Raw genomic sequence first — 57671 nt, forward strand, 5'->3', positions numbered from 1 at the left:
AACTTCATAAAGTGACCTTGAAAACTTGAAAAGCACACTATGTAAACAACAAAAGCACCGGCGCATAAGCCAGTGCTTTTGTTGAACGAATAGGCAGAAATTACATCATACCGCCCATGCCTGCTGCTGGGTTAGCACCAGCGGCAGCATTATTATTTGCATTTGGATCTGGCTTGTCAGCAACAACGGCTTCAGTCGTCAGCATCAAAGCAGCAACGGAAGCGGCGTTTTGCAATGCAGAACGGGTCACTTTGGTTGGGTCAATAATACCTGACTTAGCCATATCTTCCCATTCATCAGTAGCGGCATTGTAACCAACGCCTTGCTTTTCCTTCTTCAGCTGTTCAACGATGACAGAACCTTCTTTGCCGGCGTTCTCAGCAATCTGGCGAACAGGTTCCTCAAGCGCACGTAGCACGATGTTGATCCCGGTTTGAACGTCGCCTTCTTCTTTCAAAGCAGCAACTGCAGGCAAAACATCTACCAGAGCTGTACCGCCGCCAGCAACATAACCTTCTTCAACCGCGGCACGGGTCGCATTCAAAGCATCTTCGATCCGATACTTGCGTTCCTTCAATTCAGTTTCAGTAGCGGCACCAACCTTGACAACCGCAACACCGCCAGCTAACTTAGCCAAACGCTCTTGCAACTTTTCACGGTCAAAGTCACTGGTCGTGTCATCAATTTGCTTCTTGATGATATTAACCCGTTCAGCAATGGCATCCTTAGAGCCAGCGCCATCAACAATCGTGGTGTTGTCCTTGGTAACCGTTACCTTGCCGGCACGACCCAATTGTTCAAGCTTGGTGTCTTTAAGATCCAAGCCAAGGTCAGAACTGATCACGGTACCACCAGTCAAGGTAGCGATATCTTCAAGTTGAGCCTTACGCCGATCACCAAAGCCAGGGGCCTTAACCGCAACAACATTGAAGGTACCACGAATCTTGTTCAGAACTAAGGTTGGCAATGCTTCACCAGCAACGTCATCAGCAATGATCAACAGTGCCTTACCTTGTTGAACGATTTCTTGTAACAGCGGCAAAATGTCCTGAATATTGGAAATCTTTTTGTCGGTGATCAAGATATAAGGATCGTCAAGGTCAGCTTCCATCTTATCATTATCGGTGACCATGTATTGGCTCAGATAGCCGCGATCAAACTGCATCCCTTCAACAACAGAGAGTTCAGTGTCAATCCCTTTGCTTTCTTCAATGGTAATCACACCATCGTGGCCAACTTTTTCCATGGCGTCAGCAATCAGACTACCAACTTCTGTATTTGAGGAAGAAACGGACGCAACCTGCGCGATTTCTTTCTTACCATTAACTTTGTGGCTAATCTTGTGCAATTCGTCAACGGCAGCCTTAGTTGCTTTTTCAATCCCTGTGCGAATGCCAACAGGATTAGCACCGGCTGTAACGTTCTTCATGCCTTCGCGGATAATACTTTGTGCCAAAACCGTTGCGGTTGTGGTACCATCACCAGCAATGTCATTTGTCTTGGAAGCAACTTCGGCAACCAACTTGGCGCCCATGTTTTCGTAGTGATCTTCCAAGTCAATGGACTTCGCAATTGTGACACCGTCATTGGTAATTTCCGGTGAGCCATAGCTCTTGTCCAAAACAACGTTGCGGCCTTTTGGTCCTAAGGTTGTCTTAACTGTGTTTGCCAACTGATCAACGCCGCGCAGCATTGCAGCACGTGCGTCTTCAGAGAATTTAATTTCTTTTGCCATTGTTTTTATTCACCTCAAAATTGATCGATTATTTAGTTACGCAATTGCCATGATGTCTTTTTCATGCAATACAAGGTAGTCTTGACCTTCATACTTCACTTCAGAGCCGGCGTATTTGTCGTATAATACAGTATCGCCAACTTTGACGGCCATTGGCAAACGCTTGCCTTCTGGTGTCAAAGCGCCTTCACCTACTGCAACAACTTTGCCGGTTTGCGGCTTTTGTTTTGCGTTGTTGGCTAAAACGATGCCGCCAACTGTCTGCTCCTCTTCTTCAACGACCTCGACAATCACGCGATCTCCTAATGGTTTTAACAAGGCAATCCCTCCACATTACATTTTTTGATTTAGCACTCGTTATGTCTAAGTGCTAACTACAGAAGTAACTATAACGAGTTTTGCGGTTGAATGCAACCCCAAACCGTGGAATGTTATACTTATTCCAGACATTTTTTTAAAGGAGCTCTTTATGTCACTACAAAAACATGGACTTTCCATTATTGGTGCCTATTTAGTGGCGCTGATTGGTAACTTGCTGATTTTCCAAATCTTACCCGTTGGCCGAATCAGCTTAGGTCTTGCTACTGTGATCAGTGTGCTGGCGATGATTGCCGCTGGTTTCAGTGAGCGACAGTTAGTCATTGCCAACGCCATCGAAGAACCTGGGGTTGCCGCCCCACAACAACGGGTTTTCTGGGGACTAATCGGTATCGTTGGCGTTTTGGTCGCTCAGCTTGTGGGTTCATGGCTAGAAACATTTTTATTCAAAATACCGCAAACTAGCAGCCTAATTCATCAGCAGCTGTCCAGTATGGCAACTAATCCGTGGTATTTCCTAGTGATCGGATTGGCTATTCCTGTGTTGGAAGAGCTAACCTATCGCAAAGTTCTATTCGGTAATCTTGTGAATGTCACCGGTATCTTTGGCGGTGCCTTGATCACTAGTCTCCTGTTTGCTTTAACGCAACCGGGCGGACACTGGTTAAGCGCCACATTGGTTGGACTTGTTCTTGCATATGATTATCGACACACTGGCGCAGTCAGCACGGCTATTATCGCCCGCCTTGGATCTTTGTGGGTGGTTTGGCTTTACTATCTCGCCCACACCCTATAATCGTAATCGAATATTAACCTTGACCCCTGCTTTCATCCCTTATAATAGAAATAATGATTTTGTGAAGGAGCAGTTCAAACATGGAGACCCGTTCTAATCGCCGCCAACAACAACAGAAGCCGAGGCGTTTTCGCTGGGGCAAATTGATCAGCCTAATCGTTGTGGTTGGTCTGTTCACAACAGGTGCGTATGCCTTGCGGTTATACAGTCAGGCAAAATATGCCATCAATAATACATATCATGCGACCAAACATGTCAGTACCGACATTGCTAACAAGAAGCCGTTCGCCGTTTTGCTACTAGGCGTCGATACTGGTGCTGATGGTCGGATTGAAAAAGGCAACTCTGATACCATGATTGTTGCTGTCGTTAATCCTAAAACCAAGAAAACAACCATGGTCAGTATCCCGCGTGACACCGCTGCAGAGTTAATTGGCACAAAGGAATTCAACATGCAGAAGATCAATGCCGCGTACAACGTTGGCGGTTCGGACATGGCGATCAACACTGTTTCCAAGCTGGTCAATGTCCCGATTTCTTACTACCTAACAATCAACATGGGGGCGCTTGAAAAAGTCGTCAATGCTGTCGGCGGTATTGATGTCGTCGTACCGTTTTCCTTTCAGGATCCATACACTGGCAACCAGAAGTTCACGAAAGGCCCCATGCATCTCAATGGCAATATGGCGTTGGCATATTCACGGATGCGTCACTCTGACCCAGAGGGCGATTATGGCCGACAGAAGCGGCAGCAACAAGTCATCAAGGCCATTCTCAAAAAAGCAATTTCTGTTGGATCACTTGGCAATTTTACCAAGCTCATGGACACTATCTCAAAAAATATTGCCACGAATATGAGTTTTGATGATATGCAAAGTATTTTCTTGAATTACCGTGACGCCGCAAAAACAGTTTCGACTGATCATTTGCAAGGTGTCAACGCATGGGTCGGCGATGGTGCTTACCAGATTGCTTCCGACGCTGAGATGCAACGAATCTCCAACAAACTTCGGACAGCTCTGGGGCTGCAAACCGAAACCATCAGCAATGAAGAGACAAAACAAAATGCGAAGAACACGCAGTTTGACTTTAAGGCAACCACGGACCAAAACTACATTATCTTTACCCCGTATGATTGATCATTCAAAAACACCCGCAGATTTCACTGTCTGCGGGTGTTTTTGCGCTTAAATTCAAGCTTCAAGCAAGTTTCTTCTGGGGTCGTTCCCGATACCACCACCAGAAACCAAGAGCAAGAATGGCTATGATTGAAACGGTATAAGAAAGCAGCTCATTGTTTAACAGCCACTGACCAAGCCCGTATGGTATGACAGCCAATGCATATATCATGACCACCCAGCGTAATTTTGGCAGTAAGAGAACATTGCCCGCATTTTCCAGCGAAATGTGGGCAAATAACCATCTCGTCGCAAAATAGCCGATAATACTGATAACCATCGCGGCAATAAAGTAGGCAAAAAATAAGTTGTTGCCTGATAACCGGACTGGATTCGAACGCATCGTTGAATAGATCAGTCGATCTGCTGCAGTTGCCCCAAACCACGTACCGAACAGCCCGAAGACCCCCATCCAAAACGGTGACGCGAAAATCGTACCAATGGCGGTGCCGATTGTATACATGAAACTAACAACCGCTATATTCATGAGCAAAACACCTAAAAGATTCATCCCACTCAATCCGACATACATAGCAGGAATGGCAACATAATAACCTATGATGGTGATCCCTGAGCCAAGCATCATCACACCAAGAAGACTCAGAAAACCATACCAATAACGTGTTGCAAATACCCTTCTTCGGCGAAACCCACTACTGAAAATGGCTGCATTAAAACCACTCGCTTGGTCAATACTGGCTATTGCTAAACCGACTATTAGCGGAATCAAATACGAGACAACCGTGAAAAAGCGACCACTAATAAGGTCAGACAAAAGTTGCCCTTTTTGATTTGGAATAAAAAGATGACGCTGGTCTTCCCGATACTCTTCATAACTTTTATTGTTATAAAAAGTAAGATGATTTTTCTTGGCCTCTTGTTTACTTTCTTCAAACTGCGCTAAGTCCATGACGTATTTTTGCTCGTTATGATAGTTTTGTATGCTTTGACCCAAATTCACCGCTGACAGCAACAGTGCAAAGACTACCATCACCCGCAACAAAACTTTATGTCGCGATCTTACCAGTTTCAATAAACGATCTTCACCCATTTATTTCACCTCCGCGTTTTTGGCGCGAAACTCAACTTTAAATAAATCAGATAGCGATAACGGCAAGCTCTCATTCAGCACGGGTTCTTCGGCGGCAATCGCGGCCTTGACTTCAGGTGTGAAATGCGGGAAAACCGCTTCGATCACGCGTCCACGAATGGTCAGAATCCGACCTTGTTCCTTGATCACATCAGGAATCGCCTTGGTTTTGAAAACTAACTGCAGCTTGATCGCCTGCTGTCTGACGTCCTCTAGCGTCAAGTCCTGACTGATCCGACCGGCTTTAACGAACAAAACGCGATCTGACAAGCCGTCTAATTCGACTAGATTATGTGAGGCGATGAGAAAGGTTCGTTTACCATCAGCAACAGCATCTACCACCAAATTGACAATCCGCTCGCGAATCAGCAAATCCAACCCATCAAATGGTTCATCCAGAAAAACATACGGTGCCCCGCTCGCCAGCGCCAACGCCACCATCACCAATGCCTGGTAACCTTTTGAAAGACTCTGAAAACGTTGTGATCCTTGCAGGCCGAACTTTTCGATCAGCGCCATAAACCGCGCTTGATCAAACGTCGCATAGAGCAATTGATAATCGCCGGCGATTTTATCCAGCCGGTATTTACGGAAGAAGAGATGTTGATTATCAAGGTAAAAAAGATTTTCGCGTTGTTCCGGATGGTCGGTCAAGTCCTGTTCATCCAACTCAATGGTGCCCCCGTCCGCACGATATTGATGCGTCACTGTTCGGAAGATGGTCGTTTTCCCAATACCGTTAGGCCCGACAAGCCCGACCACCTGCCCTAGTGATAAGGAAAATGTGATGTTATTCAGTACAGCCTGATCGGCAATCTTTTTTTGCAATTTTGTGATCGTTAAACTCATGCTTGTCCCTCCTTCTCATTGAGCCATGCCTGCAGAATGGGAATGCTGATTCCCAAACTCTGCGCTTCAACCACTAAGGCATCAAATTTAGGCCGAAATGCCGCAATATCTTTTGTATTGGCCTGCCTTAACGGTTCGGCAATGAACGAGCCGCGTCCTGGCTCAACATAGATCACGCCATCTGCTTCAAGCTGCTTATAGGCCTTTGCAATCGTGTTGGGATTGAGCTGCTCTTGTTTTGCCATCTCTCGCACCGATGGCAATTTGTCACCTGGCAGCAACACGCCTTGCACCACTTGTGCTTTAATTTGCAACACAAGGCGCTCGTAGTAAGCCAAATGGGCATACGGATCAGTCGCCATGACCACGCCCCCTTTCGTATTATGTGTACTATTATACGTAGTACACTTAAAAAGGCAAGCGAAAAGAGCAAGTCTTATCGAACGACTTGCTCTCACGTTTTTTCCAAACAAAAAACGCCGACTAGCGGCGTTTTCGACAAATTATGCTTCTGGTTCTTTTAAAGTCGGCCCGTAATGCTCCAAGAAATAAATGAGCGTCTGTAATTCTGTTGCTAGGTCAACGTTTTGCACGCGAACATAACTTGGTACAGAGATGCGAATCGGGGTGAAGTTCATGATGCCCTTGATCCCTGCTTTAACCAAATCATCCGTAATGTGTTGCGCAGCATCAATCGGCACCGTCAAAATCACAATTTCGATTTGCTGATCCTTGATCTGTTTGATCATTTCATCCATGGGATAGATTGGGACACCGCTTTGGATGGTACCAGCTAATTCGGGATTAATATCAAAGCCAGCACTAATCCGAATGTTGTTTGCCTGCCGAAAGTTGTAATTCAACAGCGCGTGACCAAGATTGCCGACACCGACTAACCCGACATTGGTTAACCGATCCTGATTCAGAATCTTTTTAAAGAAATTAAGTAGATCGACGACATCATAGCCGTAACCGCGTTTACCCAATGCACCAAAGTATGAAAAATCACGCCGAATAGTTGCCGAATCAACCTTCACTGCGTCCGACAATTCAGTCGAACTGATCTTGGTTGTTCCGGAATTGGCTAGAAAATTCAGATAACGGTAGTACACGGGCAGGCGTTTTGCCGTTGCTTTGGGGATGATTGTTTCCGCCATATAAGCAAGCCTCCTGTAGAAGTATTCCCACGCAGAACATGTGAACTGTCCAACATAGTATCTCTTGCTTATATTAGCTGGTTTATAGTGTGAAGGCAAGCGGATACATCTTCACAAGCAAATTTTTTATTATCCAGGGACCATCGGGGAACGCGCGCCGATGAACGAAACTATGGTATATTAGGTTCTAACGATTATTGTGAAAGAAGGTATCCCTGTGATCATTTTGCAGGCGCAACAAGTTGGCCGCAGTTTTAACGGCAATGAATTATTTGCTAACGTCAACTTAGAAATTCAAAACGGCGCGCGCATTGGCTTAGTCGGGCCCAACGGCATTGGCAAGACGACCCTGCTGGAGATCCTGACTGGTATTGCCCCACCCGATGCTGGTCAGGTCACAACCATGAAGAACCTGTCAATTGGTTATTTAGCACAGAATTCAGGACTTGATTCTGACAAAACGATTTTTAAAGAAATGCTGACGGTCTTTGCACCATTACAAGCGATGGCTCGGCAAATACATGACTTAGAAGTTAAACTCGGTGATCCGCAACTCATCGCCGACAAAGAAGCTTTTGCGGCAACGATGAAACAATACGATCAATTGCAACATGACTTTAACGTACAAAATGGTTATGGCTATGAAGCCGAAATTCGTTCCGTTTTACATGGTTTTCAGTTCGGCGAAACGACTTATGACAAGCCGGTTGGCACTTTATCTGGCGGTGAGCGGTCTCGATTGGCGCTGGCGAAGCTGCTACTCGAAAAACACGACTTGATCATCCTTGACGAACCCACCAACCATCTTGACATTGAAACCTTGAGTTGGCTTGAAGGGTACTTAAAAACCTATCCGGGCGCTATTTTAACTGTCAGTCATGACCAATATTTCCTCGATCACGTGGTCACTGAGATCTATGAATTAGATCATCACCACGCGACACATTACAAAACTAACTATAGCGGCTATCTCAAGCAAAAAGCTGATCGTCAAGCTCAAGCTTGGAAGGCTTACAATAAGCAGCAGGAAGAAATTGCCAAACTGCAGGATTTTGTCGACAAGAATATTGTCCGCGCTAGCACCACCAAACAGGCTCAAGCTCGACGTAAACAATTAGAAAAAATGGATGTGCTTGAAAAACCTGCTGGCGATAATAAGACGGTGCATTTTAACTTTACCCCAACGCGACCAAGCGGTAATGAAGTTTTAAAAGTCGAGCAGGCGACAGTTGGTTATGAGCCGGACAAACCCATGGCTGGCCCGATTGACTTTCAAGTGAATAAGTTTGACCGAATTGCGATCATCGGACCAAATGGTGTCGGTAAATCTACTTTACTGAAAAGTGTTTTGGGAAAAATTCCTTTTCTTAAAGGAGATGCCAAGTTTGGCGCCAATGTCGACGTAGGCTATTACGATCAGGAAATTCAACAGCTTAACCCTAAAAACACTGTCATTGACGAAATCTGGGACGATCAGCCGATGATGCCTGAAAAGGATGTCCGGTCCGTGCTCGCGGCCTTCCTTTTTTTGGCGGACGACATTCAAAAACCGGTCAGTGCCTTATCTGGCGGCCAAAAAGCGCGGCTGGAACTCACTAAATTAGCGTTGAAACACGATAATTTCTTAGTGCTTGATGAACCGACCAACCATTTGGACATCAACAGCAAAGAAGTCCTAGAACAGGCCTTAAAAGACTTCAGCGGGACTGTCTTATTTGTTTCGCATGACCGGTACTTCATCAACGAGTTGGCAACAAATGTGGTCGCTATTGCCCCGACCGGCAGCACTACTTATCTGGGCAACTGGGATTACTATCAAGAAAAACTCACCGAAACTCAGGCAGAAGCAGCCGCCGCAGCTGCTGCTCAGCCAACGGCAAAAACTGAAACTGCTGGTGCGACCTCTTACCAGCAGTCCAAAGAAGACGCCCGCGCTGAACGCAAACTTCAGCGGGAAGTGGATGATTTAGAGCAGCAACTTCAAGATCTTAGCCAACAAGAGGTCAAAATTCAAAAAGCGATGACTGCACCAGACGTCCTCAGTGATTATGTCAAAATGCAAACACTGCAGACAGAACTCGAAACAGTTCAAAAACAAACAGCTAAAGTTGAAGACGCTTGGGAAGAAAAGGGCATTCAACTGGAAGATATGCACGCTGATAACAATTAAAACTGCTGTTCTTTAAATTCAAAATAGGTTAGGCCAAAGATGGTCCTTGGTCGTGCCAAACTCCGCAATCTCCGGCCAGATGGGGTGGCGACGCGTAGCTAGAGCTGTGACGGCGCTTCGAGCCCATCTGGCCTACGATTGCTCCGCCTTGGCACTGGTATCTTTGAGCCTTAAAAAACATCTCCGAGAAAATAATAGGCGAATGATTTTCCTTTTACGGAAAAATCATTCGCCTATTGTTAACTGTCAATGATGTTCCAACACCATTTTTGTTGTCTACTTACTCGAAGCCTTCTCATCAATCAACGCCAAGGCTTGCCGCAAAACCTTTTCACCGTCCATCATCCCATAGGCTCGCATGTCGATAACGGCCATAGGAATATTAGTACCAGCAACTTTAGCGGCAAACTGACTTTCCATAAAGCGTACTTGCGGTCCGAGCATCAGGACAGATACGGGTTCAGATGCAAGTTTATTATCAGCATCTGCTGCTGCCGTTGCGAAAACATCAACATCAAGGCCATCTGCCTCTGCTGCTTTTTTCATCCGTTGTACCAGCATTGAGGTTGACATACCGGCGGAACAGACCAACATAATCGTTTTTTCAGCCATGGGAATCATCCTTTCGTTAACAAACTTATCTATAAGATAAGTCTAACCAAAACAGTTAGGCGGCGTCAACGAAATCGCTGTCGGCCTTGCATTTATTATGAAGCGTGGGTAAAGCTCAATCCTGGATCAGCATTCAAGCTTTCTGAAGCAAGATGCTGCTTCGCCCATTCAATATGAGCAGCTGCGCCAATCATTGCGCCATTATCACCCGTCAAGCGAAGTGGCGGCACAATCACATCGACATCTGGAAAATTCACAGCCAAGGTTTCGTTCATGGCTTCTTTAAGCCCTTGATTGGCTGCAACACCACCGGCCACAATGAGTTGTTTAACCGGATACTGATGCAGTGCCTTTTGCGTTTTGTGAACCAAAACATCGACAACCGCCGCTTGAAAACTAGCGGCTAGATCTTCTCGACTGAGCTCTTGGCCTAACTGATGGGCGTGATGAACCGTGTTGATAACAGCCGATTTCAAGCCACTGAAGCTAAAGTCAAGATTGTCTTCTTTATCCATCGCCCGTGGAAAATGGAAAGTGTCTTGACCAAGATGTGCCAACCGATCAACTTCTTTACCGGCCGGATATGGAATGCCCAGAATCCGACCAACTTTATCGTAAGCCTCACCGGCGGCATCATCACGTGTATCGCCGATGATTTCGAATTCCCCAGCTGATCGCATATAAACCAACTCAGTATGACCGCCTGAAACCGCCAGTGCCAGTAATGGATACGCAAGCGGCTTCACAAAACGGGCGGCATAAATGTGGCCTGCCATGTGATTAACCGGAATTAATGGTAAATGATGAGCGTAGGCAATGGTTTTGGCAGCCGTCACCCCAATTAACAATGCGCCTACTAGCCCTGGGCCGTATGTGACTGCCACCGCAGTCAAATCATCATAAGTGACGCCCGCTTCTTTCAACGCTGCATCTGTAACCAACGTAATTTGTTCCACATGATGACGACTGGCTACCTCCGGAACAACACCGCCAAATCGTTGATGACTTTTAATTTGTGTGGCGATGATGTTCGATAAGATTGTGTCACCATTTTCAACGACAGCCACACTGGTTTCGTCGCAGCTGCTTTCAAACGCTAAAATTAATTCCCTTGCTGCCACATTGTTCTCCTCTACAACGACGATAATGATCGATTACGGCAATGGCCGATACATATCGAGTGCATCATCGTGATTGCTGACATAATAACCTTTTTTAATTTTCCCGTCCTGAAAACCGAGCGACCGATACAGATGCTTAGCAATGTCGTTATTCGTCCGCACTTCAAGCGTCATTTTTTGACTGCCATAATCAATCGCCCGGCCAATCATGAACTGCATCAAAAAACGTCCCAGACCCATGTGCTGGTATGCTGGGTCCACTGCGATGTTGGTCACATGGGCCTCACTTAAGGTAAACCAGGTGCCAATTAATGCGACTAACTGACCGGCATCTTCAACAGCCAAATACAACGAATGCCGAACTTTACGCAACTCAGAGAAAAAAGCGTAACGATCCCACGGTGTATCATGATAAATCCGTCGCTCAATCGCTAATGCTGCATCGACATCGTCTTCTGTCATACGCCGCAGTAAATACTCTTTATTGCGAACCGTGATCGTTTGTGGCTTAAAGCTCAATTCATCAGGTGTCGTGCGATCGAACCACGATTTAAACTTTCTCAACATAAACATCATGTCCTCTGCCGGGGTGTGCTTCCAACCAGTTGTGTTCCGCCTCGGTCAGCCGCAGATAACGCGGCACAAAATCATAAACAGACACAGGCGGCAGATCTTTCCCTAATTGTCCCAAACGTAATGCTTGTGGCAAGTTTAGCCAACTCGGTGCAAATTGCGCTAATCCGCCCAAGGTCTCAATAATCTGAGCCCGAAACATAGCCGCATCACTGCCGACAAAGATCACCGGCTGGTGCAAAGTGGCTAATTCAGTGAGCAGTAGTTTTAATGGCACGTGCCGATCTGTAACCACATTGATCAGCCGGCCCTTGTTCCATTGGTAGACACCTGTAAACACATTGTTGCGGCGCGCATTCATAATTGGCACAATCATCGCTTTTGTATCTGTGATGTTGGCGGCAAGCACCGCCAAACTGGAAACGCCAGCTAGGGCAATGTTCAATGTGTAAGCTAATGTTTTCCCTGTCGTCACGGCAATTCGAATGCCAGTATAGGATCCCGGTCCATCTGCGACAATAATCTTATCCAAGTCCTCCGGCTGCAGGCCACTAGCAGCCACTAAATCATCAATCGCTGGCAGTAGTTGCTCACTATGCGTCCGTTTTCGATTAATCGTCGTCTGCGCCAACAACTTATCATTATCTAACACAGCAACTGACATCGCTTCGTTTGAAGTATCAAGCGCTAATAATCGCATCAATAGACCCTCCCTTCTCATGGCATAATCATGGCAATATTCTATCACAAATAAGAGCAGAGCGTGAGCTGGCGCGTTTAGAAACCGGAACATAAGCGGCCTAAAGCCTAAATGGTCGGGTTTGGACCATTTAGGCTTTAGGTCCTTATGTGCAGGTTGCTGCGCCAGCGAACGCGTTTCAGTCAAGAGCGTGAGCCAGACCGCTCAGAAACCGGAGTGTAAGTGGGCCTGAACGTGATGGCCGCGCTTTGGCCATTGCGTTCAGGGTCCTTACACGCAGGTTGCTGGTCTGGCGAACGCGTTTCAATCAAGAGCGTGAGCTGGCGCGTTTAGAAACCTCCGAGCTGAACGATAACTGTTTTTCCTTCACTCCCTGAGTTACTTACACACAAGCCTCTGAGCCTCTGGTACCAATTCTATTCTACGCTTTGGGGTTTCCGGTACTCCGAGTTGGCTCCGCGGCGATTCGGGGTGGCGACCGCGAAGCTAGAGTGGTGGGCACAGCTTTGAACCCGCAAAATGCGCGGTTTCAAAGTCTGGCCTTGGTCTAAGCGGAGAAAACCACTCCGCTTAGACCAATCTCACCACTGAGCCCATCGCCGCTCCGCCAACTCTCTGTTTTCTACCGGAAAGCAAAAACCAGAAAGACCATTATCATTTATGATTCAATTATTTAAACCTACATTATTCGGGAATTCCCGTACAAACAGCTTCAACCCTTTTTATGCTCAAATCCTAAAACCAAGCCTCTCCCGGATTCGGTAGCATGCCTGTCATTGCTGCAATGAGCAGGAGCACACTGCCAACAACGAGTAAACCTTGCAGTGCGATTTTTAACCATAACCGTTGATGAATGATCTCATCTGGTGTCCAGTAGAGATCGGTGGCGCTTTGAACACCGGTTGTTTTATTTGCCGCCAGCAAGTCATCATGGAGCCACTTGGCTAGCCATGACCAAGCAACACCTGCAATCATGGTAGCCACGGCCAGCACCCATAGTGCATGATCACGTTCAGTTAAATAGTCAGTTGGAAAGACGTAGAAGTTGCCGATGATGGGTAATTGACCAAATTCGCTATAAAACTGATTGCCAATGGCATATGCAAGCGCCAAGCCACCAACAATACTGCCTATCAGTCCCAATCGCCGCACCCATTTTGCAATTGTATTCTCACGATACAAATTACGAATATAAGTCTTGCGTCCGCTGCGCACCTGGTTCGGAAACATCATCTTGTGTGTTGCTAATTGCATCGTCACGATTCGCCGTTCCAGTTGCAGTGCCCAAATTCCTGTCCCTACCAACGCCAACACAACCACAATGATTAATCCAGCAAACATAGCAGCCAGCCCTTCTGTTTTTTTTTGAGTTTTCTTATTCTATCAGTTAGGTTTCATGTTGACCACTTTGGGGCACATACTCGATATGGCAGATTGCCAACAATTAAAAACCCCAGACAAGCCGACCATCGTGAAAGCATTCAGAAGGTCAATCTGTCTGGGGCTATTTTTAATGTAAAAATACGATCTATGACTGGCTTGTTCAAAGCGCTTGCTTTTATAGCAAATCAATCAAAGGTGGGGACGAATTCGCTCAATGGCTTTTAACGTTCCATAAGACAGTGCCGTTTGGATTGGCAACATGACCACGTTCTTGATCGTTCGCGGCCAGATAATGCCTTGCCATGGCGTACCCATGATGTTTAACCATAGTGTTGTCAAAATGATATTGCTAATCAACAAAACCATGCCGACAGCGAGCAATGTCCGAAGAACCGTTACCTTCTTGCCGTGGAAAAACATGCCGTAAAGCATTGCCGCAATGGCTGCACTGATGGTAAAACCCGGGAAATTGGCTCCCGGACTGAAGATCATAATTGACAACTGATCGTTCAGCGCAGCAGCGCCGGCCGCCAACCATGGGCCAAAATAATATCCCATGAGGATCGTGGCAAAGAACGCTGGGCTAATCTTGAGCCAAGGGGTTCCGAACGAGAAACGGCCCAGAACGATTTGCATCGCCATCAACATGGCCATATACACCATGTTCCGGGTGGAAAGCTTGGGACTACTAAACGATAATACTTGCATAAGCTGCAATCTCCTTTTTTCGGAGACGCCTAAATATCAGGCGAATGCGGCACCTGCACCGCGACACATGTCTTCGTCTGCCGTTCACATTCCGTTCCGGCAGCACTTAACGCGCAGGTTCCTACTCCTAGATTTTGTCACGAGACATATCGTACACCGAAAATTGTGGAAAGGGAACCCCCGAAATGTTCGCATTCACATTTTTTGTGATCACAGGTGAAAATTGACGTGAAAAATATCTCACGATTTTCTCGGTATTTTCTTGGTTTTTACCAAGTTAGCTGCCAGATTGATTCGCTAAAATAGATTCTCGTAATCATATCTTTCTGGTTGCTCATACTCCCTGAAAAGGGATTCCCTCAACACTTCATTTTAGAAGTGTTTTTTTACACCTAATTATGGGTGTTCGCGCCATTGACTTTAGCTGTTCGCGGCTGCATAAAGAGCCGTATAATGAAATGCGACAACGTTTGAAAGGAAGATATGACCGTGACTAAACATATTCTCGTTTTGCATACGGGTGGTACCATTTCGATGACTGAAAATAGCGAAGGTGACATTATGCCCAGCCAACATAACCCGTTACTTGGTGCTGACAGTTTTGTCCCTGCTGACGTCGAACTCACCACTGAAGAAATTTTCAACCTCCCATCCCCGCACATGACCCCAGAACGGATGCTAGAACTCGTTAAACGCATCCGCCAAGCGGAAAAAGAAGGCAGCGATGGCGTCGTGATCACTCACGGGACGGATACGCTGGAAGAAACCGCCTATTTTCTTGATCTGACCCTTGATTCGGCGATGCCAGTGGTCGTGACAGGCGCTATGCGCTCTAGTAACGAAATCGGCAGCGATGGTCTGGAGAACCTTCAAAGCGCCATTAAAACGGCTGCCAGCGACGACTCACGCAATAAGGGAACGCTCGTTGTCATGAATGACGAAATTCATACCGCTCGGTTCGTGACCAAGACGCACACGACCAACGTGGCTACTTTCCGAACACCAACATTCGGTCCAGTCGGTTTGGTCACCAAAGATGGCGTCCGATTCTTTCAAGAACTGATTAATCAAGAAATCTGTGCGATTGATCACCTCGTCGACAAGGTCTTCCTCATCAAAGCATATGCTGGCATGGATGGTACCTTGTTCGATGCACTGCCTGAAGATACCCACGGCTTGACGATTGAAGCGCTCGGTGCCGGCAATCTACCGCCGACCACCTTACCTGCCATTCAACGGCTGCTGGATCGCAACATCCCGATTGTTCTCGTTTCCCGCTGTTTTAATGGTGTTGCGCAAGCCGTTTACAATTACGAAGGCGGTGGTGTGCAACTTAAGAAAATGGGCATCATTTTCTGTCAAGGCTTGAATGGCCAAAAGGCACGAATTAAGTTGCAAGTCGGCCTTAGTGACGGCAAACAGGGGCAGGATCTAGCCGACTTCGTGGATAATGCTGTTAGCTGACAATTAACAAATAGCTGGGACTATCCTCGATTTCGAAGACCGCAACGCAAAAACGGCACTAAGCAAAAAAGAGACTTTTGCTTAGTGCCGTTTTACTATGCTTTAAAATCCTGCCAAATCATCTGCGCTTCTGCGTTGACCTGCTCGCCGGTGACGACGCGGTGCAAGGTTTTGGTGGGATCATCCGGATCATGCTGATATTGGGCAACAGGCGTCGTGCCATACGCGACTTCACGTTCATACCGAATATCCGCCCCGCGTAACGTATGGGTACTCAAAAAATCATAGCCAAGACTATTTTCCATCCATTCCAAGTAATGAGCATTGTTGACGTGTCCGTTACTGTCAATATCAAAATAGCGGACATGAAAATCTTCTTGACCATCTGGGGTGGTGATCTTTTTAAGCCGCGGAAATCGCTTGATTTTGCGATCACTGACCGCGCCGACACGCTCCACCAGTTCCGGAATCACGTCCACAATTTTGCGGGTGCGCAGATCCATGATGACCCAGTTGCTATTCACTGTTACCAAGCGCTGCCCTTGCGCATCGTCAATCCAATAATCCCGGTAAGTAAAGAATTTATTGTAAGTCGTCGCCTCGGTCCCCACGCGCAATGGTTCCTCAATTCGCGGCATCCGCTGAATATCCATATGATACTGCGTGATCACCCAACCAGCCTGAAATTCATTAATTGCATCCATCCCGGCATGCAACGTCTCTAACTGGCGCTCCGAAATTTCTAACATGACATTCATCATATTTGCCAATCCGGCGCGACCATACCGATCACCCGCAAAACCGGGAATCCGGTAATCATCTTCGTAGACCTTTCCCATTAGGATGACTCCTCCTTAAATCACACTTGCTGGCACAGAATCCGGTTGGCTTCGCATAAGACTGTTTCTAAACGCACCAGATCTCACGCTTTGCTTATTTTTCCAACTCATGATAAGCATCATACACCACTTGCTTCGCTAAGCCATTTTGTTTGGCGACTAATTTAATCGCTGCATTTGGTTCGGCACCAGTGGCAACAATTGCCTCAACTTGCATTTTTAAAGGCACCGTCACATCAACTGCTGGCTTATCAGCCGCACCTTCTACCATAATCACAAACTCGCCTTTTAGGTCACCAGTGGCATAAGTTTGTAATGCCGACAATGAACCGCGAATGAAGGTTTCGAATTTTTTCGTCAACTCACGGGCCAAAGCCGCCTGTCGATCACCAAAAGCAGTCTGCATTGCTGCCAGCGTTTTGCCAACCCGATGTGGGCTTTCATAAAAAAGCAAGGTGGCTGATTCATGGGCTAACTTCTCCAATTCGCGATTTTTCTCCCCAGCTTTACGCGGTAAAAAGCCGTAGAACAAAAACGGCTGCGGCGGCAAGCCGGAAGCAATCAGCGCAGTTGTCGCGGCGTTGGCTCCTGGCAATGGCACCACTGGCACACCGGCATCAATGGCTGCGCGTACCAATTCCTTGCCTGGATCAGAAATCGACGGCATACCGGCATCGCTGACTTGAGCAATCGTCTCGCCGTTTGCCAACTTAGCCAACAGCTCAGGAATGCGCATCTGTGTGTTATGTTCATGAAACGAAATCGTTTTAGTTTTAATCTCAAAATGATTTAGTAACATTTGCGTGTGCCGCGTGTCTTCTGCTGCAATCAAATCAACTGTTTTCAGAATTTCAATCGCACGAATTGTCATATCGCCCAAGTTGCCAATCGGCGTTGGCACCAGATAAAGTGTGCCTGTTGTATGTGAACCGAAGCTTCGTTGTTGCTCCAAGTCAATTCTCCCCGTAAATAATCTCAGTACAAAAAGCGCATGGCTCATCATTGACCCGGCGCTGGCCATAGAACATCGGGCAAACATGGAAGCCTTCATTATACAGACTTTCAAGATTTTGCTTCGACTTAGACAATTCAACCCCACCATCACTGGTTTTATTGTCATCTTTTTCTAATTCTGCCAAATGTTGACGCAAATGCTTGTTTTCGATCTCAAGTTCAGCATTGCGTTCAAGCGTTTCTGCCATATCGTCCTTCATAGCGGCGATTTCTCTGAGCATCTGCTGGGCATGTTTTTCAAGGGTCAAGAAGCCATCATATAATTCTTTCTTTTCCACAAGATCACCCTTCTAATAGTTTAAGCATTAACTGTTCTGTTGCGGATTGAAACGTAACATTCTGGCTCAATCGCACCTGCGCCGTTAAAATAGCCTGCAGCGCCGTGGTTAGTTGCTCACTTGATCGCTGAGCCAAGACGCCGATCGCCGGCAAGTCCAGTTGTTGCATTGATGTTACCTGAAAATGTTGATTCAATGCATCAGCATAGGCCAAGCCGATCAGCGCCAACACTTGACGCTGACTATCAGCATCTTTAGCAATCGGCAGCAGTTGCGTCTGCACCCGAACAAAACTTTCCGGATCGTGATCCGCCAAACGCTCCAGTAACTGGAAAACCTTCGTCACCCGGTCTTGAAATGTTGCAGACGCCAACAAGGCCTGCGCATCAGCCACATTGCCAGTCAATCGGCCTGCGACTCGTGCCATTTGCGAGGTTGCTCCGCCTTCTTCTAGCTTTGCAATCACGGCAGAGCGATCAGGGCTTTGGAATGTAATAACCTGCGCCCGCGACAAAATGGTCGGTAAAAGTTGATTTTTCGAGGTTGCGGTCAAAATCACGGTCATCCCAGGCACTGGTTCCTCAAAAAATTTCAATAAGGAGTTTGCCGCACCTGCTGTCATTTTATCAGCATCTTCAACAACAAACACACGTTGATTGCCTTCGACCCCGGTTTTGCTCATTTCTTGCTTCAACCCGCGAATATCGTCAACCTTGATGCTTTGCGTTTCTGTTTTGACCACCATCACATCTGGGTGGTTATGATTCAAAATTCGCTCGCACTCAGGACACTGACCACATGGCGCACCATCCTGCACATTTTGGCAAAATAGGCGCAAGGCGATCCACTCAGCCAAGGCCAGCTTGCCAGCCCCTTTTGGCCCCACAAACAAATACGACTGTGCCAATTGCTTGCGGTCAATGATTCGCGCAAACTGAGCCACGAGTTTAGGCTGAAGCGAATCAATTAAAAACTTGGTCATCAGAAGCGATGAAAGGCTTCGATCGGTAGGACAAAGACGGTGGCACCGCCGACTTGAACCTCAACCGGATAGGCCATCGAACTGTCAGACGTGGCGTCAAGATTGACTGGCGGTGTCATGAATTGTTGGCGGGTTTGGGAAGTCTCTTTGATAATCTTCAGAACTTCATCGACCCGATCGTCAGCAATCCCGATAATGAAGGTTGTATTACCGGCTTTTAAAAAGCCACCAGTCGTTGATAATTTAGTTGCCTGGATATTAGCATCAATAAATTGACTGCTAAGCAAGTTGCTATCTTTATCTTGAACAATTGCGAGAATTAATTTCATGCGTGCCCTCCTTGACCGCGATGACGGTTATCACTTAGTTAAATAGTTCCGGAAAACGACGAGTAATGGTCTGAAAACAAGCGGCAACAACCTTTTCCAGCGGCTCAGTTGCATCAATCGACACGATTCGCTGAGGATTATCCACTATCAGTGTCATGTATGCATCATGAACGCGTTCATGAAAAGCCAGACTTTCCTGATCAAGTCGATCATATTGACGCTCGTTTTGATGGGACTTGATACGGTCAAGTCCCACCTGAACTGGCACATCTAGATACAATGTCAAAGCCGGCTCCAGTCCTGCAGTGGCAAATTGGTTCATTTTCAAAACGGCATCTGGCCCAATTTCTCGACCACCACCTTGATAGGCAACTGAACTGTCGACAAATCGATCACAGACAACAATGTCGCCTTGTGCTAACGCTGGTTGAATCACTTCAACCAAATGCTGTCGACGCGACGCCGCGTATAAAAGTGCTTCAGTCCGCGCATCCATAGCAGTGTTGGCAGGGTCGAGAATGACCTCGCGAATGGTCTCGGAAATCTTTGCGCCGCCTGGTTCTCTGGTCAAATGCAATGGCACCCGCACGTGCTGTTCGAGTTGCGGGATCAACGTCTTCAAAACGCTGGTCTTGCCTGCACCGTCTGGACCTTCGAATGTGATAAATGTGCCTGTCACTATATGCCGCTCCTTCTCTAAACGCGATCTCTGGTGCAGAAACCTACACATAAGGACCTTGGTCGCAATGACCAAAGTGCGGCCATCACGCGCAAGCCTGCTTATGTTCCGGTTTCTAACCGCACCAGTTCACGCTCTTTTTGGAATTAAGTCCATTTTACTTGATATGTTTCACAATTAAAAACTTATCTGCAAATTCACGAGACTAATAAGTCGTTATACATATGCAAAAAAGCGGCAAATGCCATGATCCTGAAATAGCAGTCATGGGCATTTGCCGCTTTAGTGAATGTTGATTGGTATCGGGTAGCTGCACGATGCCCTAATGGTGAATGAGTTATGCTTGGCATTGAGGTTTTTGCATGCCTCCTAGGAAGGCGAAAAAAGATGCCACTCGGCGTAGCAAATGATTGGCGCGTTGAACGTTCTCTTGTTGGTACGTGGAAAAGCTCTGTTACCCCTTCACGACTCTCTGAACCGCACAAAAAAGCGCAGAAACCTCCGTGTAAGGACTTTGAACCAAAAGAGCCAAAACCCAGCCCTTTTGGTTCAAGGCCACTTACATTCCGGTTTCTAACCGCGCTTTTTTGCGCTCTATAAATCTCTATACTCCGCAATTTGCTCCGCAGCCACTCGGGCCACAAGTTCGCCCTTGATTTGGCGGGTGCGCGCTTCGCGGTAGAGAAAGTCGAATAGGCCTGTCTGTAAGGCTACTTGCGCTTTGGTTTGTTCGTCGACTTCTCGAAAAGTAGCAACGAGCTTGCGTTGTGCCGCCATCTGGTCGCGGACGCGATAGACGAGCATCATTAATTCTTCGTCTTTTTCTTCCTTGACCTTTACCTGTTTGCGTCCAAACATTACAGCTCAGTCCTTCCTTCAACCGCCTTCATCAAGGTCATTTCATCAGCATACTCAATATCACTGCCGACCGACAGCCCATGGGCTAAGCGAGTGACCTTAATACCAGCTGGTTTAATCAGCCGAGCCAGGTATTGGGCGGTGGCTTCACCTTCAGGCGTGGCATTAGTGGCGATAATGACTTCTTTGACTGCCTTATTTGCCTTAAGCCGTTTTAACAAACTCTCAATATTCAGATCTTCAGGACCGCGGCCTTCGATTGGTGATAAAACGCCATGTAATACATGATACAAGCCATGATAATCCTGAGCCCGATCAATGCTCATGACGTCTTTAGGTTGTTCAACGACCAATATCGTGCTTTGGTCGCGACTTTTATCGCGACAAATAGCACACGGATCCTCATCGGTAATGTTGCCACAAATGGAACAATAATGCAGATCCTCTTTTGCCGCGACAAGACTTTTAGCGAACGCCGTCACATCGTCCTTATTCATATCAATGGTGTAAAAAGCCAGCCGTGTTGCGGTTTTTGCCCCGATACCCGGGAGGCGCATATAACTGTCGATCAATTTACTGATCGGTTCTGGATATTGCATAGTGTCCCCTCTTGTTGTGAAAACGTACTGAGTGATGATCTTTGCTGTCATGAGAACAGCTTTGGTTTCAAAATGATGCTTATTTGCTTATGTTGCTGAAACTTTGGGTGCGAACTTGGGTTGTTGTAAAAGTTCGGTTTATGCGGTGAAGACTTCTTGATGATACTTGTGGTCCATTGTTGTTCTCCGAAACGCGCAAAAAGGCGCAGAAACCTCCATGTAAGGACCTTGAACCAAAAGGGCCAAAGCCCCAGCCCTTTTGGTTCAAGGCCGCTTACACTCCGGTTTCTAACCGCGCCTTTTTGCGCTCTGTTGTTACATTGGCAATCCGCGTGTATACTTGCCCATCTTATCTTGAGTTTCCTTATCAATGGTTCCCATGGCTTGATTAACCGCTTCGATAATCAGGTCTTGGAGCATGTCCGGATCGTCTGGATCGATGGCTTCTGGTTTGATTTGAATGTCTTTCATGATCTTTTCACCGGTAAACTTAACGGTGACCATATCGGAAGCTGACTTGCCTTCAAATTCCGTTGCATACAGTTCCTTTTGTGCTGCCTGCATTTCCTTTTGCATTTTCTGCATCTGCTTCATCATGCCTTGCATATTACCCATTCCACGCATGTTTCATCATCCTTTTCTAGTCATTTTTGATTGTTACGTTAGGTGCATCTTTACCAAATAGTTCTGTTAATTTGCTAACAACTGGCGGTATCTGCGGTTTAGTGTCAGCTTTCTGTTCCTTGTTTTCAGGGGCCTTCAATTCTTGAATATAATCTTGTCGAATGGTTGGCCAGACATCACTTTGAACCAAAACAATTTTTGGCTGCTTGCCGGTTAATTTTTGCAGACCACTTTCCAATTCCGTCATCAGCGCGGCATCATTCATGGCGCGTTCAACGTAGATATCATAATCGAAACTCACGATCACACCGTTAGGACTGGCAGCAACCGGTTCACTGACTTTCATCATGGCGCGTTTCGTGATACTAAGCAGACCCAGCAGATTCGGCCAAACATCCTTTAAATTGGTCAGGTCCTGTTTGGTTGCGGCACCTAAAATCGGATAAATAGCTTTACGATTGACATGGTTGGCTTTGGCCTTCACATGTTTCCGGGTTCTGGTTGGTGGCGGAATGGTGCCGCCGTTCGCCTCGACCCGTTTCAGTTGATCACTCAGCTGTTTGACTTTTGCCGTCAATTTTTCAAATTGCGGATTTTCTGCCTGTGCTGGTGCTGCCGTAACCTGTGGCGTTGTCGTTTCGCTTAATCGAACCGTTGCCACTTCTAGATAAATTTCCGGATGATTGGTCATCCGCAGTTGTTGCTGCGTGCTATTCAACACGTCAATCATGTGGTAGATCTGCTCTGGCTTGAAGTTCTCGCTCAGAATTTTGAATTGATCATCAAGTAAGCTTTTTTCTAAATCACCCAAGAGTGTCGGTGCTTGTTGATTAACCAACAGATCCCGCAAGTATTCAATCAGATCTTCGATTAACCGCCCAGCATCTTTACCTGACGCTAACAAATCCTCGATCATTTTCAATGCCTGCGCATGATCCTTGGCGAGGACCGCGGCTAAATACTTGCCCAAAACAGCAGTAGTCACACCGCCTGTGACATCAAGTGCATCTTCCGTTGTGACGTGATTATCGCCAAAACTCAACACTTGATCAAGAATCGATAAGGCATCCCGCATGCCGCCTTCAGCTGCTTTGGCAATCACTTTCAACGCAGCATCGTCGTATGTGATTTGCTTATCATCCAAAATAAAACGCATTCGCTTAACGATATCTTCCGGCGTGATCCGGCGAAAATCAAATCGTTGTGTTCGCGAAATAATCGTTGCTGGGATTTTATGTGGCTCCGTCGTGGCTAAAATAAACACCACATGCGCCGGCGGTTCTTCCAGCGTTTTCAGCAGAGCATTGAAGGCCCCGCTCGATAACATATGCACTTCATCGATGATATACACTTTAACGCGAGCTTGTGTTGGCGCATATTTTGCCTTGTCCCGAATGTCACGAATCTCATCCACGCCGTTGTTAGAAGCAGCATCAATTTCGATAACATCGGTCAAACTGCCATTATTAATAGCCTGACAAATTTCACAAGTATTATCTGGCTCACCATCCTCCAAGTGTAGACAGTTCAATGCCTTTGCCAGAATCTTGGCGACCGATGTTTTACCGGTACCGCGGGGGCCGGTAAAAAGATAGGCGTGGCTTGTCTGGCCAGTAATCAGCGCATTTTTCAGCGTCTTGGTGATGGCTTCTTGGCCAATCACATCTTTAAATTGCTGCGGGCGCCACACCCGATATAACGCTTGATAACTCACCGTGCCGCCTCCTTTAAACACGTTTGCTGGCGCAGTCACCTGCTCATAAAGGCCTCAGGTGCAATGGCCAAAAACCAGCCATCACCCCTGAACCCGCTTATGCTCCGGTGACTAAACGCGCCCGTTCACGCTCCTCTTAGTGAAATATTCGCTGTGTTCTAGTTTACCATAGCTGCCTCATGAGTAGACAGAATCTGCGACAACAAAAACGGCCGCTCCAATTACAAGCGACCGGTCAATTTCTCAATAACAAAAGGCACATGACGAACCTACCTTAGTGCTGCTTCCTTCCGGACCTGACACGATTCGGAAAGCCATCATTGCCTTAAGGCCTTTCGGCAGTTTTCATTATAACTGATTCTCACTGGTTTGACCAGCCCGCTTGGCGGCTTTTCTTTTGGCCCGGATCGTTCGGAAAAACGTTTGCAGCAACGTGGCGCTCTCATCGGCTTTGATGCCGCTGACCACAGCAACTTGATGATTAAAGCGGGTGTCCGCCAATAAATTATAAAAAGTGCCAGCAACGCCTGCTTTAGGATCAGTGGCACCAAAGTAACACGTCGCCACGCGCGCATTGATCATAGCGCCGGCACACATTGGACATGGTTCTACCGTGACAAATAAGCTGCAATCTTCCAGCCGCCATGTACCAAGCGTTTTGCATGCGGCCTGAATCGCCAGCATCTCGGCATGATGCGTCGCGTCTTGAGTCGTTTCACGCAGATTATAACCACGGCCGATAATCTCGCCTTGATGGACGATCACTGCGCCAATCGGCACTTCGCCGATTGCAGCGGCTTTTTTGGCCTCGGTTAGAGCCGCATCCATAAATTGATTGATGTCGTGTTCGTCCATGATTGCCAAGCACTCCTTGTTTTATCATTCTGATGCCAATAAATAGCCGTCCATCAGGAAAATCCTCATGGACGGCTATTTTGATCACGCAGCCAGTTTATTTACCTGACGTGCGGTAGCCACATGTCGCTAAACTAACGACTAGTGACTCAGTGCTGCCTTTAAGCGATCAATGGCTGCCATGCCTTGGTCGCGAGCCGATCCGGCATATTCGCTAGCACTGTCCTTTAGACTGCGCAGCTTGTCGCTAACCCGGAGCAGACTGGCAACATCATCATCGCTCAATTTATCTAAAACGGTTTGAACCCGATCACTGTCGCCAAAAATCTTCTTCACGAAGCCTTCAACCTGACGCCGTTGGTGCTGCCGTTCAAAATATTCAGTCAAGCTTTTGGCACACACAAATGCCCCTGCTGCGATTGCGGCAGCGGCCACTGCACCACCTAATGCGAGATATTTCGATTTTGTCATGTCATATTGCTCCTTTCTGTCCTGACCTGAGTGTACCACGCCTAGTATAAAAACACTTATTTTGTCGCTTTAAGAATATAGTACCCGTGTTCCTTTTTTACAATGCTGGCATCTTGATAAATTGTTTTCATCAGTTTCAATGCAGATGGCGCACCTTGTTTCTTTTGAATCACCGCATATAACTGACCATGCGGCAACAAATGCTCGGCAGCGCCGGCAAGAATACCGGAAACGATGGTTTTACCAGCACGAATCGGCGGATTCGTCACAATCACGCCAAATTGGCCATCTATCTGATCATACATGGAACTTTCGACAATCGTGACGTTGCTGATAGCGTTATCCGTTGCATTGCGCTGTGCCAAAGCAAGTGCACGTTCATTCACATCACTCATCGTTACTTGGCGATCAGGAAAGTGCTTCGCCAAAGCAAGACCAATCGGCCCGTAACCCGTTCCAACATCAAGTATCGGTCCCGTTGGCAATTCTTCTGCCAGTAAGGTTGCGATCAAAACCCGACTGCCAAAATCCACCGTGTGTTTCGAAAATACGCCATTATCGCTGGTAAAGCGGAGCGAATGCCCACCTAGCTCAAAGTCAAAGCTGTGCTCATCATGGGCCAAATCAGGATCATTCGTATAATAGTGATTCAATATTGGTGCCTCCTTGTTTTGCGCAGCGCTAAAAATTATCTGCTAGCCCTCAGCCATGAAAAAGGACTGTCAAAGACCATACTCTAATAACACCTAACATCCGGTTATTTGTCAATGCCTTGACCGAGTCGGCTCACCCAGGCTAACCGCTTTGGCCACCACTTGTTCGGCGTTGCAAAAGTGACCTTCTGATTCACGACCATCATGATCTGCAGCAACGTGAATAGCAATGACGTCCGTTTACGATAAGCAACGTACTTCGGTACCCACTCAGTCACATATTTATTTTTATACGAGCGCAATCCTTGGAATCCATAAAACCGATAGCCGTATTCATACACAAGGTGAGCAATCTTTTCTTCAATAAAGGAATAACTAGACGTACCGACATTCGCCAGCGGGGCCATCCCCATGTTGAAATACTTAAAGCCGCGGTCCTTGGCCAATTCAAACAGATGAATAAACACTTCATCCATAATACCAGAAGGCGCATCGGCACTGGAACGCATCAAATCAATGCTAGTAACCTCATTATTACCCGTCGGCATATCGGTCGCAAACGCCACAATCTTGCCATCCGGTGCTCGCACAACCGCAATCGGCGCCTGATTCAGATAATGGCGATCAAAGAACCCCAAGCTGAAACCTTTCTCACTGCGCCCGTCCAACCATGAATCAGACACGGTTTGAAGGTCGTCTAGCAAAGCATCATCAAACGGCGGCTTGAGCAGCTCGACACTGTAGCCTTCACGCTCAAACTTGTGCATAAGCGCCCGCTCACCTTTTCGCTTCGTGCCAGCCAATGTAAAGGTTGTCACATCCACATAACCTTCTTCACCAAACTTCATGAAGTCAAAGCCAAATTCATGCAACTTCATCGTCAGGCTTTCATTAATTTCATAAAAGACTAACGACATATCCTGATCGTCTGCCTGTTTCATAAAGTCAGCAATCGCGGCTGGAATTTGGGTCTCATCTCCAACCGGTTCACCCATGACAATGAGTTTATCGGCCTTCTTTTTAAACAGGAAGAACACGCGATCTTCACCGTCCACTTGATAAAAATGCAGCGATTTATCACGCATCAGTCCCAGATGGCTCACTTCATTCCCGCCAAATTTAGCCACAACCGCCTTCAAACGCGCCTCATCGTAAGGATCGGCCAGCGATTTTGTCGGCGCCGACAAATATCGGAAGATGAGATACACCGTCAGCGCGGCCAGCATGACCCCGATCAAGGTAGTGAAGAACATCCGCTCAGACGGGAAAAGGAAAACATCTGGCACATGCCGGTGATGAATGGCAGGCGCATTATAGAACACAGCAAATGCATAAAAGATAAATGTCAAGCCAAAGACAGCCCCATCAATCAGCTTGTTGCCCCACGACAGCGCCAACCGATCTCTGGTCAATTCACGACGCGTCAAGATAAGCGCAATGACCACCAAAATAAGGAACACGATAAAGCGCAGATGATTATCCTCGCGCAATGACGCCACCATCGCCACAATCAACACAATCACAGTCGGCCAGTAAGCGCGCTTCACGCGGCTGGCAATGCCACGGCCAAAGCCAAGAATTAAGAAAGCCACAATGACATTTGTGACCCGATCAAGGAATAGGAAGGTGTAGGGATAAAGGCGCTGATACAAGGTGTTTTGAAAAGCAAGATCAGGCGCAACACCGCGCAAGAGCAACATAATCCCAGAAAAATACAGGAAAACCACTAGAAAGCCGAATGCTGCTTTGCGAATCAACTGCACTGGTAAGCCTTCAAGGTAAGCATTCAATCGCTTGCCAGCATCTTGCGCAAACAAACCGGCACCAATCAGGAACGGAATGACATAGTAGAAAAGCCGATAGAAAAGCAACCAAACAACGGCGGCACTGCTGTCCAGACCCAACTGGCCGAGTTCAACAATCATTAACACATCAAAAGAACCCAAGCCGCCGGGCACCATTGAAATAACCCCGATGACATTCGCCACCATGAACAACGGCAAGACAGACGATAGCGGAATGGGCGCCTCAAGAAAATAACCAATCAAAAGAAAGAAAGCAGCACAACCGCCCCATTCAAGAAATGATCCCAGCGTCAGGCGCAACTGGCGTTTGAGTGGCATATCGGCAAAAAATTCACTATCACGCACATGGGAGATGATCATGAGCAATGGGAAATAAGCCGCACCGCCCACAAGCCAGACCCAATAGTTAGCAAACTCCGCCCCAATACCAAAAACAAAAATGACGACAATCCCGATCATGGACCAAAGCGACAACCCAGCCAATAAAAACATCGCGATTTTTGAAATCGCAAATAGCACCTGCTTTTGAGACGCTTTTTCATGGTAAAAGTTTGCCCGCAAACTAGCACCCAGTAACCCACCAAAGCCGGCAATATTGGTGAAGGTGTTGACAATCCAGCCTGATTTAATGACATAAGCCGGTTTGTAGTGCCCTGGTAACAATTCAGTAATCACAAAATCATAAGTTAGCATCGGTGTAACGGCGATCAGCCCCACAACTAACAAAATCAAGAGCGAAACAGGGCTTTGCGTGGCGAGGCTCGCCCGCATTTGTTCCCCATTCAAGTCTTGGCTGATCCGGCCAACCTCAAAAATCACAAACACTAGGACTGCTAGCACAAACAGTACTTTAAGTGTGGTGAGATGTTTCTTTAAAAACGATCCGGTTTCTCGGAATAGTTTTTTCATTGCTGCGTCCTCCGTGTCTATATTCCTATTCATTATAGGAAATCTACAAGCCCCTCGCACCCTTTCTGACCTTTTTGTAAGGTGATGTAAGTTTGCGAGATGATTGAAAAAATTTTTTAACTTTTTTAGTTGAAAACGCTTGACCTGAAACGCGTTACAGAAATTACACTCAGTCTAGAGTCAAGAGCGTGAACAGGAGCGCTTAGAAACCACATTTAGGCAATGATCTCAATCAAGTCAACAGTTATTTTCAATCAACTCATAGGAGGTAAACATCATGTTAATGCAAACACATCTTTATCAGGAACTTCCTGTTTATCAGGATACGCAAATTGGCGCCTTGAAGGCCATCGCTCTAAAGTTGACCAATGATTTCAATTTTGATTATCAAGAGGTTCTAAGTTCCTTGTTAGCCAGCGCGGGTGAGCAAACGCAAACCATCAACGATCAGGCAATCTTAACGTATGGTCATGTCACCAGTTTGACAGAACCTGTTGTTATTGGCTTTGATTTTGGCAAGGCTTTACCTTGGGCCGCTGGTCACCAAATCAGTCAGGCGATTGTCTTGTTAGTCCCTGTCGACACAGCTGAGGCAACCATTCAGGATCGGCTTCAGACAATCTCCGCGGCAATTGCACAAGATCAGGATTTGAAAACAATGACCCAAACGGCAACAGCTGCAATCGCTTAGTCATGCTCACAATGAGCTACTGCATTAAGATCAACGTTTATGTCACAAAAGTCGGCATATCAGGGTCTAAAACAAAATGACCACTGACACGTCGGCTTTTTGTACGCTTGGCTTTAACTGCTTGTTATACTGGAACTGGAGGTGCTTTTATGGCGAATATTCATGACATTGCTCGACTATCCGGTTTCTCAACGGCAACGGTTTCGCGCGTCATCAATCAGCAACATTATGTAGCGCCTTCAACCCGCGCAGCGATTCAAGCAGTGATCGATCAACTTGATTACGTACCAAGCACAATGGCACAAAACCTTAGCGCAGGCAAAACGCGGACAATCGGGGTCATCTTGCCGCACACCGATCATCCCTATTTTGAACAGCTTGTGACCGGCATTTTGAATGCAGCAATGGCCGGCAATTATCATGCGGTGATCCTGCCATCTCGCTATGATCAGTCACTCGAACAAGACTATTTAGAAGACTTACGCCGTCATGCATATGATGGCTTGATCTTCACGTCTCATGGTCTTGGCCTGCGCACAATTGCTAAGTATCAAAAATATGGCCCTATTGTGGTTTGCGAAAATCCGGGAAAAATCAAACTCGCCGCCGCTTACGCCGACCGAACACCTGCTTATCAAGAGGCATTCCAGTGGATGGGTAGCCAAGGCTACAGCAAAATCGCCTTGCTGCTAAGTCGGCCCTATGCCCAAAGTGCGACTAGTAAACTTACCATTAACAGCTATGTGGATGTGTTCGGTAAACGTCCTGCTGACGAAATGATTGTCTATCACATGCGAACCTTCGAAGATGGCTATCAAGCTGGTGCGCGGTTAGTCAATGAGCATCCAGACTTTATCCTCGGCAATGGGGACGATATCACGGCCGGTCTTCGCCAGTACTTCGTCGACCATCACCTGCCCATCCCTCCTTTAATGGGTCAAGAGAATCAGCTCTCCAGTCGATTACTGCAAATGAGTACGATCGATCATCATGTTACAGCCATCGGTGCAGCAGCGTTAAAACTGGCCTTGCGCGATGACATTGCTCAGACGGTGATTCAATCCGATTTGATTTTACGGTAAGTATATGACAATAAAAAAGCAGCAACCTGCCATGGCTTCAAAGCCATGATAGGTTGCTGCTTTACTTTTTGTCGATACGCTGCTGCCCTAAACGCAACGCATGGACAGGCTATTCTTCACGTTGTTTCCGTTTCAATCCTAATACCCCCATCAGACTGACCACAATGACACCCAAGAAGCCAAACGCTGGCCGCTCAGTTGTCTCTGCTGTCTTGGGTAATGCTCCCTTACCGGATGTATGTTGACCATTACGATCAGTCGTATCATCCGTGCTCGTTGACGTCGTTGTGGCTGGCTTTGTTGGGATATTACCGCCAGAACTAGGCTGGCTGCCCTCATCGCCTTTGTTCTTACCTGTGTCGCCTGGAGCGGGCGCCGGGGTACCTTGACCGCCGCCTTTGTCGCTAGTACCGCTTGTATCGTCGCCTTTACCAGCTGTCTTGGCCGCTTCAACGGCAGCTGCCACCTTCGTTTTCAGACTTTGCAAAGCTTGTAAATGTGCAAGCTTGTCAGACGCATCAGCACTGGCTTGACCAGACGTCAATGTGTCAGCAATGTCGGCATACCAAGTTTTGCCAGTTGCAGCATCTTTAGCATTGCCAACCTCAGCCGGTGTTGCCGCTTCAATACTCTCCGTAAGTTTTGCTAATACTGCATCAAGTACCTTGGCAAGACTCGCTTGAAGCTGGTCGGCCGTTTGCGTGCCTGCTTGAGCTTGTGCCACTAGATCGTCTAACGCTGCCGTAAATGTTTTGCCAGTGCTTGGATCAGTTTGATTGCCCAAGTCCGTTCCCAGCGCAGCCTTCACAGATTGCAACTGGTTAAGCAGCGAAGTCTTCTTATCTGCAGGTAATTTGGCAGCTAATTGATTGATCGCAGTTTGCAGGTCTCGATTGGCACCAGTAAGTGAATCAACTGAGGCGTCCGTCTGATCAAGCGCCGTTTGTGCCTTCTGCGTTGCTGCTGCTAAAGCAGTCGTTGTGGCATCATCATACTTACCGCTGGCACTTAGCGTTTTGGCGGAAGCAATCAGATTAGTCAGTGCCTGCTTAGCTGTCTGCAATTGTGCAGGATCATCAGTCTTGATATTGGTCACAACATAGTCGACGGCTGGTGATTCATTACCGTATAAATCAGTCGACTTAAACTTGAAGGTGCCATTTGCCGTGACCGTGACACCGGCTGCCGGAACATCCTGATATGTCTTGCCACCATCAGCACTATACTGAACCGTTTCACCCGTTGCGGCAGCGTTTGCCGTCAGAGTCACCGTTTTGGCTGGTTCAGTAGTACTTGGCGTCACAGTTGGTGCTGCCAGTGTTTTCTTTGGTTCGTAGTAAACTGTGATCTTCTTGGTCGTGGTGTTGTTTTCGCTATCTGTAACAGCAACAGTCAGCACGTTTTTGCCTTCAAGCAATTTAACGGGCTGATCAATAGCCATATGACCCGGTTTGCCGCTATTGATGTTGATGTCTGCGTATTGGCTGGCGACATGACTGCCGTTAATTGCCAGACTCAGATATTGTGCATTGTCAGTGGCCGTTCCGGTAATCTGGAAGTTCGGATCGTTGGTATAAACCGGTGCATCTGTCGAGCTGTCCAATGACAATGTTGGCGCCACTGCATCCAAAATGAAGGTCAACGCTTCTTGGAAGGTCTTGTTTTGAGTGGTGTCACCCACAACAACCCCAAACGGTTTTTGTCCAAGAGTACCTAAATCTAAAGTGAAACTGAAAGTCAGATCATCCTTGATTGGAATTTGCTTACCATCAACCTGCAACGTTGTCGTTGGGTGCTTGACCTTACCAGTAATCGTCGCAATCCCGGTCTTAGGGTCATAGAACTTAGCCGAGGTGGCATTGAATTCATTGGCACCAAATGTCACACCTTGATCGAACGTCACAGCATTCTTCAACACATCAGGATCATAAGACGAGGTAATCTTCTTTTGTTCCGTCGTGGTGTTGCCGTCTTCGTCGGTGGCGGTCACCTTGATGGTATTGTCACCATAATTAACCGGTACATCAACACTAAAGTGATGTTGTGCATCAAGTGCTGCTACGGTGTCGCCAACATTAACTGTCTTGGTGTCAGCACTAACCGTCCCTGTAACCTTGATGGTCGCTTCGGAGGTCTGATCCGAGCCATTGTTGAATTTCAAATCAGTAAAGGTTGGCGCCGTCAGCCGAACTTTGGTGTCAAAATGTTTAAGCAACTGGGTGTGCGCCTTATCGGCATATAGATCCACTTGCGCGGCGTAATCAGCATTCGTGACCGCCATTGAGGCAGTGAAACTGTTAGTCGCAGCATCGTAGGTTGTGTTCAAATCATGTTTCTTTCCTTGTGCATCAGTGTAAGTACCGTCAACCGCTGCTGGATACGTTCCACTAAACGTATACGTCCCGCCACCTTGAGCATTGGCTTCGTAGCCAGTTGTGGTACTTGAGATCTTGTCTGGGATACCGCCGCCGTTCACAATTAAATCAAACGATGTAGACCCCGGCTTCTGAACGCTGGCATCTTGATCAGTGGCATTGGATGCATTATCAGTCAAGTACAGCTCAGCCGAATTGTCGCCATTGCCAAGTGCTTGGGCCTGTTCATCAGATAATGGCGTTTCAATTTTGGTGTACCCATCAGCCGTTGTCCCAGCATCGGTAAAGGTAGCATCAAGATTCGTCACTTCATTAATTGCAGTTTTAACGCTCTTGGTGGCATCAAGACCACTCAAATCATCCTTGGCTTCAGCTGTCAAATAATACTGGGTTTTCCCATTTTCCGTTTTGGCTGACAAAGCGACATGACGAACTGTCGGCGCCTTAGAGTCGAGCTTGAAAGGCACATCAAACACTTGACGTTTGTCGCCGCCTTCCGGTACACCGGAAATACGATAAGTATAACTGCCATCATCAGCCGTCTTGATGTTGCCATCACGTTGATCATAATAGGTGCCATCCCACGCTGGAGCATTGTAGTAGATGTACTGCTGCGAATGGGCATCATAATAGGTCTTCGTCTGATTGGTGGAACTGCTGAGAGTCGTAACTTTATTGCCCTGACCATCAAGAATATCAACTTGGACGTTGCTGATATTGCGCAATAGATAATACTGCATGCTGATGTCATTGTATAAGGCATTCTTGTCACTCGAAAAAGCAATCGCCTGATCGTCAACTGTCTGGTTGCCATCAGCGTCTGTGACCATCCCGCCATAATATTGATTGCCTGTATTTTTGTTCGTCAATAGTGGCACGGTGCCATAATTACCACCAGCAGGACTATAAGTGATCCCATTGAGACTATCGACAATCTTACCGTCATTCCAGTCACCAAAGAAGCCCATGTATGGCAAGTTCAAGCGCGACCCATCGCTACCCTTAAAGTTCAGAAAACCTTCAACAAATTGCTGTTGGTCAAAAGACTTCGGCAAAGATAGTGTGAATTCAATCTGCGCCGTTTTCCCAGCAGGCACAGTTATGTCACTGCCGGCTTTAATGGCTGCTCCATCAATCTTCTTGTCATACAAAACCCCAGAATTAGGGTCAGTCGCTGATGTATAAACGGCATTAGTATCCGTATTACTGTCCATTTGATAGGTTAGTTCATGGGTCGTGCGGTTCGTGAAGGTCAGTTTAAAGGTCTTGTCCGTACTCGTGAAGTCTTTCAATTCAACTGCCGGGTAGCCGTTTTCGGCGACAACCGTTGACGGATTCTTTTCTAATGCATCAATGGCTGCCTTCACATCAACAAGACCGGCACCTTGCCGCCGCGGCGATACGATAACATTGTTGTAGTTAATATCGTTGATTGGCTGGGCAGTATTCATCTCAACTGTCTTAAGAAAATCGGTGAGCGCTGTCCCTTTAAGTTGTTTGTAGTCAGCATAAAATGGGTTGTTTTTGTTATTCAATGCTTGTTTCAACAATGCTTGTGAACCGGCAATAAATGGCGAGGCCATTGACGTACCAGACATATTTGTGTAGCCATTGTTGTTTTGCGTTGACCAGATGTTGCCGCCTGGTGCAGTAATATCTGGTTTGAAGGAAAGATTGGAAACTGGCCCATAGGATGTGAAGTCAGACATCTTGTCTTCAGTATATTTCTGATTTGGTAACAGCGTCAGGGCAATCTTGACACCGAGACTATCATCCGGGTGTGCTGTGACCCAGTCAACCAGCTTTTGACCGGTTACACTGGAGAGCCCAAATGTTGGGAAGGTGGTGGTTAACGCAATAGAAGTCAACGGTGTTGCTGTGCCATCGTTGTTGACAATGATCAAGCCAGCAGCACCAGCGGCTTGGGCGTATTTTTGTTTGTCAGCAAAGGTAAGTTCGCCACGTTTAACGATGGCAATTTTGCCTTTAGCGTCAGCAGTATAGTCGGCTGCTGCCCCTTTGCTGAGGTTGCCACTAGCATCTTTAACAACATAAAACTTCTTTTGGTCAAAGCTACCAGTGAAATCGTTGCTTGAAAGCTGAATGGTTTCCGGTCCAAGCTGTAAACCTGTACCATCTGTAATGGTAACTGCCTGACTGATGACATCCGTGTTCTCAGCGGAAGCAACTGTGGTCGCTCCTCGTGATGTCCCTGGCGTTCCCACCATTTCATTGTCTTGCAAACCGTAATAATCTTTGTTGACACCTTCAGTTGCTGAACCGGATGTTCCTGAGTTCCCAGCAGAAATGACGGCGGCTGTTCCTGATTCGTTAGCATTTTGCACCGCAGCAATTTCTGGATCCTCCAAGGTTTGGTTGCCTGAATCAGATCCTAAGGACATATTGAGGACATCGGCACCGATTTTTGCCGAGTCTTCAATGGCAGAAACCAAGGTAGCTGACCCGGTTGTTGCAGAAGTGTCAGAGTTGGTGAAGACTTTCATTGCCAGTAGCTGTGCTTCTGGCGCAACTCCGACAACGGATTTGGTTGGATCATCACCTGTCCCGTTAGCACCGATGATCCCAGCAACATGCATGCCGTGTTGTTCGTCAACCGTATCATCTGTAATGGTGTCGTTATTATCAGCGTAATTAAACCCATATGGCACTTTTGAAGTAAAATAGCGGCCATGCTTGGCGGTATCAGTGAATTTTTCAACATCAGATTTGGTTAGTTTGACGTCTTTATCATCGCTTAGCCGCATGTCTTTATGTGTTGGGTCAATGCCAGTGTCAATAACCGAGACAACTGTGCCTTCACCTTTATATTTGTAATTGGACCATACGGCTTGCACATTCGCCATCGAGTTGGCCTTAGCATCAGTCGGATAATAAACTTTCGCCAATGTGACTGTTTTAACTCCGGCAATTTGTTTCAGTTTAGGGATATCAACAACCCTAACTTTAGTTGAAAAGCCGTTAACGACATAGCCATAACTTTCACCGGCAGTTTGTTGGGTGACTTGTTCAACAGCCGCCTTAACGCTTGCCTGAGCCGCGATCACTTTATTGGTCTCCTGCTGAATCTCCGCCGTGCTGGAGTAATCAGTTCTTAAAGTGCCGTTTTCAGAGGCAGGCGCTGCGCTCATTTGAACTATGACGTCAACATAAATATCTTGCTGCTGAACTTTATTCAGCTTATTGTAATCAATACCTTTAGCCGCCAACTGTGTAGCAATCGCTTGATTCGTTGTCGCTGCGGTTGTGTCAGTGGCCGCTTGCTTAGCAGTCGCGGCCTTAACCGTATTTGCGAGTGATGATCCCTTAGTTTGCTGCGAGATAGCCGCCTTTGCTTGGATTTCGCCGACTGGCAAGACAGCCAGCGCCCCTAAAGCGACTGTACCGGCTAACAAGATCGATAGCCCTTTCTTTTTCCTTTGCATCCAATACCCTCCACTTCCCAAAAGTTTCAGAACCAAATCAAACCCTACGCTTGATGTAGTTAAGATTATATACTCTCGAAGAACAGATTCAACGAAAATTTTAATCTTTTATTAATTTTCCTATCTGTAAATTAGCTTTTAGCGTTATTATTTAGCCGTTTACAGACTATAGATGTTTTGAAATTTTTAGTATTATTAGAAAATGAGTATTTGCATTGAAATTCTCAATTGCCAACGCTAGAATAAATACACAACGTTTACTGTAAGCATTTCAGAGGAGACCGAGTCGATGAAGAAAAAAATGCGCCTTAAAGTATTATTGGCAAGTACCGCAACTGCTTTTCTGCTGCTAAGCGGTTGTCAGTCAAATCAGGCCGACCAAACAGTTGCGACCTATTCAGGTGGCAAGGTGACTGAAAGTAGCTTTTACAAGGAACTCAAACAGTCACCAACGACAAAGACCATGCTTGCTAACATGCTCATTTATCGTGCATTGAATCATGCCTATGGAAAATCGGTTAGCACTAAAACAGTTAATGACGCCTATGATAGCTACAAACAACAATACGGCGAAAATTTCGATGCTTTCTTAAGTCAAAACGGTTTCAGTCGCAGTAGCTTCAAGGAAAGCCTACGAACCAACTTTTTAAGTGAAGTTGCACTGAAAAAGTTAAAAAAGGTTTCTGAAAGCCAGCTCAAGGCCGCTTGGAAGACCTATCAGCCCAAAGTGACTGTCCAACATATTCTAACTAGCGACGAGGACACTGCTAAGCAAGTTATCAGTGATTTAGCAGCTGGCAAGGATTTTGCCACGCTTGCGAAAACTGATTCCATTGATACTGCGACTAAAGATAACGGCGGGAAGATTAGTTTTGAATCAAACAATAAAACGCTCGATGCCACATTTAAGGATGCTGCCTACAAATTAAAAAATGGTGACTACACGCAGACCCCAGTCAAAGTGACAGACGGGTATGAAGTTATTAAAATGATTAACCATCCCGCCAAAGGCACCTTTACTAGCAGTAAAAAGGCGCTAACTGCCAGCGTTTACGCTAAATGGTCTCGCGATTCAAGCATCATGCAACGCGTTATCAGTCAGGTATTGAAGAACCAGCATGTGACGATTAAAGACAAGGATCTTGCGGATGCGCTAGATAATTATAAGAAGCTTGCGACAACGAATTAAGGCTTAACCGAGTAAGATGAAATAACAGCCAGTTCTTTTAGAAATTGGATATCAACGCCCCGAAAGTCATAGCAACATGACTTTCGGGCGTTTTATGTATAAAAAAAGCATCTCGCCTTTCGCGGTATCACCACGATTGAGCGAGATGCTTTTATTTGAAGATGGGGCTAGGTTATTTGAGGGTAACCGTTGCGCCAACGCCTTCAAGTTGTTCCTTAAGCTTGTTAGCGTCGTCTTCGGAAAGGCCTTCCTTGATAACCTTAGGTGCGGCGTCAACCATACCCTTAGCATCCTTCAAGCCAAGACCAGTGATTTCACGAACAGCCTTGATAACCTTAACTTTTTCTTGGCCAGCTTCGGTCAATTCAACGTCGTAGGTATCCTTAGCAGCTGCAGCGTCTGCACCAGCAGCGGCGCCAGCAGCAACAGGGGCAGCTGCCTTAACACCGAATTCATCTTCGATCGACTTAACTAAGTCGTTCAGTTCCAAAATGGAAGCATCTTTAAGTTGTGCAATGATGCCATCTACATCTAAAGCCATGTTTGTTTCCTCCGTTTATTAGGTAGTTTGTAACGTATCATTATGCAGCAGGTTCTTCGTCTTTGGCTTCTGCAACGGCCTTGACAACCAATGCAAAATCGCGGACAGGTGCCTGCAGAACAGAAGCAAGTTGCGACAACAGACCTTCGCGATCTGGCATTTTGGACATTTCCATAATGGTATCCAAAGAAGCAACCTTGTTTTCGATGATGCCGCCCTTAATCTTCAAAGCATCAAATTGGTCAGCATACTTGGCCATGATGCGAGCTGGGGCAACAGGATCGTCATTGGAGAAGGCAACGGCTGTAGGGCCCTTGAAAACATCGTCCAATGCTTCATAACCGTTAGCGTCAGCGGCACGACGCAGGTAAGTGTTCTTCAGGACTTCCATCTTAACACCGGCCTCACGCAATTCCTTACGCAGTGCGGTTACTTGTTCAACCGTTAAGCCCAGATAGTCGACAACGACAGCACTGGTAGCACTCTTGAATTGTTCAGAAATGCTTTTAACGATTTCAGCTTTTTTTGCGATAGCTTGTTCACTCATGTTTTTTTCACCTCCATTAGTTTGGTTGAAGTTTTTAAATATAAAAAAACTCCATGTCTACCAAGACATAGAGGTATCTAGTGTTTCCGATACCACCTCGGCAGGATAATTAAGGCTTACGCCCCCTGAGTCTTAGGCAGAGTGAATGATCACAAAGAGTAGAATACCATGGTCACCGACCTGTGTCAAAATGTTTTGAGAAAAAGAAACTTTGCAGGCCGGCCAATCCCATGCAAGGTCTTAAACGCTCGCAAAACAGGGCGTGGTTTTTTAGATAACAGACGCCATTGTAGATTGCACTTTGTTATTCGTCCAAATTTGTTATCCATTTCTGACTAATAGGCTCCTTGCTATCGAATTGTAAGCCCCCTCTGATTGAGGTATATTAATTAGGTAACTATTTTCTGAAAGGAAGTTGGCGCTCTTGCCAAGTAAACTTAAAAGCCTCGAGCCATGGCAGCAAAATCTGGCTGTGTTATGGCTCGGAACCTTCATTGCCGGCATGGGCTTCAGTGAAGTTTCGCCATTTATTTCATTATATGTTGATCAACTTGGCGATTTTACCAAGGGGCAACTGAGTATTTACTCAGGGATCACGTTTGGGGTCACCTTCATGGTCGTTGCGATCGTGAGTCCGCTCTGGGGCCGACTCGCTGATCGCCGCGGTCGAAAATTGATGTTGCTGCGTTCCAGTTTCGGAATGGCCATCATCATCGGAGCGTGTGGCTTTGTCCACAATGTCTACGCCTTAATTGCCTTACGTTTTCTGCAAGGGCTGGCAGCAGGTTACATTCCAAACGCCAGTGCCTTGATTGCAACCGAAACACCAAAGGCAAAAAGCGGCACTGCGATTGGGATTCTCACAACCGGCTACGTTTCCGGTAACTTGATCGGTCCAATTCTCGGCGGCTTTCTTGCCCAGACCTTTTCAATCCGGCTGACTTTCATCATCACCGGCGTTTTGCTGCTGATTGTGTTTGTCTTGAGCCTAACGATGGTCCATGAGCATTACACACCGGATCCACGCTTGCTCAACAAGGAAAAACGCCCGAGTTTATTGTCTCAAGTCAATAATCCAAAAGCTATCATGGTGCTATTAGTCTCCACCGCGGTGATTCAGCTAGGTAATATGTCCATTTATCCAATTATCAGCCTTTATGTCAAAGAGTTGATGCACAATGTTGGTCCAATTACCGTTGTTGCAGGCGTCATTGCAGCTTTGCCAGGGATTTCCAACCTCATCGCGGCACCGCGCCTAGGTCAGCTTGGAGATCGCATCGGCTCAGGCAAGATTCTGGTCAGTGGCTTGATTTTCGCGGTCATTATGTACATTCCTCAAGGCATTGTCGGCAGCATTTGGGCGCTCGGTTTCTTGCGTCTCATGATCGGCGTTTCGGATGGCGCGCTGTTTCCAACAATTCAAACGCTTCTGTCTAAGTTGACACCGGTGAGCTATACCGGCACCGTCTTCAGTTGGAATCAAAGTGCCCAAGCCTTTGGTTCCATGGCTGGCTCGCTAGCTGGCGGCTTCATCTCAAATATTTTTAATTATAATGGTGTTTTTATTTTCACAGCCCTCTGTTTAGCGCTTAACCTAGTGATGGTGCTCGTCTTTATTCCACACATCTGGTCAAGCCGACCAAAACAACAAGCATAACGCATCAAAAAAACCGATCTGCCCACGCAGATCGGTTTTTTTATTGTCTAAATTAAATCACTGCATCCGCGTAGCATCAAGCAATAGCTGCCAACTGATCAATGGTTTTGGGTCTGGGAGAGCTAACTGTTGATACACAGTCCACGCATGAATATCTGTATCATCAAATTCACCATTCACCACTGAATAGCGCGCCTGAACTTGAAACAATGCCGTTTGCAATAAGCGACGAATGTCAGCAAACTGTTGGCCGCCTAACCATGCACTGGTTAATGCTCCCGGTTCATCTTCAAACCAAAAGACATATGCCTGCACTTGCTGGTTTTCGACTAAGAAACTTGGTTGAGTGTCCTCAGCTTCAGCCAATTGTTGTTCAAAGGTTGCATGGTTAAAGGTCACCGGATTATCTGCATGAGCAGCAACATAGTTTGCAAAACTCATTTGCACTACGTCATGCCACTGTGCCGACGTCAACTGGGACCGTGACCGAACATCGGCCTCTGGGGTAGCGACAACTTTCCGATAGTCACTCATTGCCGTACGACGAAAGGCCCTGAAATGCTTCGCCTGCAGTTGCGTGATAACTGCTGATTGGGCAGCATAACTGCTGTACTGCAGCCGATCATGATGATCGGCCAATTGCCGCAAATCTTCAAGTAATTGCGGCAACCACGCAACATCACCCACCACATCAAAATACAGCGCATTGGCATGAAATGAATTCTCCCATACTGCTGCAGCAAACGTCACAGCACCGCTTTGCGGATATCTTAGTAAAATCGCATGACGATTAGCAAAATGTTGCTGTGTGAATGCATCCGCTGATGCCAAGAAAGGTTGAAGCATCGTCAGTGTCACCTTCTGACCAGTAAGCGCTTTGCCCTCACGCATCCTTCTTGGAGCCCTTCTTGTCTTGCCATGTGCCATGCAGTCGGGTTAACGAATAAGCATAACGACTGGCACCGTAGACGATCGGGAAAATGAATCCGATCCATAAATGATTGGCAAAATAATATTGCGGTAATGGATTCATATCCATGGCCGCTTCGTAAGCCATCTCAAAAGCAAAAATAAACACGCCCATTAACACCGCTGAGAGCACACCACGCACCACCGCCAGCCATTCATACCGGCGATATTCCTCCGGCGTATCTGCTTCAATCACATGCAGTCGATAATGCCGCAGCGTGATTTCATTCATCAGGTTAATCACGATCGTCACAATTAACAAAATCCATGTCCCGGCACTAACCATTTTAAGACTATTAGCGTCAATAAAAATAGCGATTATCGTTGCAATCAGCAACATCAATTCAGCGGTCAGCATATTGCGCCCCATGATAGCGTCATAGGTGCGTTGTTTAAATCGATCTTTGAGTGAAATGCCATAATACCATTCTGTGATTTTCTTCATAGGAACCCTCTTCTATTTATTAATTAAACAATGTTCCAATCTTAACACGGATCGCCAATGCCTTTTTCATGAATCACGCGCCTTTAAAAAATTTTTCCGTGACAATAAACTACGATTCATCAAGGAAAAATCTCTGTGTCTGTTCCAGTTGTCAAAATATTGAAATTTTCATTGACATCACGGTTTGTTTTTGGTGAAATAGTAAACAAGCCTAGGGTGTCAAGACACCCTAGGCTTCATTAAAGGAGGAGCGAAAATGTCAAAAAAACCGTCCGGCCATACGCGGCTGATCGTTGGCATCGGCGTTGCATGGCTGTTTGATGCCATGGATGTTGGCATGTTAAGTTTCGTCATTGCGGCCTTACATAGCGAATGGCAATTAAGTACGGTGCAAATGGGCTGGATTGGCAGTGTCAGTTCAATCGGGATGGCCGTTGGTGCCATTTTGTTCGGGATGATGGCGGACCGTTTTGGCCGTAAAGCGATCTTGATTCTTACTTTGCTAGTTTTTTCAATTGGCAGCGGCATTTCTGCCTTCGCCACAAGTTACGGCATTTTTCTTGGTTTGCGATTCATCATCGGTGCAGGCCTCGGTGGCGAGCTGCCAGTGGCATCAACCTTGGTTTCAGAAAGTGTGCCAGTTGAAAAACGTGGTCGTAGTGTTGTCCTGTTGGAAAGTTTCTGGGCTGCCGGTTGGCTGTTAGCAGCCATTATTTCTTACTTCATTATGCCAATCTGGGGCTGGCGCGTTGCCGTCTTTGCCACTGGTTTAGCCGGACTCTATGCGTTTTATTTTCGTGAAGGCATCAACGAATCGCATGTCTTTAAAAAAGTGGCGCGGCCCGGCTTGCTCAAAACCCTCAGAACCCTTTGGCGCCCGCCTTATGTTCGCGCAACCTTGATGCTGTGGATCGTCTGGTTCATGGTAGTCTTCTCTTACTATGGCATGTTTCTTTGGCTGCCAAGTGTCATGGTACTCAAAGGATTTAGTCTAATTAATAGTTTTGGTTACGTCTTAATCATGACGCTTGCGCAGTTGCCTGGCTATTTCGTCGCTGCTTGGTTAATTGAAAAATGGGGACGGAAAATGGTGCTGAGTCTGTTTCTGCTAGGCACAGCCGCCAGCGCATTAGGCTTTGGCCTAGCCACCGGTTTGCCAATGCTACTGACTGCCGGCATGTTGCTCTCCTTCTTCAATCTCGGAGCTTGGGGCGCGTTATACGCGTATTCTCCTGAACAATACCCAACTGTTGTCCGCAGCAGTGGTTCCGGTATGGCCGCCGGTATCGGCCGCATCGGTGGTGTGGTTGGACCGTTGTTGGTCGGTCATCTTTTGGGATCACACTGGTCAGTTGGCGGCATCTTTAGCATTTTCACCGCCGCCATCCTCATAGCAGTCCTAGCAATTGTCTTCCTCGGCCAAGAAACCATGGGCGTGAAACTTGCCGACACGCTTGAATAGTCTCAACAGACAACAAAAAAGCCTTGTAATTTGCAGGAATTCCCGCAGACTGCAAGGCTTTTTTACTGAAGTTAACGCCGTAATGCGCGAGTAACCGTTTGTTCATTAACAAACGTGAATAACCCGAGATCGCCAAGTTCACGTCCATAGCCGGAGTTCTTCACACCGCCGAATGGCAATTCAGCATTATAGTTTTGGCTTTGATTGGCACCAACCATGCCGGTTTCAATCCGAGCTGCGACTTCTGCAGCGTGATTAGTGTCACCCGCAAAGACTGCGCCACCCAAGCCATAAGGCACATCATTGGCCAGTTCAACCGCTTCATCTTCACTGTGAACCTTGTAAACGCAGGCAACTGGTCCAAACAATTCGGTACGATAAGCCGGATTGTCCTGATCAATGTCAGTCAAAATAGTTGGCTGGAAGAAAGCGCCTGGCAAATCAACCGGGGTATTGCCATAAACCACTTTAGCACCGTGAGCAATAGCTTCGTCAACTTGCTTCTGCAACTTGTCCTTCGCCTTTTGGCTGGTCATCGGGCCAACATTAACTGTGGGATCACTCGGATCGCCAATTTTAAGATTCTCAAAGCCTTTCTTCAAACCGGCCACAAAATCATCGTAATATTTATCTAGAACAATGAACCGTTTCGAACTGGTGCAGACTTGGCCGCAATTCATTAACCGCGTCTTGATAGCTTCAGGAATCACAGTATCAAGATCGGCCCCATCAAGTACCAAGAAGGCATCCATTCCGCCAAGTTCCAGCAACGACTTCTTCAGATATTTGCCAGCAAGTGCTGCCACTTGCGAACCTGCTCGCTCTGAACCAGTCAGGCAGACCCCAGCAACCCGTGGATCTTTAATGAATGTTTCACTATCCGCATGGCCAATCAGGGCAATTTGGAAGGCGCCTTTATCAGCACCGCCACCCAGTACAGCCTTTTCAAATTCAAGCCCACTAGCTGGCACATTGCTCGATGGTTTGATGATGACTGCATTACCAACCATAAAGTTCGGTGCAAACACGCGCATCAATTGATAATAAGGGAAATTCCATGGTTCAACCCCAAAAACAATCCCGCTTGCAAGATGGTTAATCACAACAGCACCAGCAGTACTATTGATCGGTTGCGGCTGCAACAAAGCCGGCGCCCGATCAGCATACATGTCCGCAATCTCAGCACAGAGTTCCACTTCAAAAAGTGCTTCTTCCGTGCGCTTACCCATTTCTCGCGTAATAATCGCTGCCATTTCGTCAGCGTTATTGCGGAAATAGGCAGCAACTGCATGTAATGTTGCTGCACGCGTTGCTGGATTGACGTTCCGCTCCTGCTTGTAAAAAGCGTGCCCAGTTGCCAACATCTCGCTAATTTGCGTCGGTGTGGTATTTGAGTATGTTTTTTCTAAGGTATTCGTGTTCGGATCAATGGTCTGATAAGCCATAATTGAAAACGCTCCCTTCATATACTTACTTAATCATAGCTTATTCACGCCTCATATGCCAACTTTAGCAAATTAATTTACTGGCTTTTAATAACGTCCACGCAGCAATTGGTCTATATCTTTTGATACATCGGATCAAAAAAAGACCCGCAGCGAGTGCGGATCTTCATGTCGTGCTAGATTCAGATTAGAAGTCTGAAGGGTTAACCTTGATGCCGGGTGCCATGGTAGCAGTCAGCGCCAAGCTCTTGATGTAAATCCCCTTCGTGCTTGCTGGACGAGCTTTCAAGACAATATCATTCATTGCTTTGAAGTTCTCAAGCAGCTTGTCAGCATCGAAGCTCTTCTTACCGATTGGGGCATGGATGATACCAGCCTTGTCAACACGGTAAGCAACCTGCCCAGCCTTGATGTCCTTAACTGCTTTAGCAGTGTCCATCGTAACTGTGCCAGTCTTAGGGTTTGGCATTAAGCCTTTTGGTCCAAGGACACGGCCTAAACGACCAACTTGAGCCATCATTGGCGGTGTTGCAACGGCAACGTCAAAGTCCAACCAGCCGTCTTGGATCTTCTGAACTAAGTCTTCAGCACCAACGATGTCAGCGCCTGCGTCTTCAGCAGCCTTGGCTTGGTCGCCTTGTGCAAAAACGATCACCTTAGCAGTTTTACCAGTTCCGTTTGGCAGCACAACGGCGCCACGAATCTGCTGATCAGCCTGCTTTGGATCAACGTTCAAGCGATAAGCAACTTCAACGGTTTCATCGAACTTAGCAAAGTCGATTTTCTTAAGCAAGTCCACCGCTTCTTCAGGGGTGTACTGCTTGGTCGGGTCAACGGCCTTAGCAGCCTCTAAATACTTTTTACCTTTTTTAGCCATTCTGGGTTTTCCTCCTTGCAAATGTGGTCACTGGGAGATAAGTTTTTCTCCCTTCCACCTGATTCGCTCAGCTTTCACTGAGAATCCGAACAGTGCGTCTTAGCCTTCGACTTCGAAGCCCATGGAACGAGCTGTTCCTTCAACCATGCGCATAGCCGCTTCAACATCGGCAGCGTTAAGGTCTTGCATCTTTGTTTCGGCGATTTCCTTGACCTGATCCTTGGTTACCTTAGCAACCTTTTTGGTGTTTGGTTCGCCGGAACCGTGTTCAACACCAGCAGCCTTCTTCAAAAGAACAGCAGCCGGTGGGGTCTTGGTGACGAAATCGAATGAACGATCTTCGTACACAGTGATCACAACTGGGATAATCATGCCGGCCTGGTCAGCCGTACGTGCATTGAAATCCTTAGTGAACCCCATAATATTGATACCGGCTTGCCCAAGAGCAGGGCCAACCGGAGGAGCTGGGGTTGCTTTCCCAGCAGGAATTTGGAGTTTGACAATGTTTGCTACTTTTTTAGCCACGAGACATACCTCCTTAAGTCCGTGATGTGGTTATGATGGCCAGAAGTTTTGGCCTCCCACGCGTATGCTGAAAACATACTTGAATAGATTATCATTTTACGGGGTAAAACACAAGTTAAACTCGTAAAAGCACGTGAACCAGTAGGACTCACATTCCAACGATAACAAACACATTCTTGTTAATGATTCTATTTTGTGCGGTTTGTTTCCGACATTCCGAGCGGTCACATAGCGTCGGGGGCTGGCGACCGCGAAGCTAGAGCTGTAGGCACAGTTTTGAACTCGCGTACGTTCACAGCCATGGCCGTCCACGTTTGAGGTAACCCGCTTTTGCCCATTCGACCATCCCCAGATAGACTAAGACAATGATGACGGCGCCTGGCCAGTAAGCTGCTGGGAGGATGCCGAAGTCGAAGGCTTTGTGGAGCGGGGAAAGAATCAGGAAGAGGCCGACTAATAGCGCCATCATAGTGGAGAGAATCACGATAGCTGAAGCTGGGGCGCGCCAGAATGGTACTTTACGGGTACGCAGGACATGAATGACCAATGATTGTGTGCAGAGTCCAACCACAAACCAACCTGCCTGAAACATGTGTTCTGCAGGTAAACTCGCGGCATGTGCGCCAACGCCCAGTCCGAACCATAAGAACAGGAAGGTGGTAATATCGAAAATCGAGCTTAGTGGTCCAAACGTCAGGGCATAGCGCAGTAGACCATCGGCCCGCCATGGTGTCGGCTTCGCGAGCGTGTCATCATCGACATTGTCCCAAGGAATGGTCATTTGCGAGGTGTCATAAATCAGGTTTTGAAGCAACAGTTGGATGGACAACATAGGCAAAAATGGCAAGAAAATGCTGGCAATAAGTACGGAAAACGCGTTCCCAAAGTTAGAGGCGATCGTCATTTTAATGTACTTCATGGCATTAGCATAAACGCGACGACCCTCAACAATACCGTCTTCCAACACCAGCAGACTCTTTTCAAGCAAAATAATGCCACTGACATCCTTGGTAATATCCGCCGCGGTATCGACGCTGATACCGACATCGGCTTCACGCAAAGCGGCGGTGTCATTGATGCCGTCACCCATATACCCTACCGTATGCCCAGCCCCTTGAGTTGTTTTGATGATGCGGGCTTTCTGCATCGGACTCAGTTTCACGAAAAGATCAGTAGTTTCAACAGCTTCGAGCAAATCATTATCGGTCATGGCGTCCACTTCATTGCCGCTGATCACTGCTTGCTCAGGAATTCCGACTTCTTCGGCTACGTGTTGGGTGATGATCGCATTGTCACCTGTCAGCACTTTCACACGAACGCCATGAGCATGCAGCAAGCTGACCGCTTCTTTGGCGTCTGGCTTGGCGGGATCGAGAAAGCCCAAAAAGCCTGCCATGACCATATGTTGCTCATCATCAGTCGTGTAAATGCGTTGTTCATGGACATCCGTGCGATAGGCAACCACAATCATGCGCATGCCTTGCCCACTCATCATGGCATTGGTTTGCTCAAGCTGACGTTTGCGTTCGTCAGTCAACGGTAGGATCTCACCATGAAGCTGAACCTGATCACAGACCGCCAACATTTCTTCAAAGGCACCTTTTGTGATCATCCATTGGTGGTCGTGATTGGCTACCACCACTGTCAGTCGCCGGCGTTCAAAATCAAACGGAATTTCATCAATTTTTTCTAATCCCGCTGGCAAGTCCACAATTTCGTCGTGATGTTCTTTCACATAATCAACCACGGCTGTATCCATGAGATTGTGCCAACCGGTTTGATAATTAGCATTCATATAAGCCAACCGCAGCACTGCTGGATCGGTTTTGCCGGTGGCATCCACATACCGCATCACCACAACCCGGTCCTCAGTGATCGTGCCAGTTTTATCGGTAAAAAGCGTATCAATGGCGCCCAAATTTTGAATGGCATGTAGTCGTTTAACGATTACTTTCCGCTTCGACATCGCCAAGGCGCCTTTTGCTAAGTTGCTGTTGACAATCATTGGTAACATTTCCGGCGTGAGTCCAACGGCCACTGCTATTGCGAAGTAGAAAGCTTGTGACCAATCCTGCTTCGTCACGCCATTGATGACAAATACGACTGGTACGAGCACGAGCATCATCCCGATCAACAACCGACTGATGGCTCGCATACCGCGCTCAAAACTGGTCGGATCCGTTTTGCCGCTAATCTGACTGGCCATATCACCAAAGTACGTCGCATCCCCAGTCTTCAAAATAACCGCAGTCCCAGAACCGGAAATAACGTCTGTGCCCATAAAAACTAAATTAGGATAGTCAAAGACACTAATATCAGCATCCTGTTCGTAGACTTCAGCGCGCTTTTCCACTGGCATCGCTTCGCCGGTGAACGAAGACTGGTTAATAAATAGATCGTGGGTGGCCACTAAATAGGCATCGGCCGGGATCATATCCCCAGTGGCAAGCTGAACGACATCCCCTGGCACGACGTCATCCATCGGCCGTTCCTGCGTCTGACCATCACGCGTCACCGCTGTTGTGTTCGCAATCAAGGCAGCCAAGGCATGGCTAGCTTTTTGCGAGCGGTATTCTTGCCAAAAATGAATCGTCACCGACAGCACAATCATCAGACTCATCATCATCGCGCCATCATAGTCAGCTGTCGCAGTCGATACTGCCACCAAAAAGACCAACACCCAGACAAACGGTTCATTAAAAGCCGAAAGTAAAATCAAATACCATGGGCGCGGATGTTGGGTCACAACAGTATTCGCGCCGACTGATTCCAAGCGTTCCGCAGCTTCGGTACTGCTCAAACCACCTGGATTGGTTTTCAATGCTTGGTAGACTGCTTGATCGCTCATTTGACTGTAGCGCGTCAATGCTGCCGTTTTTTCTTGGGTCGAGGCGCCATGCCCCGACATCGTCTTCTTTAGCATGCTTATTCTCCTATAAGATACGCTGGCAGGCCAAGAAACCGCCACCATGAGGACAATAGAAAAATGAGCTTGATACACCCATTCTTTCCGTGATCATGTATGATGAGGTTGTTGAACGTGCTAGCATATGCGCTTAAGTATCCCCCAAACGTGTAGGCGTGCGGGCAATTAACTTTAACAAAAGGTTACCGTGAATGTAAGATAGTTGTCAAAGATAACCATAGTAAGGAAAGCCTAAAAATTTTTAAAGGGGAGGTTCATGATGCAAAAATCTGCACTTGATCAAGCCGCTGCTATTCGCGCCGGGGTGCTGTCTCCAGCAGAATTGATTGATAGTACTCGTGAGAAAATGACGGCATTAAACCCAGCGCTCAATGCCATTACCTGGACCCGTTTTGAAGCAGCCAAGCGGGACGCCAATCAACTGGAAGATCACGGTCAACCTTTTTTCGGCGTGCCGTTGATCCTGAAAGGCTTGGGTCAAGACTTTGCTGGCGCTCCAGCAACTTTTGGCAGTCGCTTCTTCGCCAAAGCCAAGTCCGAACACACCAATAACTTTGTTAAGGCCTTGCAACGGCTAGGCTTCATCATCGTTGGTCAAAGTAATGTACCAGAATTTGGTTTTAAAAACATCACAGATGCAGAACTTTATGGCCCCGCCCGTAATCCGTGGAACCGCGACTATTCGCCAGGTGGCTCTTCCGGTGGCGCAGCAGCAGTTGTGGCTTCAGGTATTAGTCCGCTGGCAACCGGTTCTGATGGTGGCGGTTCGATCCGCATTCCCGCTTCTTTTTCCGGCTTGATCGGTTTGAAGCCAACCCGTGGCCGCGTGCCAACCGGACCTGGTGAGTGGCGTGGCTGGCAAGGAGCATCCATCAACTTCGCCTTGACGAAAACCATGGTCGATACAGCGGCGCTACTTCGTGGGCTTGCCACAACCCAGCTAGCTGCTCCGTTCATCGCGCCCCCATTACGCTTAGATCTTGTTGGCGATGCACGACCACTGAAGATTGCTTACACCACAACATCGCCTGTTGGCACCCCTGTCAGTGACACCGCTGTTAAAGCCGTCAAAACCGCGGCGGATGCGTTGCGAGCAGCCGGACACCAAGTCGTTGCGGCTGCCCCTGATGTTGACGGTACTGCTTTAATGAAGGCGTACTACATGATGAACGGCGGCGAAACTGCGGCCATGTTTCAGGCATTTGCCGCCCAAACTGGCAAGCAGCCCACCGCTGCCGACATGGAGTTGATAACTTGGGTGATCTATCAGGCCGGCTTGCACACCTCTGCAGCCGACTACAGTCTTTCACTTGGTGCTTGGGATCGCGCAGCAGAAGCATACAGCCATTTTCATGAGAGCTACGACTTGCTGCTGAGTCCAACAACAGCCAAAACAGCGCCCCGCATCGATGCCGTTTTACAATCGCCGGCCATCGTTGCTAAAATGCAACACGCCGCTGAGCTGGCACCGCAGGAACAACAAGAGCTGATTTGGGATCTTTTTGAACCCAGTCTTGAATATTCGCCATTCACGCAGCAAGCCAATCTAACCGGTGCGCCCGCAATCAGCTTGCCGACCGCCATCTCACCTGAAGGCTTACCACTGGGCATCCAATTCACCGCCGCCAAAGGCCGTGAAGATCAGCTCCTGCGCATCGGCTATTGGTTTGAACAACAAGGCTTGTTGAAAATGTTACCTGCATCGCTAAAGGAGAAGATCTAATGGGCTCACTTGCTGAATGGTACCAACGCATTCCCACGCCTGATGATTTAACCCGAGTCGAATCACTTTTTGCTAACATTCAGGCACAATTCCCGCAACTCAAGCTCGAATTCAAGTGGAATCAGCCCATGTTCACTGACCATGGTACGTTTATTATGGGCTTTAATCCGTCCAAAAAGCACCTTGCTGTAGCCATCGAGCCACAAACCATGACGCGTTTCATCCCGCAAATCGACAAAGCCGGTTACGACCATAGCCAAATCATTCGCTTCCCATGGCACAAGCCACTAGACGAGCAGTTGATCCACGACCTCATCGCCTACACGATTGACCAAAAGAAAGATGCGACTACTTTCTGGCAGCGATAAACGTGGCATTTTTCGGAAAACAAAAAGCCTTGAATCCGATAGTATCTAACGTTTGCTATCCTCGAATCAAGGCTTTTTATTTTGCACCTCACTTGCTTTTTACCTCATCCACTCCGGCTCTATAGTTCACGTACCGCGCCAGTGCGAACAGATAGTCAGACAAGCGATTGCTGTATTGTAAGATCACGGAATCAAGCGGTTGACTCTCAGCATCCAACTGATCCAATGATCGCTCGGCGCGGCGGGCTACTGCTCGACCATATTGTAAGGCTGCCGCCAGCGGATGGCCGCCAGGTAGCACAAAGGCTGTGATTTTCGGAACCGCCGCCATCATTTTATCGATCGCCGTTTCCAATCCCTGTACGTGATCTGCGGTAATCGTTTGATGCTGCGGCACCGCAACATCTGCCAATAATTCGTACAACTCGCGCTGCCGAGCTTCGAGGTCCTCAGCCAACCAATCAAAGTCTGGCGTGGCTTTAGCCTGCGAGGCAACATAGCCTAGCCATGAATCAAGCTCGTCTAAATCACCTAATGCGACAATCTGCGGAGAAAACTTCGGTACCTTTTTCCCGTTAATCTGTTTAGTGGCACCATGGTCACCGACTTTTGTGTAAAGTTTCAAAATGTGCGCCTCCTCGATCAAAATGTTGCAAGCCCTGCCGTAAAATGGCGAGTACGATCGGGTAAAAAACTAGATTACCGATGGCATGATACGTGTCAAACGGTAACCCACTCACATAGTACGCCCAAAAGCCGAGACCATTCAAACTGCCAATCACCGCCATGCCTAAACTGACAATGAAGCCGTATAGATACCCTAGCAAGCCGGCAAGACCGATTTGCAGCCAAATTCGGCGGCGAATAACTGGCAAAATGGTTACCATAACAATCACAATCACCATGCAGCACGCATAAGCAACAATCTGCGGCAGTGTCCAGAGTCCAAAGCCAAGAAATAAATTGGACACGATCAAGGTGCTCATGGTCAAACTGAAGCCCCAGCGAAAGCCGAGCAACAGCGTGACAATCATTAAAATATCAGTGACAGGCTGCACATTCGGAATAGGGACTTTAACAATCCGCAAAACCGTACATAAAGCGGTCAATAGACCAAGCAAAGCCACCGCCCGAACAGGCGATGGCTTTGTTGCTGATGGCTGCGGCTTCATTTGGTGACACTCAGGTCAAACACCACTTTATCGTGATTCTTGACCGGTTGTTCTGTCGCTCCTTTTTGGGCCATCTTGCCATTAATCGTGTAGAGCCAGTAAGTCTTTTTGGCAACATTTTGCTTTTTGCCAGCAATTTCGGTAATAAAACCTTTAGAAGCCTTCACTGTCCAGCCTTTTTTCAAGCCAGTCATGACAACCGACTTTTTAGGCTGATCAATCGTTTTCTTGGCAAAAGCCTTGCCATTTTGTTTCAACTGATAAGTCACTACAATCTGGTTAGACTTGCTGCTGCTTTTGGCCGCATTTCCAGAACTGCTGCACCCAGCCAGCACAAACATCGCAACGAAAAATACGACTAATGAACGTAAAACTTTTTTCAAAATAAACTCCTCCACACTTTTTTATTTAATTGGGCAAGCGCCACTGGCACAATCGGTTTGATCAACGAGCTCAAGGTCCTTTTGATCATGATCCGCGTTTTGAACCGCAAAGACAGCTGCAACGGAACCATGAATTGCGGCACACTTTTGCTTGTAAGTTTTGACATCAATGGGTTCCTTAGGTGCCTGTTTGAAACCAGCACCTACGTAGGGCAACATCGACGTCGACTTAATGACATGGCGATACTGGGAAAGCAAACCAGCAATTTGATCGGCTTCTTTTGGTTGGAAGGTGACCGTGCAACTGACCGCGTTGTCAGACCAGTACGTCTGCAAAAATGCTTGCGTGGCAATCTGTTCAGCAATTGACACCGTTCCGGCTGAGGCAAAGGCAGGATCATCAGCGTGAGCGGCGCGAATTGGGAATTCAACCACCATCGTGCCTTTCGTGTAAACATCTGGTTCAATGTGATAACCGCATGCCTGCAGAGCTGGTAACAACGGATCGTTGCCTTGGAACCGAATGCGCTGAATCAGATAACCAGCATAATGGAAATGCATCCCTTCTGAAACGCCGGCAAGTTTCGCCACCGTCCCTGAAGGTTTAACCGTTGTATGTTTTCGCGACGGTTCGCAGCCCAAAGCATCTGAGTAAGCCTGATCGGCATCGACCACAGTGTGATACAAACCATCAACGGCTTGTTTAATTTCCGGATCGTAAATCGGTTTCTGGACCATTTTGCCAGTTTGCGGATCAACGACTGACTCAAACCCGCTCACAACCCGCCGGCCAAAGTCATTCAGGAACCAGTCTTGAATACCAGACATGGAAACACCGATACGCCGATTCTTCTTGATGATATCACGCGAAACCTGCCAGTCATAATGACTAAAGGTCACCCGCTTGGCGAATCGTGCTGCCAATGTGAAGGCCTGTTTCAGCTTCCATCCTTGCTCAACTGCAACAACTGGAAAGACTTCAAACAGATTGCAAGGTTCTCCATTGGCCAAGGAAATCTCACCACAAGGGTTGGTACCCTCAACATCGGGATCATTTTCCGCATTTTCGCCATCAGCAATCCGACCAAACCGCCGTGACAGTTCAAGATTCACAATCCCGGGTTCGCCATTTTTGGCAATGGCGTGGGCAATCGGCGAGTAAGCATCGAATTGTGTATTGATCGCAACACTATTGTTCGACGCCCAACGATGATGATAAAGCTGCTTTTGATCCTGCTTCATCGTGATAAAATCGTCATCGTCTGCTGAGCCGAGTGACATTTCAGCGGAGCGCCGAACATTGCCAGCAACGACTGTTTTACCGATCAAATTACCAATATCAGTCGCATCCACCGCCGTCAAGTGTTGGCCAACGCGAGCATTGAGCAACTTGTTGATATCCAATAACATCTCAATCAATGGCATCGGTCCAGAGGCAGTACCGCCAAAACCGTGAATTCGTGCACCCTTTGGCCGAATGTTGGTGATATCTAAAACCAGTTTTGTCTGACCGCTTGGATTAGTCGCGGCAAAATGATGGTCGATCACTTTCGCGTTGGCTAACACCCAACCTTCTCGCGTATCTGGCAAGGCACAATGATCAGCCTGTTCACCGGCATGTGCTTTTTCCCACTCGTCACGGTCAACCGCACCCATTTTCAAAGAATCAGCATAACTCGCGCTATTGCGGCCAATCACAACCGTCAACTCAAGCTTGGTCGCAACAGGTGGCAGCTTTGCAATATTATCCTTTGTCACCGAAAACCCAACGCCGCCGCCCTTCATCAGTTCATCAAACATGAAGGAGTATGGCATCGACACAGCCGGCTGCGAGGCGGGATAATCTTCAGGCACAATGTGTGATTGGCCATAAGGTTGCGGGCGAATGGCGATGAACCAGCAATTGTTCAAGGCATCGCCATTGCGCTTTTGATAATCTGTTCCGGAAATCCACAAATTACGGCCTGAAGGTGTGCCCGCCAAACCATAAATCAGTTTAAAAAGATTCCGTGCTTCTTTTTGCAATGTTTCAACGACCTTGGGATCAGGATTCGCTGTATGTAGGCGCGGATCAAGGTTAATGTTACCTTCAACCACGCGCTTGACGGTTTCGTCCCAGTTTTCAGTGCGTTGAGCATCTGGCAGCCACCGAGCATAAGTACGTTTATAAGTGACCCAGCCAAGTTCACCCCAATGTGGTTTTATTTCTTTTTTAACCTCGGCAATAAAAGCTGGTGCCAAGGTGATTGGTTTCGTCATAACTTGCATATCCGTACCTCCCGTATACAAGATATGGTATATCCTCATGAAGCTTATATCAAGATATAGATTTAACAATAACAACTGGTTAGATGACGGTAACTGGTGGCCGACAGTGCGTTCGCCTTTTCCAGAAAATTCTGAGCAAATTAAAAAATCGTCAGAGCAAAAACGTCTCCGACGATTCCTATGTGTTCAAGTTAGAAAACCGGACCAACATATGGTCGAACCAGCACATGTGCTAAATCTAGCGTTTTGAGCTCGGCAATTTCTTGAACGAAACAAGTGATCGAGCCAGCTAACATCAGGTTCATTGGCATCTTGCCAACTTGAACGGCAACGATCGGCATATGATGCGCATAGGCGTACCCGATTTCAAAAGCCGTGCCAGGATCAGGTGTATCGCCAACATAATCTAGAATAGCCACCATGGTTGTCGCCTGATGCAAGCCTTGAATGTCTTCACCAAAGACCTGACGCTGCCAGCCTGGTGAGTTTTCTTCCAATTTAGCTTTATTAGTATCATCGCGGGGTGAGAAAACACCGGTCACCGACTTGTTGACCTGCAATGCTGCCAAGACTTGATCAAGTCGCTTTGTTTGAGCCGCATCAAAAAATGGTGCGGCGACATAGATTTGTGCCATTTAGTTTCCTCCCACTTTTGTGACGTGCCCAGCAGCACTAAAAATCACGCTGCCGCTGCCATAAATATTCAACAATGTCGTGATCGACAAGCCGATTTTCATGCAACAGGCTGTGTGCAGCCCGCGGGCCGCGGATCACGACCTCGGTGTAATCTTTGATGCGGTCTTTGACCAAATAGCGAATTGCAAAACTGCTGTTGATCGCCACTTCACCATCATGGCGGCCGCCAATTAGTAAATCGCCAGCGATATTCAGCCACCGCAGATTTGCCGGTAAATTACCAATTGTCTTTTGAAACTGTTGATAAATCGGTGCAGCATGTTCCGGCCCGGTGCGGGTCAACCGCCAATTTAAGATTGGTGATCGTTGCGCCACCTCTAAATCATTCATCGGCGCAGCAATCGTGACTAGATTGGCGACAGGCACTGTCGGCTTGCTCAAAAGATATAGGACAGCTGTGACACCACCCATCGAATGGCCGACAATGTTCACCTCTGCAAACGCCTGTTGCGTTTGCAACGCTGTGATCACCTTTTCCAAGCCATGCAACTGAGCTGCTGGACGCACCGCCTTATCTGTGAACAACACTTGGACTGCTGCATGATGATTTAGGTTAAGCTGCCCACGCAAATGCACCTTGCCATCTGGCGCAACAATCGCTACAACATCTTTGCTGAGTCCATAACAGCGCTGGAGCCGCCAGAGCATATGCCCAAACGAATAGCGTGTGCCAAGGTGCCCAGGAATAAACAAAGTAGGTACCGGATCCATCACCAGCGGAACCGGTTGATACCCCGGCCGTGCCAGCAACAAATAATCTGCCAGACCGCCTACAACCACGACAAGACCAATGGCCGCAACGATCCAGAACCAGCCGCTCATGAGCTAAGCCTACAGCTTGTCGACTTGATCGAAATCCAGTTCCGCGGTAACTTCGCGGTCGAACATTTCGGTGACAACTTTCAACTTCATCTTTTCCTTATCAACTGCCGTGACTTTACCGTGCATACCGGTGAAGGCACCATCAATAATCGTCACTGGTTCGCCAACATCGAATTCAACGTCATTGTGACGGGTACTCATACCCATAGAATGCAAAACATTGGCAACTTCTTCAGGCAATAGTGGTGCAGGCTTAGAGCCAGCGCCGTGAGAACCGACAAAGCCGGTCACACCCGGTGTGTTACGAACAACGAACCATGATTGATCAGTCATCACCATTTCAACCAACACGTAACCAGGGAAGGTCTTTTTCATTTCGATCTTCTCTTTACCATTCTTTTGTTCATGTTCTTCTTCTTCAGGCACAACCACACGGAAAATATAATCGTCCATGTTCATACTGCTCGTCCGCTGTTCAAGGTTGGTCTTCACCTTATTCTCGTAACCGGAATAAGTATGCAACACGTACCAGCGTTTTTCTGCCGATGTAACTGTTTCAGCCATAATGCGTCTCCTTTAAGTGTTTTGAGTCAAAATAAAAAACCGTCATCGAAGGCGGTTTTTGCACTGACAAGAGTATACCAAAAAATTGGCGGTTTGTCAGGCATCAGTATAGGAAGGCCTGAAAGATCATGTTAATGACCCAATCAACTGCCGCAAAATAAATGGCAAAGATAATGGAAGTCATGATGACGGTGAAGGTATCACGCCGCGTTTGCCGAGCAGTCGGCCAAGTGACGGCTTTCATTTCTGCGAAAACACTTTTGATAAATTTCATCATTCTGCTCCTTCCATGTTTACTTTGTCTCTTGATGGACCGTTACCCGGCCACAGTGTTTACAAAATTTTTTTAAGGTTAATCGTTCTGTTCGTTTTGGGTTTTCGGGAACAAAATAATTCCGTTGCCCACAAACCGAGCAAGCAAGTGCTACTTTCTTAGCTGTCATCATGTTCCCTCCAGTCACGTCCAATATCTTACCAAGATTATGGGGAGATGGCAAGCAGTGAGGGTGAGCCATAATTTCTTCGTAGAACTTGGGCTTCATTCAATCCCGAATAATCGTAGGAAGATCCTAGGCGAAAAGTTTTCTTGCCGTGCCAAACTCCGCAATCTTCGGCCAGCTGGGGTGGCGACGCGTAGCTAGAGCGGAGACAGCGCTTCGAGCCCACAAAGCCCGCGGTCTCGACGTCGCCTAACAACATCAGCTCCAAAGCCCGGTCGCTGTGTTGTTTGCACGGCTGAGCCCCATCTGGCCTACGATTGCTTCGCCTTGGCACTACGGTCTTTAAAATCGCAATCAATAATCCACGAGAAGTCAAAAAAGAATACCCAACCACAGCGTCAGCAACAACGTACCACCAACAGTTAATAATGATTGAATCGTGAAAATAAAGGTTTTATCTTTACTTGGTTTGCTTGTGTAACGGCGAGTATTGTTGCGTACTAGCGGCCAAGTTGCTAGCACTAGCAGGCTCCAAAATGGTAACGCGCGGGTTAGGACACCTAGAATCAGCGCAGCGAAAGTGATGAACGGGATGAGG

56 protein-coding genes, 1 other RNA gene, 1 pseudogene, 1 riboswitch and 1 other annotated feature (1 of these 60 running past the window's edge) are annotated in these 57671 nt (G+C 47.3%); of the genes and pseudogenes, 11 read left to right on the forward strand and 47 right to left on the reverse strand.

Going from position 1 to position 57671, the window contains the following annotated elements:
• Window positions 1–100: 100 nt before the first annotated feature.
• Window positions 101–1735 carry a chaperonin GroEL gene (gene groL / locus ACWPAB_RS10625; RefSeq protein ID WP_003567042.1) on the reverse strand — a complete coding sequence of 545 codons (1635 nt, stop codon included), beginning with the start codon at window positions 1733–1735 and terminating at the stop codon, window positions 101–103.
• A gap of 36 nt (window positions 1736–1771) precedes the next feature.
• Window positions 1772–2053 (reverse strand): co-chaperone GroES, encoded by a 282-nt coding sequence (gene groES, locus ACWPAB_RS10630; protein WP_003567052.1) that lies wholly within the window; start codon window positions 2051–2053, stop codon window positions 1772–1774.
• A 151-nt stretch (window positions 2054–2204) separates the two neighbouring features.
• Here groES and ACWPAB_RS10635 point away from each other — a divergent pair, with 151 nt between their 5' ends.
• Together ACWPAB_RS10635 and ACWPAB_RS10640 are read left to right on the forward strand one after the other, a co-directional pair.
• Window positions 2205–2849, forward strand: coding sequence for a CPBP family intramembrane glutamic endopeptidase (locus ACWPAB_RS10635; protein WP_016382174.1), 645 nt, complete (start codon window positions 2205–2207; stop codon window positions 2847–2849).
• A gap of 80 nt (window positions 2850–2929) precedes the next feature.
• Window positions 2930–3988, forward strand: a complete 1059-nt coding sequence (locus ACWPAB_RS10640; protein WP_003571272.1) for an LCP family protein — start codon at window positions 2930–2932, stop codon at window positions 3986–3988.
• 61 nt (window positions 3989–4049) lie between these two features.
• On the opposite strand, the gene ACWPAB_RS10645 is transcribed toward ACWPAB_RS10640, so the two are convergent.
• From ACWPAB_RS10645 to ACWPAB_RS10660, 4 genes are all read right to left on the reverse strand, one after another.
• Window positions 4050–5078, reverse strand: a complete 1029-nt coding sequence (locus ACWPAB_RS10645; RefSeq protein WP_016382173.1) for a hypothetical protein — start codon at window positions 5076–5078, stop codon at window positions 4050–4052.
• Window positions 5079–5966, reverse strand: coding sequence for an ATP-binding cassette domain-containing protein (locus ACWPAB_RS10650; protein WP_016382172.1), 888 nt, complete (start codon window positions 5964–5966; stop codon window positions 5079–5081).
• Window positions 5963–6328 (reverse strand): GntR family transcriptional regulator, encoded by a 366-nt coding sequence (locus tag ACWPAB_RS10655; protein WP_003567064.1) that lies wholly within the window; start codon window positions 6326–6328, stop codon window positions 5963–5965. Before ACWPAB_RS10655 ends, ACWPAB_RS10650 begins: the two co-directional genes overlap by 4 nt.
• 141 nt (window positions 6329–6469) lie before the next feature.
• A complete protein-coding gene (locus ACWPAB_RS10660) occupies window positions 6470–7123 on the reverse strand; it encodes a redox-sensing transcriptional repressor Rex (protein ID WP_003567066.1) in 654 nt (217 codons plus the stop codon).
• 217 nt (window positions 7124–7340) lie between these two features.
• Here ACWPAB_RS10660 and ACWPAB_RS10665 point away from each other — a divergent pair, with 217 nt between their 5' ends.
• Window positions 7341–9293 carry an ABC-F family ATP-binding cassette domain-containing protein gene (locus ACWPAB_RS10665; RefSeq protein ID WP_016382171.1) on the forward strand — a complete coding sequence of 651 codons (1953 nt, stop codon included), beginning with the start codon at window positions 7341–7343 and terminating at the stop codon, window positions 9291–9293.
• Window positions 9294–9569: 276 nt separating this feature from the next.
• On the opposite strand, the gene ACWPAB_RS10670 is transcribed toward ACWPAB_RS10665, so the two are convergent.
• The 6 genes from ACWPAB_RS10670 to ACWPAB_RS10695 form a co-directional block, all read right to left on the reverse strand.
• Complete coding sequence (locus ACWPAB_RS10670) at window positions 9570–9905, reverse strand: PTS sugar transporter subunit IIB (protein ID WP_003567071.1); 336 nt, start codon at window positions 9903–9905, stop codon at window positions 9570–9572.
• Between the two features lie 95 nt (window positions 9906–10000).
• Window positions 10001–11026, reverse strand: coding sequence for a tRNA (adenosine(37)-N6)-threonylcarbamoyltransferase complex transferase subunit TsaD (tsaD, locus tag ACWPAB_RS10675; RefSeq protein WP_003567073.1), 1026 nt, complete (start codon window positions 11024–11026; stop codon window positions 10001–10003).
• A gap of 33 nt (window positions 11027–11059) precedes the next feature.
• Complete coding sequence (gene rimI / locus ACWPAB_RS10680) at window positions 11060–11593, reverse strand: ribosomal protein S18-alanine N-acetyltransferase (protein ID WP_003567075.1); 534 nt, start codon at window positions 11591–11593, stop codon at window positions 11060–11062.
• On the reverse strand, window positions 11577–12299 hold the full coding sequence (tsaB, locus tag ACWPAB_RS10685; RefSeq protein WP_003567077.1) for a tRNA (adenosine(37)-N6)-threonylcarbamoyltransferase complex dimerization subunit type 1 TsaB: 723 nt from the start codon (window positions 12297–12299) through the stop codon (window positions 11577–11579). The genes rimI and tsaB overlap by 17 nt, the downstream gene beginning before the upstream one ends.
• Before the next feature lie 735 nt (window positions 12300–13034).
• A complete protein-coding gene (locus ACWPAB_RS10690) occupies window positions 13035–13640 on the reverse strand; it encodes a hypothetical protein (protein WP_076665368.1) in 606 nt (201 codons plus the stop codon).
• Between the two features lie 231 nt (window positions 13641–13871).
• Window positions 13872–14390 carry a folate family ECF transporter S component gene (locus tag ACWPAB_RS10695; RefSeq protein ID WP_003567081.1) on the reverse strand — a complete coding sequence of 173 codons (519 nt, stop codon included), beginning with the start codon at window positions 14388–14390 and terminating at the stop codon, window positions 13872–13874.
• 36 nt (window positions 14391–14426) lie between these two features.
• Window positions 14427–14521: riboswitch (THF riboswitch) on the reverse strand.
• Between the two features lie 352 nt (window positions 14522–14873).
• On the opposite strand from ACWPAB_RS10695, the gene ACWPAB_RS10700 reads away from it, so the two are divergent.
• Window positions 14874–15854, forward strand: coding sequence for an asparaginase (locus ACWPAB_RS10700; RefSeq protein ID WP_003567083.1), 981 nt, complete (start codon window positions 14874–14876; stop codon window positions 15852–15854).
• A gap of 95 nt (window positions 15855–15949) precedes the next feature.
• Here ACWPAB_RS10700 and ACWPAB_RS10705 read toward each other — a convergent pair whose 3' ends face one another.
• The 15 genes from ACWPAB_RS10705 to mprF all read right to left on the reverse strand — a co-directional run bounded on the left by ACWPAB_RS10705 (window position 15950) and on the right by mprF (window position 28463).
• Window positions 15950–16693 (reverse strand): acyl-[acyl-carrier-protein] thioesterase, encoded by a 744-nt coding sequence (locus ACWPAB_RS10705; RefSeq protein ID WP_003567089.1) that lies wholly within the window; start codon window positions 16691–16693, stop codon window positions 15950–15952.
• Window positions 16694–16787: 94 nt separating this feature from the next.
• Window positions 16788–17645: a 16S rRNA (cytidine(1402)-2'-O)-methyltransferase gene (gene rsmI, locus ACWPAB_RS10710; RefSeq protein WP_016382159.1), complete on the reverse strand. Its 858-nt coding sequence runs from the start codon at window positions 17643–17645 to the stop codon at window positions 16788–16790.
• Between the two features lies 1 nt (window position 17646).
• On the reverse strand, window positions 17647–17985 hold the full coding sequence (locus tag ACWPAB_RS10715; RefSeq protein ID WP_003567092.1) for a DNA replication initiation control protein YabA: 339 nt from the start codon (window positions 17983–17985) through the stop codon (window positions 17647–17649).
• 4 nt (window positions 17986–17989) lie between these two features.
• A complete protein-coding gene (gene holB / locus ACWPAB_RS10720) occupies window positions 17990–18967 on the reverse strand; it encodes a DNA polymerase III subunit delta' (protein WP_003588621.1) in 978 nt (325 codons plus the stop codon).
• A complete protein-coding gene (locus ACWPAB_RS10725; RefSeq protein WP_003567098.1) occupies window positions 18967–19296 on the reverse strand; it encodes a cyclic-di-AMP receptor in 330 nt (109 codons plus the stop codon). Before ACWPAB_RS10725 ends, holB begins: the two co-directional genes overlap by 1 nt.
• 34 nt (window positions 19297–19330) lie before the next feature.
• Window positions 19331–19975: a dTMP kinase gene (gene tmk / locus ACWPAB_RS10730; RefSeq protein ID WP_003580656.1), complete on the reverse strand. Its 645-nt coding sequence runs from the start codon at window positions 19973–19975 to the stop codon at window positions 19331–19333.
• 594 nt (window positions 19976–20569) lie between these two features.
• Window positions 20570–20833 carry a YaaL family protein gene (locus ACWPAB_RS10735; protein WP_003567100.1) on the reverse strand — a complete coding sequence of 88 codons (264 nt, stop codon included), beginning with the start codon at window positions 20831–20833 and terminating at the stop codon, window positions 20570–20572.
• On the reverse strand, window positions 20833–21432 hold the full coding sequence (recR, locus tag ACWPAB_RS10740; RefSeq protein ID WP_003567101.1) for a recombination mediator RecR: 600 nt from the start codon (window positions 21430–21432) through the stop codon (window positions 20833–20835). Before recR ends, ACWPAB_RS10735 begins: the two co-directional genes overlap by 1 nt.
• Window positions 21433–21747: 315 nt before the next feature.
• Window positions 21748–22056: a YbaB/EbfC family nucleoid-associated protein gene (locus tag ACWPAB_RS10745; protein ID WP_003567105.1), complete on the reverse strand. Its 309-nt coding sequence runs from the start codon at window positions 22054–22056 to the stop codon at window positions 21748–21750.
• A 16-nt stretch (window positions 22057–22072) separates the two neighbouring features.
• Window positions 22073–23770, reverse strand: coding sequence for a DNA polymerase III subunit gamma/tau (gene dnaX, locus ACWPAB_RS10750; RefSeq protein ID WP_003567107.1), 1698 nt, complete (start codon window positions 23768–23770; stop codon window positions 22073–22075).
• Between the two features lie 245 nt (window positions 23771–24015).
• An RNA gene (ffs, locus tag ACWPAB_RS10755) (signal recognition particle sRNA small type) lies at window positions 24016–24102 on the reverse strand.
• A gap of 16 nt (window positions 24103–24118) precedes the next feature.
• Window positions 24119–24625, reverse strand: coding sequence for a tRNA adenosine(34) deaminase TadA (gene tadA, locus ACWPAB_RS10760; protein ID WP_016382158.1), 507 nt, complete (start codon window positions 24623–24625; stop codon window positions 24119–24121).
• Between the two features lie 141 nt (window positions 24626–24766).
• A complete protein-coding gene (locus ACWPAB_RS10765; RefSeq protein WP_003567111.1) occupies window positions 24767–25096 on the reverse strand; it encodes a hypothetical protein in 330 nt (109 codons plus the stop codon).
• Between the two features lie 56 nt (window positions 25097–25152).
• Window positions 25153–25749, reverse strand: coding sequence for a class I SAM-dependent methyltransferase (locus ACWPAB_RS10770; protein ID WP_004469704.1), 597 nt, complete (start codon window positions 25747–25749; stop codon window positions 25153–25155).
• Between the two features lie 104 nt (window positions 25750–25853).
• Window positions 25854–28463: a bifunctional lysylphosphatidylglycerol flippase/synthetase MprF gene (gene mprF / locus ACWPAB_RS10775; protein ID WP_003571315.1), complete on the reverse strand. Its 2610-nt coding sequence runs from the start codon at window positions 28461–28463 to the stop codon at window positions 25854–25856.
• 277 nt (window positions 28464–28740) lie between these two features.
• On the opposite strand from mprF, the gene ACWPAB_RS10780 reads away from it, so the two are divergent.
• Both ACWPAB_RS10780 and ACWPAB_RS10785 read left to right on the forward strand, forming a co-directional pair.
• Window positions 28741–29154 carry a hypothetical protein gene (locus ACWPAB_RS10780; protein WP_003571317.1) on the forward strand — a complete coding sequence of 138 codons (414 nt, stop codon included), beginning with the start codon at window positions 28741–28743 and terminating at the stop codon, window positions 29152–29154.
• Window positions 29155–29303: 149 nt separating this feature from the next.
• Window positions 29304–30236, forward strand: coding sequence for a LacI family DNA-binding transcriptional regulator (locus ACWPAB_RS10785; protein WP_016382119.1), 933 nt, complete (start codon window positions 29304–29306; stop codon window positions 30234–30236).
• A 109-nt stretch (window positions 30237–30345) separates the two neighbouring features.
• On the opposite strand, the gene prtP is transcribed toward ACWPAB_RS10785, so the two are convergent.
• On the reverse strand, window positions 30346–36054 hold the full coding sequence (gene prtP / locus ACWPAB_RS10790) for a PII-type proteinase (RefSeq protein ID WP_016382118.1): 5709 nt from the start codon (window positions 36052–36054) through the stop codon (window positions 30346–30348).
• Window positions 36055–36343: 289 nt separating this feature from the next.
• Here prtP and ACWPAB_RS10795 point away from each other — a divergent pair, with 289 nt between their 5' ends.
• Window positions 36344–37243 carry a peptidylprolyl isomerase PrsA gene (locus tag ACWPAB_RS10795; protein ID WP_003571321.1) on the forward strand — a complete coding sequence of 300 codons (900 nt, stop codon included), beginning with the start codon at window positions 36344–36346 and terminating at the stop codon, window positions 37241–37243.
• Between the two features lie 172 nt (window positions 37244–37415).
• Here the strand turns inward: ACWPAB_RS10795 and rplL are convergent, their stop codons facing one another.
• Window positions 37416–37784 carry a 50S ribosomal protein L7/L12 gene (gene rplL, locus ACWPAB_RS10800; protein ID WP_003567138.1) on the reverse strand — a complete coding sequence of 123 codons (369 nt, stop codon included), beginning with the start codon at window positions 37782–37784 and terminating at the stop codon, window positions 37416–37418.
• A 40-nt stretch (window positions 37785–37824) separates the two neighbouring features.
• Window positions 37825–38331 carry a 50S ribosomal protein L10 gene (gene rplJ, locus ACWPAB_RS10805; RefSeq protein ID WP_003567140.1) on the reverse strand — a complete coding sequence of 169 codons (507 nt, stop codon included), beginning with the start codon at window positions 38329–38331 and terminating at the stop codon, window positions 37825–37827.
• Between the two features lie 34 nt (window positions 38332–38365).
• Window positions 38366–38486 (reverse strand) — a sequence feature (ribosomal protein L10 leader region).
• A gap of 269 nt (window positions 38487–38755) precedes the next feature.
• Here rplJ and ACWPAB_RS10810 point away from each other — a divergent pair.
• Window positions 38756–39988 (forward strand): MFS transporter, encoded by a 1233-nt coding sequence (locus tag ACWPAB_RS10810; protein ID WP_003567142.1) that lies wholly within the window; start codon window positions 38756–38758, stop codon window positions 39986–39988.
• Between the two features lie 57 nt (window positions 39989–40045).
• On the opposite strand, the gene ACWPAB_RS10815 is transcribed toward ACWPAB_RS10810, so the two are convergent.
• Window positions 40046–40879: a hypothetical protein gene (locus ACWPAB_RS10815; protein WP_016367259.1), complete on the reverse strand. Its 834-nt coding sequence runs from the start codon at window positions 40877–40879 to the stop codon at window positions 40046–40048.
• The gene (locus ACWPAB_RS10820) at window positions 40872–41402 is read right to left on the reverse strand and encodes a DUF3278 domain-containing protein (RefSeq protein WP_003580718.1); all 531 of its coding nucleotides are present in this window, start codon (window positions 41400–41402) and stop codon (window positions 40872–40874) included. The genes ACWPAB_RS10815 and ACWPAB_RS10820 overlap by 8 nt, the downstream gene beginning before the upstream one ends.
• Before the next feature lie 256 nt (window positions 41403–41658).
• Between ACWPAB_RS10820 and ACWPAB_RS10825 the strand changes: the two genes are divergently transcribed.
• Complete coding sequence (locus ACWPAB_RS10825; RefSeq protein ID WP_003580720.1) at window positions 41659–42864, forward strand: MFS transporter; 1206 nt, start codon at window positions 41659–41661, stop codon at window positions 42862–42864.
• Window positions 42865–42935: 71 nt separating this feature from the next.
• Here the strand turns inward: ACWPAB_RS10825 and ACWPAB_RS10830 are convergent, their stop codons facing one another.
• The 4 genes from ACWPAB_RS10830 to mgtA form a co-directional block, all read right to left on the reverse strand.
• A complete protein-coding gene (locus tag ACWPAB_RS10830; protein ID WP_003591597.1) occupies window positions 42936–44309 on the reverse strand; it encodes an NAD-dependent succinate-semialdehyde dehydrogenase in 1374 nt (457 codons plus the stop codon).
• A gap of 187 nt (window positions 44310–44496) precedes the next feature.
• Window positions 44497–45186: a 50S ribosomal protein L1 gene (gene rplA / locus ACWPAB_RS10835; RefSeq protein ID WP_003567153.1), complete on the reverse strand. Its 690-nt coding sequence runs from the start codon at window positions 45184–45186 to the stop codon at window positions 44497–44499.
• Window positions 45187–45285: 99 nt separating this feature from the next.
• Window positions 45286–45711, reverse strand: a complete 426-nt coding sequence (gene rplK, locus ACWPAB_RS10840) for a 50S ribosomal protein L11 (protein WP_003567155.1) — start codon at window positions 45709–45711, stop codon at window positions 45286–45288.
• Between the two features lie 292 nt (window positions 45712–46003).
• Window positions 46004–48634, reverse strand: a complete 2631-nt coding sequence (mgtA, locus tag ACWPAB_RS10845) for a magnesium-translocating P-type ATPase (protein ID WP_016381400.1) — start codon at window positions 48632–48634, stop codon at window positions 46004–46006.
• Between the two features lie 262 nt (window positions 48635–48896).
• On the opposite strand from mgtA, the gene ACWPAB_RS10850 reads away from it, so the two are divergent.
• On the forward strand, window positions 48897–50360 hold the full coding sequence (locus ACWPAB_RS10850) for an amidase (RefSeq protein ID WP_003585484.1): 1464 nt from the start codon (window positions 48897–48899) through the stop codon (window positions 50358–50360).
• A complete protein-coding gene (locus ACWPAB_RS10855; RefSeq protein WP_003567161.1) occupies window positions 50360–50728 on the forward strand; it encodes an iron chaperone in 369 nt (122 codons plus the stop codon). The genes ACWPAB_RS10850 and ACWPAB_RS10855 overlap by 1 nt, the downstream gene beginning before the upstream one ends.
• Window positions 50729–50816: 88 nt before the next feature.
• On the opposite strand, the gene ACWPAB_RS10860 is transcribed toward ACWPAB_RS10855, so the two are convergent.
• The 11 genes and pseudogenes from ACWPAB_RS10860 to ACWPAB_RS10910 form a co-directional block, all read right to left on the reverse strand.
• Window positions 50817–51353, reverse strand: a complete 537-nt coding sequence (locus tag ACWPAB_RS10860; RefSeq protein WP_003580729.1) for a cob(I)yrinic acid a,c-diamide adenosyltransferase — start codon at window positions 51351–51353, stop codon at window positions 50817–50819.
• Complete coding sequence (locus ACWPAB_RS10865; protein WP_003580731.1) at window positions 51328–51900, reverse strand: ECF transporter S component; 573 nt, start codon at window positions 51898–51900, stop codon at window positions 51328–51330. Before ACWPAB_RS10865 ends, ACWPAB_RS10860 begins: the two co-directional genes overlap by 26 nt.
• Window positions 51897–52283 (reverse strand): DUF4430 domain-containing protein, encoded by a 387-nt coding sequence (locus ACWPAB_RS10870; protein WP_003567167.1) that lies wholly within the window; start codon window positions 52281–52283, stop codon window positions 51897–51899. The genes ACWPAB_RS10865 and ACWPAB_RS10870 overlap by 4 nt, the downstream gene beginning before the upstream one ends.
• Before the next feature lie 21 nt (window positions 52284–52304).
• The gene (nrdJ, locus tag ACWPAB_RS10875) at window positions 52305–54551 is read right to left on the reverse strand and encodes a ribonucleoside-triphosphate reductase, adenosylcobalamin-dependent (RefSeq protein WP_003580734.1); all 2247 of its coding nucleotides are present in this window, start codon (window positions 54549–54551) and stop codon (window positions 52305–52307) included.
• 191 nt (window positions 54552–54742) lie between these two features.
• Window positions 54743–55186, reverse strand: coding sequence for a nucleoside 2-deoxyribosyltransferase (locus ACWPAB_RS10880; RefSeq protein WP_003580735.1), 444 nt, complete (start codon window positions 55184–55186; stop codon window positions 54743–54745).
• 37 nt (window positions 55187–55223) lie between these two features.
• Window positions 55224–56069, reverse strand: a complete 846-nt coding sequence (locus ACWPAB_RS10885; protein ID WP_016368317.1) for an alpha/beta fold hydrolase — start codon at window positions 56067–56069, stop codon at window positions 55224–55226.
• Window positions 56070–56078: 9 nt separating this feature from the next.
• Window positions 56079–56633 carry a transcription termination/antitermination protein NusG gene (nusG, locus tag ACWPAB_RS10890; RefSeq protein ID WP_003567176.1) on the reverse strand — a complete coding sequence of 185 codons (555 nt, stop codon included), beginning with the start codon at window positions 56631–56633 and terminating at the stop codon, window positions 56079–56081.
• Between the two features lie 103 nt (window positions 56634–56736).
• Complete coding sequence (secE, locus tag ACWPAB_RS10895; protein WP_003567177.1) at window positions 56737–56907, reverse strand: preprotein translocase subunit SecE; 171 nt, start codon at window positions 56905–56907, stop codon at window positions 56737–56739.
• A 19-nt stretch (window positions 56908–56926) separates the two neighbouring features.
• Window positions 56927–57076: a 50S ribosomal protein L33 gene (gene rpmG / locus ACWPAB_RS10900; protein ID WP_003571356.1), complete on the reverse strand. Its 150-nt coding sequence runs from the start codon at window positions 57074–57076 to the stop codon at window positions 56927–56929.
• Window positions 57077–57202: 126 nt separating this feature from the next.
• Window positions 57203–57407: pseudogene (locus ACWPAB_RS10905) on the reverse strand (hypothetical protein).
• A gap of 38 nt (window positions 57408–57445) precedes the next feature.
• Window positions 57446–57671, reverse strand: partial view of a UbiA family prenyltransferase gene (locus ACWPAB_RS10910; protein WP_003580741.1) — the 3' portion only. 734 nt of this gene lie beyond the right edge of the window; only the last 226 of its 960 coding nucleotides appear in the window; the start codon falls outside the window, past its right edge — the gene reads right to left on this strand; it ends in the stop codon at window positions 57446–57448.

The sequence above is a fragment of the Lacticaseibacillus sp. 30 genome, from assembly GCF_053819265.1.

Bases quoted from the DNA above. Each gene is read 5' to 3' on its own strand.
- groL (WP_003567042.1), bottom strand. From the start codon at position 1,735: ATGGCAAAAGAAATTAAATTCTCTGAAGACGCACGTGCTGCAATGCTG.
- ACWPAB_RS10635 (WP_016382174.1), top strand. From the start codon at position 2,205: ATGTCACTACAAAAACATGGACTTTCCATTATTGGTGCCTATTTAGTG.
- ACWPAB_RS10640 (WP_003571272.1), top strand. From the start codon at position 2,930: ATGGAGACCCGTTCTAATCGCCGCCAACAACAACAGAAGCCGAGGCGT.
- ACWPAB_RS10645 (WP_016382173.1), bottom strand. From the start codon at position 5,078: ATGGGTGAAGATCGTTTATTGAAACTGGTAAGATCGCGACATAAAGTT.
- ACWPAB_RS10650 (WP_016382172.1), bottom strand. From the start codon at position 5,966: ATGAGTTTAACGATCACAAAATTGCAAAAAAAGATTGCCGATCAGGCT.
- ACWPAB_RS10655 (WP_003567064.1), bottom strand. From the start codon at position 6,328: ATGGCGACTGATCCGTATGCCCATTTGGCTTACTACGAGCGCCTTGTG.
- ACWPAB_RS10660 (WP_003567066.1), bottom strand. From the start codon at position 7,123: ATGGCGGAAACAATCATCCCCAAAGCAACGGCAAAACGCCTGCCCGTG.
- ACWPAB_RS10670 (WP_003567071.1), bottom strand. From the start codon at position 9,905: ATGGCTGAAAAAACGATTATGTTGGTCTGTTCCGCCGGTATGTCAACC.
- rimI (WP_003567075.1), bottom strand. From the start codon at position 11,593: ATGTTGAGAAAGTTTAAATCGTGGTTCGATCGCACGACACCTGATGAA.
- tsaB (WP_003567077.1), bottom strand. From the start codon at position 12,299: ATGCGATTATTAGCGCTTGATACTTCAAACGAAGCGATGTCAGTTGCT.
- ACWPAB_RS10690 (WP_076665368.1), bottom strand. From the start codon at position 13,640: ATGTTTGCTGGATTAATCATTGTGGTTGTGTTGGCGTTGGTAGGGACA.
- ACWPAB_RS10695 (WP_003567081.1), bottom strand. From the start codon at position 14,390: ATGCAAGTATTATCGTTTAGTAGTCCCAAGCTTTCCACCCGGAACATG.
- ACWPAB_RS10700 (WP_003567083.1), top strand. From the start codon at position 14,874: ATGACCGTGACTAAACATATTCTCGTTTTGCATACGGGTGGTACCATT.
- ACWPAB_RS10705 (WP_003567089.1), bottom strand. From the start codon at position 16,693: ATGGGAAAGGTCTACGAAGATGATTACCGGATTCCCGGTTTTGCGGGT.
- holB (WP_003588621.1), bottom strand. From the start codon at position 18,967: ATGACCAAGTTTTTAATTGATTCGCTTCAGCCTAAACTCGTGGCTCAG.
- ACWPAB_RS10725 (WP_003567098.1), bottom strand. From the start codon at position 19,296: ATGAAATTAATTCTCGCAATTGTTCAAGATAAAGATAGCAACTTGCTT.
- ACWPAB_RS10735 (WP_003567100.1), bottom strand. From the start codon at position 20,833: ATGTTTGGACGCAAACAGGTAAAGGTCAAGGAAGAAAAAGACGAAGAA.
- recR (WP_003567101.1), bottom strand. From the start codon at position 21,432: ATGCAATATCCAGAACCGATCAGTAAATTGATCGACAGTTATATGCGC.
- ACWPAB_RS10745 (WP_003567105.1), bottom strand. From the start codon at position 22,056: ATGCGTGGAATGGGTAATATGCAAGGCATGATGAAGCAGATGCAGAAA.
- tadA (WP_016382158.1), bottom strand. From the start codon at position 24,625: ATGGACGAACACGACATCAATCAATTTATGGATGCGGCTCTAACCGAG.
- ACWPAB_RS10765 (WP_003567111.1), bottom strand. From the start codon at position 25,096: ATGACAAAATCGAAATATCTCGCATTAGGTGGTGCAGTGGCCGCTGCC.
- mprF (WP_003571315.1), bottom strand. From the start codon at position 28,463: ATGAAAAAACTATTCCGAGAAACCGGATCGTTTTTAAAGAAACATCTC.
- ACWPAB_RS10780 (WP_003571317.1), top strand. From the start codon at position 28,741: ATGTTAATGCAAACACATCTTTATCAGGAACTTCCTGTTTATCAGGAT.
- ACWPAB_RS10785 (WP_016382119.1), top strand. From the start codon at position 29,304: ATGGCGAATATTCATGACATTGCTCGACTATCCGGTTTCTCAACGGCA.
- prtP (WP_016382118.1), bottom strand. From the start codon at position 36,054: ATGCAAAGGAAAAAGAAAGGGCTATCGATCTTGTTAGCCGGTACAGTC.
- ACWPAB_RS10795 (WP_003571321.1), top strand. From the start codon at position 36,344: ATGAAGAAAAAAATGCGCCTTAAAGTATTATTGGCAAGTACCGCAACT.
- rplL (WP_003567138.1), bottom strand. From the start codon at position 37,784: ATGGCTTTAGATGTAGATGGCATCATTGCACAACTTAAAGATGCTTCC.
- rplJ (WP_003567140.1), bottom strand. From the start codon at position 38,331: ATGAGTGAACAAGCTATCGCAAAAAAAGCTGAAATCGTTAAAAGCATT.
- ACWPAB_RS10815 (WP_016367259.1), bottom strand. From the start codon at position 40,879: ATGCGTGAGGGCAAAGCGCTTACTGGTCAGAAGGTGACACTGACGATG.
- ACWPAB_RS10820 (WP_003580718.1), bottom strand. From the start codon at position 41,402: ATGAAGAAAATCACAGAATGGTATTATGGCATTTCACTCAAAGATCGA.
- ACWPAB_RS10825 (WP_003580720.1), top strand. From the start codon at position 41,659: ATGTCAAAAAAACCGTCCGGCCATACGCGGCTGATCGTTGGCATCGGC.
- ACWPAB_RS10830 (WP_003591597.1), bottom strand. From the start codon at position 44,309: ATGGCTTATCAGACCATTGATCCGAACACGAATACCTTAGAAAAAACA.
- rplA (WP_003567153.1), bottom strand. From the start codon at position 45,186: ATGGCTAAAAAAGGTAAAAAGTATTTAGAGGCTGCTAAGGCCGTTGAC.
- mgtA (WP_016381400.1), bottom strand. From the start codon at position 48,634: ATGCTAAAGAAGACGATGTCGGGGCATGGCGCCTCGACCCAAGAAAAA.
- ACWPAB_RS10850 (WP_003585484.1), top strand. From the start codon at position 48,897: ATGCAAAAATCTGCACTTGATCAAGCCGCTGCTATTCGCGCCGGGGTG.
- ACWPAB_RS10855 (WP_003567161.1), top strand. From the start codon at position 50,360: ATGGGCTCACTTGCTGAATGGTACCAACGCATTCCCACGCCTGATGAT.
- ACWPAB_RS10865 (WP_003580731.1), bottom strand. From the start codon at position 51,900: ATGAAGCCGCAGCCATCAGCAACAAAGCCATCGCCTGTTCGGGCGGTG.
- nrdJ (WP_003580734.1), bottom strand. From the start codon at position 54,551: ATGCAAGTTATGACGAAACCAATCACCTTGGCACCAGCTTTTATTGCC.
- ACWPAB_RS10880 (WP_003580735.1), bottom strand. From the start codon at position 55,186: ATGGCACAAATCTATGTCGCCGCACCATTTTTTGATGCGGCTCAAACA.
- ACWPAB_RS10885 (WP_016368317.1), bottom strand. From the start codon at position 56,069: ATGAGCGGCTGGTTCTGGATCGTTGCGGCCATTGGTCTTGTCGTGGTT.
- nusG (WP_003567176.1), bottom strand. From the start codon at position 56,633: ATGGCTGAAACAGTTACATCGGCAGAAAAACGCTGGTACGTGTTGCAT.
- secE (WP_003567177.1), bottom strand. From the start codon at position 56,907: ATGAAATTTATCAAAAGTGTTTTCGCAGAAATGAAAGCCGTCACTTGG.
- rpmG (WP_003571356.1), bottom strand. From the start codon at position 57,076: ATGACAGCTAAGAAAGTAGCACTTGCTTGCTCGGTTTGTGGGCAACGG.